This window comes from Veillonella parvula (assembly GCF_024461875.1).
Lineage (GTDB): Bacteria > Bacillota > Negativicutes > Veillonellales > Veillonellaceae > Veillonella > Veillonella parvula_I.
Map to the genome: position 1 here is coordinate 57,672 of NZ_JANGAL010000005.1, position 54,033 is coordinate 111,704.

Below are 54,033 nucleotides of genomic sequence, written 5' to 3' on the forward strand. Positions count from 1 at the left end.
ACTGTTACTATACTATTAGCATTCAAAAATAGTCTGAAAATAGTAAAATTATCTTCTTGAACTCGTCCCTTTGGAAAACGAACTGGCTCCACTCCATTGAATAAATCCAATTTAAAAATTTTATTCCATACTACATTTAAATCAAATGGTTCCGTTTTTAGTAAATAATACCGCAACATATCCATACCCGTAAAAGTTCGTTTATCATCTTGAACAGACATAGTATGTATACTGATATCATCATCACCTCTATAGATATAATAATTACAAGATACTATATCAGCATTGTTACTACTTGCTACAGTAATCAGTCTTTCACACATTATATTCACAATAAAGTCATCACTATCAATGAATAAAATATAGTCCCCTGTGACATGCTCTAAACCATAGTTACGAGCATCGGAAAGCCCTCCATTCTCTTTGTGAAAGACCTTAATTCGTTTATCCTTCGCCGCATAAGAATCCGCAATAGCACCGCTGCAATCCGTTGCACCATCATCAACTAGAATAATTTCTAAATTCTGATAGGTTTGATTTAGTATTGATTGAATGCATCTATCCAAATATTGTTCAACATTATAAATGGGAACAATAATAGAAAGTAAAGGTTGCATAATTTAATCCTTTCGATCTATCTTATACGCAATAATATTATGTCCACAGCGTTGGTTTTCAGGAGGCATCTTCATATAATCATCATACATATTGTCTAGATATTCTCTCCAACAAGACATAACAGAGAATAATTGGTCTTCGAACTCAATAGTAGTCATTTTCTCAAAATCTTGTTTAGGTAATCGCTCCTTTACACCTTCACCCCAAGCAATTACACCAACATGCTCTGATGTAGTGTAATCATAGGATTTAGCTAACTGATCCATGATGTCGATACAACGTTGTTTACCAAACAAACGACATAATGGCACAACAACTAATTTTCCTAAAGCATGGATGAAAGATTGACCCTTAAATAACTTAGCACTAGCTAATGTAAGTATTCTTTGATAAAAAATCGATTTATCATAAATCTCTTTCATGATGGACATATCTTCACTAAATCCATCAACAGGAAAAATATCTATCCACAAATACTTACTACGCAATGTATTAGAATATGTGTTTTCACAAGGAATGTTTTTATTAATTATAGCTGCATAGGTTGCATCCAAGCTATAATTAATAGGATTGGCGATTAACTCTAATCCATCATGATCATAATGCTCTTTTAACGTTAATAACCGTTCATAATCAGGTCTAGGCATGCAAACATCAATATCATCATCCCAAGGTATAAATCCTTTATGTCGAGCTGCACCTATTAATGTGCCATAACACAGACTATATTTTAAATTATATTTTTTACAAAATTGGTCAAAATCTTTGAGCAGATTCAACTCTTCTAATTGGACTTCACGTAAAGATAATTGTTGCATACTCATCCAACCCTATACTAAATAACAGTAACATCTGTATTAGATACAAATTTATCGAGAACACGCACCTCTTCAATCATATCTTGATGGCTCATTAAGAAACTTTCAGAATTCTTTCTAATACATGTTAAGAATTCAACAATCTCGTAGCGTAAACCTTCCCCTTCAAATTTATAGAAGTATTTTCGATTCAAGTTCACATCTTCAAAACGCAATTCAAAAAATTCTGTTTTCCACCAAGGCGCTGGTACGTAAATATACCCTTTTGAACCAGATATAACTAAATCACCTTCTGCTTTGGCATTAATAGCTACTGTAGCAGAAGCCATAGCATCATCATAGACAAAATTAATCTTTGATAAAATATCGACATCATCGACTTTATGGCTTATAAAATCAACATGATTATAATCAAAACCCAATAATTTAAAGATAGCTAATAAAGGATATGCAGCGAGAGATAAAATACTGCCCCCTGCTATCCTAACTTGATTCTCTAAATCATCGCCTAATACCTGTGTAAAATTGGCTTCCACATTAAATATCTTACCGATTTGCCCACTACGTGCCATGGCTATTAATTTACTAAAAGCAGGACTATACGCTGTCTTCAGTCCTTCCATTAATACTAAGTTGGAAGTTTTCGCCAAGTTCATTAAACGTAATGTTTCATCAAGGTCACTGCTAAATGGGAATTCTGTTAATACATGTTTTTTGGCTTGTAGTGCTTTTTCGATATAAGTTACACGTTTAGATAATGGCATATTAATGTATACCGCATCTACCTCATCTAGCAATATTTTAGATGAACTAAATTGCTCTAAATCATTAAACTGATGTGATTTATAGATAGTATCAACCGCATCTGTTTCTGTGTAACCACCTATAATATCAATACCACTTACAAATTTAGCTTCATCTAAAAATCTATCTAAAATAACTTCATTACCGATAATACCCAATCTAACATTCTTGGAATTTCTGATTTGAGTACTAGAAATGCCTTGTGTTCTTGGTAAGTAAACTACCTTACAATACTCATTTAAATAATCAAAATATCCTTCCCAATCAGATCCCACAGTAAATATATCTATATTAAATCGTTTGATATCATCTATTTTTTGTCCAAAATATTCTTCTACTACGATTTCATCTGCAAAACCTGTAGCGCGCACATTATCAATACGCGTCATCAAAGAATCACGAACATTAAATTTGCCTCTAGATTTATCAAAATAGTCAGACGTAACCCCAACAATAAGGTAATCACCTAATGCTTTTGCATTTTTTAATAAATTATAATGTCCCTCATGAAACAAATCATATGTTCCATATGTTATCACTTTTACCATATTATTTACCTGTAATCTCTTTAATGACTAATTTCATTGTTTCTACAAGCATTATATTATCCTCAATAGTCGTATCACCAATATGAGCAACGCGTAGGACATAGTCTTCATTAACCCCACCTGTAGGATTTACAAAAATATCATATTTGTCCTTCAAGATTGTAAATACATCTTTAGCAATTGGTTGTTCAAAACGGATAGGAGTAACCGCATTACTAATAGTGAAAGTAGGAAGAGATACTGGTAATTCTTTAATTCTATTTCTAAAATCCTTCGCCACACTATCAATACGAGCTAAATAGTTTTCAAAACCTTCCTCTTCAATAAGATGTAATGCCTTATTCATTTCTAAACATACCCCAACAGCAGGTGTGAATGGTGTTTGACCTCTTGTAAAATTCTTTACATATTGGTTGAAATCAAAGTAAAGATTCTTAATATGATTATTTTTTACACGTTCTTCATATAATCTGTCACTAATTACAATAGGAGATATACCTGGTGCAATACAAAGTCCTTTTTGAGAACTTAAAATAGTAACATCAATATTATTACCAGCCATATCATAATGATCAATTAAGAATGAACTAATTGCATCAATCACCAAGTACGCTTGCTTCTTTTTAGCAAAGCTACTTAATAAATTAATATCATATAACTGTGCTGTAGAAGTTTCATCAATATTAGCAATAACAAAAGTAAAGTCTTGTTCTTCTACTGCAGTAAAGTGTTTAGCAGTCAACTCCTCACCATCGTCTAGTTTAATCACAATATGAGGGATCTCATGGAGTTCACATAAATCAACAAAACGTTGACCAAAAGTACCACCATTAATAACTAGTACATGGTCAGTTTCATTCATACAATTCATAATAGTAGCTTCTAATGCGCCTGTACCAGAGGCTGTTAGATAGATGGATTTATAGCTTTCTGGTGCATTCATAAACTTTTTGAGCAGTCTATCTGAATCTAACATAACTTCAGAAAATTCCGTTGTTCTAAAATAAGGAACTTGTTGATGTCTTACATCAAGAATTTCCTGTCTCATTTGAGTTGGTCCTACTGTAAATAGTTTCATAATATAATCCCCTCTTATTGTTTCCAATACACTCTGTAGTTATGATGCGGTACCTGTCGATCTTTAGGTGGTGCTTCCATATAATTATTGTACAAATGACTTAAATAGAAATCGCTATCTGTAAGTCCCCAAAACTCAGTATCCTCAAAAGGATATAAGCTTCTATTATCAAACAAGGTCTTTTCATATACCTCTCGTTTATTACCACTTGCACAATCAACGAGAACACTTATGTATTTCGCATTGGAAAATGGATACTGTTGTGCATCTTGGTTAATCTTTTTAATTAAACTTGTAGTTGGCAAAAAATGCATTAAGCCGATAGCACCAAATTTTAAAAATGTCCGAACATAACCTTTTAACTTAGCAAAGCTACCTTTAGAGTCTACATAGCGATTACTGAATGTAAACTTCATAGAAGACCCATGGAATAACAAGTTTAAAAGTTGTTGGTGTCTAAAAAGTTTTTGTTGAGCCTGTGTATCATCCGGTAACCCATCAATAGGAAAGATATCTATAAATACACCAGCTTTATCAAAATTACGCCACAATGTATTATCAACCATAACTGTTTCTTGATCGAATACCTTTGCCATTGTATAGGTATAACTATCATCAGTTTCAATAGAATATACTTGATATCTTGGATTATGGTCATTATATGACTTAATAAAGCGATTATAATCATCGCGTGGCATCATGATATCAATATCATCATCCCATGGAATAAAGCCTCTATGTCTAACGGCTCCCAACATCGTTCCATACGCTAATACATATCGAATATCATGTGTATCACAAAAATGTGCCACATCTTTTAAAATATCTAAAGCGACACCCTTAATCTCCGAAAACCCAATTTCTCGCATCAAAAAAATTCCTCCATAATACAAATAAGTCTATTATTTAAAGAATTTTCTTTTTAAGAATAATCCACCTTTTTTCAACCAGTTTTGTGGCTCCATAAATGATACGTTTTGTTCTTTATAGTTGATGTTATTCGCTTCGAGCCATACATCGAGCAAAATTTCACTTACAAAACCATAAATACGTGCTTCGTACCTATCGTAATTAGAAATATCAACACGATTTTCAATTTCTTCTAAAATGGAGAACATCCACTCGCAGTATTGATCAAATAAGTCACGACGCATAACAAACATGTTAAACATATGCGCCCAAGTACGGTTACAAACCTTTGTAAATGCAGCACTATATTCTGGATATTTCTCAGCGATAATTTGCTCTGCCACATCAAGGCCTTCTGAATGATGAGCATGATTATAATGAGAGCGATTGGATTCGATATAATATTTACGCTTATCCGCTACTACTACAGGATATTCGGAAAGTAATTGTTCCCATTCTGCTCCCGTTAAAATTTGATTCTTTTTGTCCTCCACAGAGCGTACCTCTTTACGTGTAAAGTAACGTCTGTAATGAACGAGACCAATATAATCCGCTTCAAGATTTTTCCACGCCCAATAGAGACCCGTCAATTCACAGTAATTAGCATTCTTTAAAGATATATTGTCTCCTGTATGATCCCCTGTATAACCAATATCAGCCTTACCTTCTCGTCCTACATGAATCGGCATATAAACAGAATCTTCAGGCATCCAATATTGTTTATGTGTTGCTACTAAAATCTTAATATTCACTAGTACTCTCCTACATGAGTTGTATATTATTAACACTCTTCTAGTACAATATGATAAATTATCTATGCTAACTCTTTTTCTACCAAAGTTAAAGCACTAGCAATGACCTTATCCATATCGTAATATTTATATTCCCCTAAACGACCACCAAATATTACATTAGAAATCGTTTCAGCCTTTTTAACATATTTAGCATAAAGATCCAAATTCTTTACGTCATTTACCGGATAATATGCTTCTTCACCGATTTCCCAGTCCTTTGGATATTCTTTTGTTACATATGTAACAGGCTGTGTACCAAATTCAAAATGCTTATGTTCAATGATACGAGTATACGGAATTTCACCTTCCGTATAGTTCACCACCGCAACGCCTTGATGGTTTTCCTCTTCGAGACGTTCAGTTTCAAAGTGAAGGCCGCGATATTCTAATACCCCTTCAGAATAACCAAAGTATTCATCTATAGGGCCTGTGTAGATAATCTTATATGCCAAAGTTTCGTATTCGTTCCGATGTTTGAGGAAGTCTACACCTAAATGGACTTCAATGCCTTCTAACATGCGTTCAATCATCTTAGTATAACCGCCAATAGGAATCCCTTGGAAACGGTCATTAAAATAATTGTTATCGTATGTGTAACGTACTGGCAAGCGTTTAATGATAAAAGCTGGTAGCTCTGTACATTTACGCCCCCATTGTTTTTCTGTATATCCCTTGATGAGCTTTTCGTAAATATCAGTACCTACGAGGCTGATGGCTTGCTCCTCCAAGTTCTTAGGCTCTCCTGCAATCACGGCACGTTGCTTGGTAATGATATCTTGTGCCTCTTTTGGAGTTCTAATATTCCACATTTTAGAGAATGTATTCATATTGAAAGGCAAATTGTACATCTCACCTTTATAATTTACCACAGGACTATTCACATAGTGATTAAACTCAGCAAATTGATTGACATAATCCCACACATGTTTCAACGATGTATGGAAAATATGAGCGCCATAGACGTGAATATTGATATCATCTTTGCTTTCACAATACATATTACCTGCTATGTGATTGCGACGGTCGACGACGAGTACAGATTTACCACGCTTGTGCGCTTCATGGGCAAATACAGCACCAAATGGGCCCGCCCCAACTACTAAATAGTCAAATTTTTTATTCATATATATATATCCTTATTTTTTCATTCCAAGACATAGTAATCGTGAATAATGGTTTTTTCTTAAGATATAACCTATCAAAATAGATAAAGTTGTAGATGCTAAGAAGCAAACAATAAAGGCTTCATAATACAATCCTAGCTTAGACCAAAGTACAATTCTAAATGGAATTTTAACAATATCACTAAAGATATATATATCCATTGAAACGGTACCTAAAAAGACTAAAAGAGTTTTATATAGACCAACTTTAGATTGAATTTGATTAGCAATATAATGTGTAATATTAATCCCCGAAACCGCTGTTATAAGAGTAACTATTTTAAAAGCATTAATATCATGAAGTAATGCATAATTACCTACAATAAAAATCATCATAGATATAAGTGCTATTACTGTAGATTTTATATGATCCAATAGCATATATTTCTTTATATATAAGCCTAGGATATAGAAAAACTGATAATACAATATCTTTGATATCATAGATACAGAAAAGATATTTAATACATCAGAAAAGATTCCAACTATAAAAGATATTAATAATAAACCAAAATTTACACGCTTAACAAAGAAGGCAATGAGGATTGAAATAAAGAACAGACAATATAAAAACCAAAGTTCTCCATCCGGATTAATACCAATAAATATTTTCCATATATCCTGCGCATTTATTTGTTGATTTGCAAATTTTGATAAAGCTAATTTGAAAGGAAAATATAGTATTCCAATTGTAAAATATGGAACCATCAAACGTATGCTTTTATCTTTTATAAAATTCTGAAAACCTTCTTTCAAAGGTATATGCATAAAATAACCAGCCACAAAGAAAAAAACTGGCATATGGAAACTGTAAATTATCGTTCGCATCAAATATAAAGGATAACTAGCAATTCCACTAGCACTTGCTTGATCCGGTACAGAATGGCCCAAAACAACAAGTAAAATTGCAATTCCCTTCATAATATCAAAACTAGTATCCCTCATAATAACGGTTAATAGGCCCCTTTCGATTTAGCAACAGCCAATACAGTTTTCAATAGATATACAATATCAATCCATACAGACCAGTTATGCACATACCAAGAATCCATTAACACCCGTTCTTCATAGGTGGTATCACTGCGACCACTTACCTGCCAAACACCAGTAATTCCTGGTGGTACAAGGTAAAAGTCATTTATATAATCGCCATATTTTACAATTTCATCTCGAACAATAGGTCTTGGCCCTACGAGGCTCATGTCTCCAATGAGAACATTCCATAACTGTGGCAATTCATCAAGACTTGTTTTCCGAAGGAATTTTCCGATTCTTGTAACGCGAGGATCATCCTTTAATTTAAAATCTCGTTCCCATTCTTCACGAGCAGCTGGGTTATCTTTTAGATATTGCTCCAAAGCCTCTTGTGCATTGGGCACCATGGATCGGAATTTATAACAAGAAAATGATTTCCCTCCTTGACCAACGCGTTTATGACCAAATACGATAGGCCCTGGAGAATCCAAGTAAATCAATATAGCAATGATAGCGAGAATTGGTAAGATCAAAATACCGCCACATACAGTAGCTACTATATCAAAAATACGTTTGAAAATACGGTTAGACTTGCGTGCTAGGTTATTTTGTACACGCAATATGACGGCTTGTTCTTCCATCATGCCACGAGCACTGATATTACTAGTAGGTAAACCAAATAATTCAGGTACAAATGCTACTCGTTTTACCAATAATTGTAATTGATTAATCAAGGATACTAATCTTTTAGACTCAAGTCCGGGAGCGCAAATAAGTACAGTTTGAACTCCTGTATCTTTAATAACGCTTTCTACATCTTTAAAGGCGCCAAGGCATGGGTATTCTTTAGCGATGGATGATGATTTAGGATTATCATCTACATAACCAATAATCTTATAGGTAGTAATCGGCATGCGATCTAAAGACCTCTTTACAAGTTCTGCAGTCTTCCCCGCTCCAACAAGAAGAATCGGAATTGTTAAATATCCTGTTTTTGAAAGTATTTTTCCTACAATAAAACGCTCGCTAAAGATAAATACGAGCATACATATATAAGCAAAGGCAACAAATAAACGAGACACATCATTAATGACATGTCCTGTGTACATGAGGACAATAGATACAACAACACCGATCGTAATGCTACGGAATAAATTTTTCATCGTATCCCAATAAGGTGTTACCACAGAATAGGCATTATTAAGCAACAATATAGTTAAAAATACGATAGGTACAACACCATATACGTAAATTTCTTCTACCTTAAAATTTGAACTTACCGGTAAAATTGATAAGTTTAAACGCAAATAATAGGCTGCTAATGTTCCCAAAACAATAGCTATATAATCTGCTATAAGCACTATGAGCTTACTAATAAATAACTTTTTATTATTGTTATTACAGATGGAACTATTCATACTAATACCCCAAATTATAAGAAAAGGTTGTTTTCTCAATCTCAAAATATTAAGAAAACAACCTCTCTATCATACGAATACAATGTACCAATATTTACATATATTGTATCATATTTAAATATGTAAAACTATAAAAAAACATAGATTTCACCTATCTTTTATGTAGTTATTTATTCTTTAAGTCTATTTGAATCCTACTTAATTGTCTATTAAATGATAGTTAAATGCTTTCCAATACAGCTATACGATTCTCAATTATCCCGCAATTGAAGCATTATCCCCATAACAATCCAAAACATTCGAATACCAGATGAGTTACCCCAAGTATAATCAACAGATCCAAATAAAAATAAATAACTAATAAAACCAACAATAATTGATAAATCATAAGGATTTGCAGACATAATATAATTTTTTACTGATTTATAGATTGTAAAAATTGAGAATCCTAAGAAACCAATAAGTCCTAATATGCCAGATTCAGAAGCTATTTGTAACATATTATTATGAGAATGTCCTAAATTTTGCATTTCCTGCTTTAATTGATATTGTTCTGCATACTTTTTTCCCCATAAGCCAGGACCAACACCTATAATGGGATGATCCAAAATCATTTGCTTATCGGCTTTCCATACATAGATACGGCCTAAATTTGAACCATCACTAGTTATATTAAAAGTACTTTCTAAACGCTCCATATAAGATTGATTACTAGTAAATGCATATCCTATGCCTACAACAGTCACAAATAATACTAATATATAGCGAATATTAACAAAGCAATAGCGCAATGTAATCAGTACGCCGTTAATTCCATTAAATAACCAGGAACCTCGGCTTTGGTTTCCCCACATTCCCAATAACATACCAAACAAAGAAAATACAGCTGATATTCTTACATACGAAGGAAATCTTTTATCATAGGCAACAATTAAAGCTAATGGAAAAGCTAATGTTAACAACATAGCTAGTCCCATCATAGAGCCATGAATAACGCCACCTGCGCGACCTCCTGGACCTACATTATATCCTAGTAAATATTGTACAAAGGCAGATAAAGCATCAATGCCCATATATACAAAAAATACTGATAATATGGTGTATAATTTGCGAGAACTTTTAATACATAACAGGATTGGTACGATGATTAATACCTTCCAAACCCAAATATTAAAGAAATATTTGGTCGTCACTAGTATATCATCGCTTATAAATGCTGATGGCAATACACACAGCAACATCACTAAATAAGCCCATCCATATTGGCGTATCGATTGTGGTACAGAGATTTCATGTCGTCTATACCAACAAGTTATTAAGGTCATCAAAATAATGAGACCATACATCAAATTCCCAAAAGCCATAGATGACCGTGTCATACATATCATAATCGAAATGAGTATCGTTAGTACCATTTCCGCATTGTTAAGTATCCAAGATTTCATACTAACTCCCTTATCCCTTATTCATATTATTTAATAATCAAGCATTGTTACTGTTTACATATACTTATTTTATTAAATGTTTCATATGGTCTTGAATTTCTTGCTCATATTGATCGAGTAAATCATAGCGTTTACGATATTGACTACGTTTTTGTGACTTAATTTCCTCGATTGGTTTTCGGTATTCCTCCAATGGAATTTTGAAAAACCGTTCATCGCTGCATACTACACCACCAGATTCCTCCCATAATGAATCTAGCTCTGCAACTTTAGCACGATGACCGCGAACTAAGTGTGTATTAGCATAGAAACCTTCATCAGATACAGCATAGATAGATTCTACCTTACAAATGACTGCTATATGACGCAAGAGGAACATAATAAAGTTTTTTGGTCGATAACCAAACATTTTCTTAGTAACTGTTTTAGCATTATCAAGACCATCTTTATAACCTTGAACAGTGCCTATCCACATGGCAGGCTCCCCATTAAAGCCTTTCCCAAAACGGAAGTTAGCATGATATACACCTTGTTTGCCCAATGTTAGTAACAATGTCAAAAAACCTTCTTTTCGTTGCCCAGGTCCATAATATAAACGGGCCACCATATCAAGCTCTTCCGATTCCCATATGATAAAACCACGCTTCATACGACTTACGTCATCATAAATATTATCTGGATCTACAGAGTACATTTCACGAATTGCTTCATCTGTAAATACAGCTTTCAAATAATCAAAATGATTAATAATAGCCTCTAATCGTTCCTGTGGTGTCGAATTTTTAAACAAAAAATATCTTGTCATTAACTCATATAAACCAACTTGACGGTCTAATAGTACTGAATCAGGTGTGTAGCTTGCAAAATAATTCTCTAAGTCCTCTATTTCTCGTTTATTGCGGATAGAGCGCATTGTATGAAGGAAAGTACGTCGTGTCTCCCTCCAACTACGTTTGCCATATATTTTTCGGCCTTTCCTCCATTGATTTTGTATATACTGTAACACCTTATCACCTCAAATTACAAACTATCTTATCTATGGAATCCACCATCTTGTCGATGGTAAAAGTAGACTTCACACGTGTATATCCATGTTCAATTATAGATTTTCGAACTCCATCATTCTCCATTAAGCCTTGAATAGCCTCTATAATAGATTCACTATTAACCGTATCTATGAGAATACCAGATTTTCCATTCTCAATAATCTCTGCTTGCGCCCCTGATGTACTTGTTATAACGGGCACCTTGCAATACATAGCTTCACATAATACGAGACCAAAAGCTTCCTGCACCTTAGAGGGTGCTACTAAACAATGAATAGATCGATACCATCGATTCATATCCTTTTGAAAGCCCATGTACTGCACATATTCTTCCATCTGATGCTGCTTGATATACTGATTCATTTGTTCGATATCAGCAGACTTACCGTCTCCACATATAACTAAACGAACCTCATCAATTTTATTATGAATCACTCTAACCGCATCTAAAAGATCAAAGATTCCTTTATTTTCAATGATTCGACCTGCATAACCAACGATAAATGGCTTATTTGGAATATTATCATCAGAAACATCAGAAAAACGACGTGTATTAACGCCATTGTAAACAAGATGGTATTTATCAATTATGTTTGGAATGACTTGTGCATCGTAAACCTTTTTAGACACACATATAAAAGCATCTACCTGTGATTGAATCCACTGATGGTACATATCTGTTTTAGCTTTTATTACATTATGCTTATAAAAAATGAGTTTAGCACCCGTTAAACGCTTTAAAGCCAAGCATAATAAAATATATTTTCCTGAGTGACATTGAATAACTGTGATTCCCTTCTCTTTTATATGTTTTACAATAGATAAAAGAGAAGTAAATCCTTTATAGGAATAAAGATTAGCTGTTAAAACCTCTGCTACTTGCTCAAATCTTTCTTGCAATTCATGATTTGAAACATCAATCAAAACAAAAGAAGGTATCTGCCGTCTATGTAGTTCATCGCACATATCATATACGTATTGCTCTCCGCCGCCCCAAACTTTGGCGCCTACTACGTTCAGTATCGACATAGATACCCTCCTTCAAATATATACTGTAGTTAACTATATATAGTTAATCATATATGAAATTATTTTTCATCTATTTTTTAGAAAACAATATCTTTTCATGATTAATGAACCACATAGTCAATAATGTCCAATCACGAGCATCATTCCCATGATTATTAATAGGACGAATTGGCTCAACCGGTTTATAGGATGGTATATTGCTTTCACCATAATCCATACGAACATCGCCCATCATATGAGGCGTAATCCATTGATACGGTGTAACTAATGTATCTGGCTGTTCATCAAACAAGGACGGTACGATGGAGTAATATTCAAAACCCTTTGGTGCAATAGCTTCAATAATGGTAGGCATGAGACTCATATGCGTGCCAATTGGCGCTGTAATCGTGTCTTTAGTGAAAGCAGGATGTTGCAACAATCCTACGGTACAGAATGTGTCGCGCAAGGTATAGTCTCGTTGAATTAAGGATGTATTATTCAAAAAGCCAAATAGATTAGAGTGGTCACCAGTGACAACGAATAAACTATCTGGAAAGGCCTTTTTCATAGCATTAATAAAGTTAAAAATAGCCTTATCACTATAGCGATAAGTAGCCAATTCCTTATTGCGTTTCTTATTGGATTTTAAATCATCTCCAAGGTTTGGCATGACCTGTTTAGGATCATAATCTAATAAGGAATCCTCCATTTTATAAGGACCATGATTGGATGTAGTATAAATAAAATGGAATGTAGGATGTTCTAAGGATTTGATTTCCTCTTCGATATGTTCTAAAAATACATGGTCATAAACGCCTACCCAAGTCTTAGGTGCATCGGGGCCGCAAAAAACAGAAGCGCTTTCCACTTGATCAAAGCCTTGCGCCTTACCAAAGTGATTAAAGTTGCCGTACGATGCATTGCCACCATACCAGTAAATCGTATCATAGCCTAAATTCTTCATTTGAGATGCCAAAGAAGTCGGCAATGGTTCATGCCAGAAGGCTTCCCGTTCATTGATTTCCATACCCGCATCATAAACACCGGATAACAGACTCACAATGGATGGGCGAGACACATTACCAGCAGGCAAGAAATTAGGTACTTGCGCCGTATGAGGATTATCTTTAAAATCCCATAAGCCAGGGCATATATTGAGATCCTTGTAAGGTTCATCAAGAGACCACTGAGGGATACTTTCACCAACAATAAAGAAAATATGCTGTGGTTTATCAATACGAGGACCTGATGCAACGCGCTTGAATGCATGAAGTGGTGTATTCAAATCCTGCCAAGAATCTTTATATTCCTTAGGAACAATACGGTGAATCGCGTCATCAATGTCCTCAGCAGATGCCGTATATTCATCACGAAGTGGATGTTTTAGCACTGTTTCTATGGCACATAGATCTGGCACCGTTGCACGAGCAAAGAATATATCCTCTTTTATCACTGTAGGAATCGTATCCCACTCAGGTTTATCATCATGAGATAATGTTCCACCATAGCGGAACCAATAAAATCCCAAAACAGAGATAGCCACAAGCCCTATATTCCAAACTATAGTAGGCCAAGTTCCTTCAATAGTTGGATATGGTATAGATGGCAATGATAAAAAGAAATTTCCTATGTACCAGGATATAAATGTAATAGGAATTAATCCTAAGATGACAAGCATTCCTCGATCTTGATTAAAGAATACATCAATTAAATTATGTTTTTCTGCATGATTTCCATAATGAACCATATAGTTGTACGTATCATGGAAATGCTTGTAGAAAATCATTTTTCCTGCAAAGGCTGCATATAATACGCAGGAATAAATGGTTAATCCTACCAATCGTACAGCATCTTCTATTTGATGATACCTATCAAATAATAATGCAGGGAGCGTCACCAATACTAAGGGTAGTAAGAATACATAAGCATCAAAATCCATGCCCCACCAGAAGCCGTAACGCAATGAACCCAATACAGATTTCCAGCGTCCCTTCCATGTGGGGTAAGGATTATACACAATCATGAATATGATTCGAAAGATGGTACTCAATATAGGGGCCCAAAGCATTAGTTTTATATTTTGTTGTAGGGATAGAAAAAATTGTTCACTCATTTATGCTTCCATATCTACATCAAGAACAATACTTCCCCATAGCAATTTACTATACTAAATCACTTATTATAATTGCCCATTAGATTTATTTAAATAATATAATTTCACATATTTCGTCATGGTGTACATCATATGGTAAATAGATAATAGAAAGCCTATTTTTCCATCTAATATGCCACCTTGCAAAATATATATCTTAAAAAATGCCCATGTTGGACGCAATAAAATATCCCCTAAAAAACTACAAGACTTCCCTTGTGCCTTGTATTTGTTAGCTGCTGCTGTCGTATACTTATTAAACTTCTCAAAGAATTGATGCCAGTTATCATACGTATAGTGATATAATTTTCCCTCTAATGTAGCTTGTGGATAGGGACTGATAAAAACTTCATGAACAGCACCTTCTACAGTTGCTCCCTCTCGAGGCATCAATCGTAACACCTTATCAGGTCTTACCACACCATGAGTTGCCTGATTATGATGGAATAGATTATATCTATGTAACCAATAAGCCTTCGGTTCACCTTGGATAGCTCGTTGAATAGACTTTGCTAACTCTTGTGATACGCGCTCATCAGAGTCGACAAATAGAATCCATTCACTCTGGGCTTGTGAAATACCAAAGCGTCGTTGTTGTGACCAATCTCCATTTAAAGGATGCGGTATAACCTTTGCACCCAGTTCAGTAGCAAGTGATACGGTTTGATCTGTACTACCATCATCGATAACTAAAATTTCATCAGCAAATTGAATACTCTTAATACAATCTACAATATGTTGTTCTTCATTGCGGGCTAAGATAATAGCCGTAATTGTTGACATAAGTTGCCTCAATATTCATATAATTTCAATCCGGATATAAAATTAATTACTTATCCAATTATAAAGATTTCTTGATTCGTTCTAATCCAAACATCATATGACCATACAGTTTTGAGATAAATGGAGCATGGAGTGCACCGTATAATAACACTTGATATTTGGAACCAATGGAAGGCATATCAGAAGACCGTTCCTCTTGTTTTAAATACTCTAGCATATGCTCTATCTGTTTTTCTTGTAATTCTGGTTTTGCTAAGTTAAAACCAATTCCCCCAACAGCACTGCGAATAGCTCTATGACGACAGTATCGCACAAAGTCTGTCATACCTAGTTCCTCAGCTAATGGTTGACGATATAAATATGAACAAAATAACCCATATTTGCTCTTTGCACTCCAATTACTTGTAATCGAATTTTCATTATCACAATTATAAAAGTAAAGGGATTTTTGTAAATAATATACAGATGAAAGATTTTTAAAGACCAACGGCATAATCATAAGGTCCTCAAAATCTGTATTTTCTTTTAATCGAATTTCTTTCCACGCATTTGCTTTAAAAAATTTATTACATAAATAATTTGGAATTTTATCCTCAATCAATGCTGTGTATGCACTTTTAATATCTATGAAATAACGTTCATCCATATGTCGTGGACTTATCTTGCCATTTTCTACAACAGCGATATCAAAAACAACTACATCTACTTGTTTCTCATTAATTGTTGATAAGCAATCTTCTATCATAGTCGGTGCTACGTAATCATCACCATCTACAAAGGCAATGTATTCCCCTTTTACGATAGCAAGTCCATCATTTCGCGTCTTACTAACACCCATATTACGCTCATGATGAATAACAGTAATTCTATCATCTTTTGCTGCATAGTCATCACAAATTTGTCCACTATTATCTGGTGAACTATCTTCAATCAATATGATTTGTAAATTACTATATGTTTGATTTTGTAAACTTTCGATACACTTACCAATATATTCTTCTGCTTTGTACACAGGAATAACTATAGATACTAAAGGTCTATATTGATTTTCCATAATTAACTCCCTCTTATTTATAAGCTTTTTCCGCTTTATATCCCTTTTTATATTTTGATTTTACTTGTAAATAATCTAATTTATCTTGTAATTGATTACACTTCAAAGCAAACCAATCTTTAAAGGTACCTTTACGAATAGTGCCTTCACAAAATACAGAACCATCAATAGACTCTAGCCGCAATTGTAATGGCTTAGTTGTTAACTCCCGTTCAATCAAAATCTGTAATACAGATTCATCGATATATTTATCATTGATAAGCCATCTATATGTATTTTTTTGTTCTGATTCTCTATATGTAAGCATATCTTTTCTAATGCCTTCAATATAAGACGTAATCATAGGGATTTTTTCACCTGGATACACCACCCAATTATACATAAAATGATTATCTGCTAATATATGACAATAATCATACTTATCATTAATAGCACTATACAATTCTATTTCAGATAACCCCAAACATTGTTTATCAATATATATATCAATCCACTCTAAGAATAATGGTTTATCAAAAATATAAGATATACCCTGCCCTATATGAATAATTTCATCTAGTTGCACATGTTTACCAGCACTAGTTTCAATACGAATAGAGCATAATTCATGAGACTTATGTACACTACCAAATAACTGAATTACCTGTATCTGAGTAATTTTTGTAAAAGAAATATGAACCTTACGTTCTGTATCATCTACTGATGGCATCCACATATAGTTATTTGCATCATATACATTAGATTTGACATCTACAGTGTTAAAACGTAAAAAGTCATTGAGATAGTTAGCATTCCCAGATGAAACTGTTATATCTGCATGTAAAGCTATATTATCGGTTCTTCTTTTCCAAAATACTTGATCGCCATTAATAAGTCGAGAACCACGTTTATACCCTTGTTGACTCACATGAGACGCCATAGCCTTAAAAATAGGATTTTGTATTAATTTCTTTTCTCGACATGCTTGAGGAACCGAAATTCTTAGACGATGTATCCAAGATAAAGTTGGATTCCCTGTACTAAATTCATCAGTTGGTAATGCTTTTTTATTTATTACAGTAGATAATAGGTGATTATTATAGTAATCATCTATCGTTTCATAGCCTGTAGCATAAGCAAAGCCTTTTAAAAGTTGAGGTCTAAACTCAGTATATTTTATAATCCATTCCATTGCACTTTCAACTGTAAATGTACATAATCTATGGTCTACATGAGTATCATAATCCGTTGCTATAATTGTATCTGGTTTAAAATGTAAAATTGCATCAATCACAGATTCTACAATACCATTCCAAGAATATGGTTTGGGCTTAGACATTACTAAACTAGCAAAATCAGCTCCATATGTTTGATTATGATTAGCATGACTCGTAATAATTGCCGATTTATTATAAATGATTTCATGACCAATAAAATCGCCAAATCCTAAGAAAATAATATTCTCTTGAGGTAATCCAATTTCTTTAGCCATTTGATATGTCTCATTACATCGCACATCAAAAGTATATTCATAATCACCATTTGTAAGAAAAACTACATATACCTCTAGCCCTTCTTGTATCGCCCCATATATAGTGGCACCAGCCATATTAATCTCATCATCTTCGTGAGGAACAATAAACATAACTGAATGACCATGAAAGAATTTTTCATAAGAAAAACTAGATGTATTCATAAATAGAAAAACTCCCAATTACTAATTCTATATATTATTTACAATTACTGTATAACATCCCCATGTTTAATACGCCATGCCGCTAGTTCTCGCATGTTTTTAATCATATCCCCATAGGATTGAGGCATGCTCGCACTTTGTTCTAGGACTTTTCCGTTTTTATCTAGGTATAATCTATGGTTAAAGACAAATTCCTCTTGTGTAAACAAACTAGGCACCATGGCTTCATAGGTTTGACCTGGACGGCCTACCAATTCCGCCAAGGTTGGAATGATTTGAATACTCATGCCGAACGCATTAGGAGCAAGCCAATCTTTATGAATACCTCGACCATAGAAGATAATCGGAATCGTAGATGCCACATTAGGCCCTACTTCACGAGCAAAGTTAAAGCGTTCACTATGATCACCAGTGATGACGAAGAGCGCAGACGGATCTGCTTTTTCTTCATTAGCAATAAAGTTCCCCATCACGTGGTCTGCGTACCAAATATGACCCATTTCATTCAATTGCTTTTCATCATCGGAAATAGAATCAGGTACATGACCTTTCACCTTGCTCGCATCAAAGCCTTCCTTGGCCACATTGATGCTATACGGCGGATGATTAGAGGTTGTCATAATCACATTGAGGATTTTTTCCCCTCTATGCTGATCCATGTAGGCAGAAATAGCTTTAAACAAGTCTTTATCGCCTACGCCCCAAGCATTGCCGTCTTCGCTTGGCATTTCAGAGGCATCGTGGAATTCATCGAAACCTTGAGATAAAACAAAGTTTTTAACATTTTGCCATGTGCTAAAGCCACCATACCAGAATACAGTCTTGTAGCCTAGCTTTTTCATAACAGAACCAATGCCTAAACCATAGGGCTCTTTGAAACTTTCACCTTCATAGTTAGGATATAGCCCTGTATCGGGCATCCCTGTCAACAAACCATTGATGGCTGGCATCGTGCCCGTGCCTTGCGCAAGGGCTAGCTGCGTGCTCATCGCTTGAGGGCTAGCAGCATATTTACGACCTTGCTCAACGAGGTACGCCCCAGGCTCGTTATATTCAGCGAGGAACGGCCACAAGCCATAGGATTCTCCAAGAACGAGGTTTATAGACTGCGGTTGATCCGCTAATCGTTGTGTCGTAATGGTTCTCGTGAAAGAACCGTCAAAATTTGTACCGTTAAACTTACCACCAACGGCAGTGATTTTTTCATTTAACTCTTGAGGCGTTAAGTTAATAACCTCAAGCTCAGCCGTCCGTTTTACAATGCTTTTAACACGATAAAGAGCCTGTACGTCGTCTAGAATATTTTCGTTCAACAAATTGGAACTAAGTCGGGCCGCACTTTCCCAGTTGATGGAATTTGTATAGCTGAAAGCGCCGCCGAATCTAAAGAATAGGCCGAGTACACCGATAGCGACAGTTAATCCAATGCCCGTCATCCATTGCGTTTTCTTCGATTTAGGATACCAAGTAGTACAAAGTCGTTGATGATCTGCAGAATCACTATTTCTTAGAGTATCTGCATCATCACCATTCCTTAGGTCAACAGCGTAGTCACTATATTTCTTCGTGTTCCACGCTAAAAAACGAACTAGGAACCAACAAAGAGCTGCACTCAATACAACAGCTCCAACGATGTACATCAATGCATTATATTCATTGATGGCTGTATTGATAATGGCACCGATATCATCGTTTTTACCATTGATGAGCATCGCATTATAGGAAGAATTGAAGATTTTATAGAATGGAATACGTCCCAGGAATAAGAAAGTTAACAACACCGTTGCAATAGAGTAGACAACCTGTTTGATCCGTAAGGACGGCCATTTAGGTACAAAGGTATGCACCAAAGTGCCCCCTAAAAAGCCCAATAAACACAAAGAACCGACGGTCTTGAGACTCAATCTAAAGCCTAGCCATAAGGACGTGAGGATATTCTCCATCGTCACAGAAGCTAGTTGTGATTGAAATACTGCAAGAAACACGATTCTAAATGCAGTCAACAAAGCAGAGAAAAAGATAAATACCTTAATCTCTGTTCGTATGCCTTCAAATAATCGCTGCCATCGGTTCATCATTAACCCCTAACTGTTGAATCTTATAACCAAATTGTTAATTCACTAATCCAACTATATTGTTACAAATATAACAAAACTACATAACTATCAATTATTTCGGATATTTCTTACATTTAGGACCTTTACATCGTTTGCATTTACCGCATCCACGGTCGATAGTCTCAGCACCTGCTGATTTCTTCGCACTAGCACTCTCCTTGGCCATCTTTTCAGAGGCCTTACTATTCCATACGGAAACTATCGATTTTGCTTTTTTGCGGATTCATCCTTTTTGGATTTTTTATCCTTTTTCTTGTCTTTCTTCTTATCTTTTTTCTTGAAAGTATCAGCCAAGAAGACTGTTTTTAACTTATCATTTAAGACTTTAAGCTTCTTTTCAGCTTTGTCTTTCTTTTTCTTTAACTTTTCTTCGTCTTTAGAGCGTTTTTCTTCCTTAGACTTCTTGTGTTTTTTCTCTTTTTTATCTTCTTTAGACTTTTTATCTTTCTTAGATTTTTTCTCGCCTTTGGACTTTTTGTCTTCTTTGGATTTCTTATCCTCTTTAGATGTTTTATCTTCCTTGGATTTTTTATCTTCCTTAGATTTCTTATCTTCAGAACCGTTGATACGCGCCCATTCATCATCAACGCGTTTCAATTTCTTTTTAAGAAGCTTCTCCATCTTCTTATTTGTTTTATCGGACTCTAAACCGGCTTTACCAAATAATAAAGCATTCACCGCCGTGTATGGATCGATAGACGACATATCCTCATCATCCACGTTAGCTGCCTCTGATTTCTTATCTTTTGAAAGTTCATCAAGACCATCTACATCTAACGCTTCATCCTCATCTAAATGATGAATTGCTAAGCTTTCAACGCCTTCTAATGGTTTTACATCAAGGTGCTCAATCGCAGTATCTTCAAAATCCGCCATTTCCTTACCAGAGCTTTCACCAAAACCAGTAAAGAGACCGCCTATAGATTTTAATTCATTCAATTTAATATGATTCATGCCCACCGTAGAATCATGATGCACAGGAACATCAGATAATTGTACCTGTTCCATAGCATATGCATCATCATTATAACTAGCGCCCTTGCCAAGTTCAGATGTATTAGAAATGACGATATCTTCCTTATCGTCGCCTAACACATCACCAAATAGATCTTCTTCTAAAGATTCGTAAGAATGCAATAAGGCCATACGTTTTTGAACATCTTCAATTTGATTCCACAAATCAACGAGAGAAGATGTATAGTACACCCGTTCTTTTACCTCTAAATACGCTTGGTAAACGATAGATAATTCGGTCTCATTAAGGCCTTCCTCTGCACCAATTTCTTCAATCATTTGTTGAATCTGTTGATCTCGGTCATATCGTTTAATTAACGCTTTACGAATGCGTTCAATCAACATTGTATCGATGAGTTCCATATGCACCTCCTATATTCAATACACTCAGTCCTACCCGCTACATTAGCGTATACGAATCAATGTATAGAATCATAAAAATAAATTGATTTTATAATCTCTAATATATTATTATAGCAGAATTTATCTGCTTTTTCCTTAATAATATGTGTAAAAGTTCCTTAAAAATAGAATAAAACCTCAATTTAAATACGTTCCTAATAGTATGCATTTCATACTACTAAAACACTATTCAAACCGAGGTTATTTAATCAAATTTATATACATCATATTCATATATAAACTTACTATATTAAAATCTTATATTTATTTGTTACATCAATCTAATATGTATTGCATCCATCGGATTTTTAACTATTACATCAAAATATATCTAATTGTTACATAAATGTCTTTAAAGGTCTTAAATTATTTTATTATAAAAGTCTTAAATTACTGCACTAAAACAAGTTAACTGAATAGACGAGAATTCGTTCCTTTGTATCGCTTCCTTCAAAGAGGTCACTACAATCAATAGGTTCCTCTTGTTCCAAGCGCACATGGTTATTTAAAAAGTTCTCCACCTCTTCATTAACATAGTAGAAAAATAACTTAATCTCCCGAGGATTATGATATAGCGAATCAAAAATATTTCTTAATACCCGCTTAATCGTATGGAGTGCAAAGGGATTAAAGAAAAAGCATCGATCAGCCTGATCTGGCAATTCATACAGCGCTGCATCACCTAGTACAAAGCTTACACGATTACGAGTTGCCGGGCTTTCACCATTAATTAAAGCCTTTTCATAGAGCCGTTCATCGTATTCGATGCCTATAGAATGGCAGCCCGTTTGGTAAGCCATGAAAATACTCACTCGGCCCTTGCCACTACCATAATCGATGAGCGTATTTTTCTTGCGAATATGACCACTATTTGCTAAACGCTCCAACACGCAATAATCCGTCGGCTCGTACGGATGATGCTCCGTATCGGAACGACTATCATCGCGACCAGAGGTTTTAATTTGTAATACACTTTCCCACTCTTGCTCTGTTGCCATCTATATAATCCTATTATGAAGCCTAAATTATATGACCTAATACTGATATTAATCTTAATTTCTATACATACTATACCCTTATTAGGGTACTATTTACTAGTCCAGTAACACCTATAGTATATAACAAAAGCATCCACATCGGGTGCTTTTGTTATATGAAACACTTATTAATGTCGATATGGTATACTAGGAGTAATATTTCTATTATTCTCATGTGCAGAATTATATGTCATTAAAAAGGAGTATCTACTTACATGGACAGTGATCTGACCTTAGATTTTATCATTATCATCGTATTAATCATTGCAAATGGTTTATTCTCCATGACGGAGTTAGCCATTGTAAATGCGAAAAAACGTAAACTTGAAGAGTTAGCAGAATCAGGCAATGAACGCGCGAAAACAGCCTTTGAATTATCAGAGAACCCAAATGAAATGTTCTCTACCATTCAAATCGGCATCACCCTCGTAGGTATTTTAACTGGTTTGTATTCTGGTGCCACCTTCTCTAGTCCATTAGAAGAAATTTTAGTATCAAATATTCCAAGCATCGAACCATACGCAGCCTCTGTGAGCTCCTTCATTATCGTTGCTATCATTACCTATTTATCCCTCGTTATCGGCGAACTTGTGCCTAAACGCTTGGCCTTAAATAGCCCTGAAAGCATTGCCGTTGTAGTAGCAAAACCAATTTACTGGCTATCTGTGGCGTTGAAACCAATCGTTAGCTTCCTCGGCGTTTCCACAGAATTCCTCTTAAAAATGCTAGGCGTTACTGTAAAAGAAGAAGCACCTGTTACAGAATCTGAAATTAATAAAATGCTTACCGAAGGCGTTGCTATGGGTGCTTACGAAGAGGAAGAACCTATCCTCGTAGAAAATATCTTCCATCTTGCAGATATGAACGCAGGTGATATAATGACTCCTCGTACACAGCTCAAATGGATTGATCTTAACGGCACGGAAGACGAAATCATGGAGGTCCTCAAGAATGCCAACCATTACCGCATTCCTGTAGGTACCGATTCCTTAGATGAATTAAAAGGTCTCGTTACCGTATCCGATGTATTAGTTCAAATTATGCAACGTCCTAGTGAAAGTTCCATTCACGATATCATCAAAGCTTGTTTGAAAGAACCGGTTCTCGTTCCTGAATCCATTTCACTCATGAAATTATTGAACGTTCTACGTACAGAAGGCGTTCACGAAGCAATTATCCTCGACGAATATGGTGGTTTTACTGGCCTTGTCACCTTGCATGACATCATGGAAGAAATCGTAGGCCTTATGCCTTCTGGTGAGGAAGAAATCAAGGAAGAAGAAAACAAGATCATCGAACGCGATGGTGCATGGCTCGTAGATGGCCTTCTTAACGTAGATGAATTTAAAGAATTCTTCCACATCGATCAAGAATTGCCAGGCGAAGAAGACGACTTGTACAAAACTATGGGCGGTCTTTTAAACGTCCTCTTCGGTCGTATTCCAAAGGAACTCGACAAGGCAAAATGGAACGGCTATACCTTTGAAGTCATCGATATGGATCATACTCGTATCGATAAAATCCTTGTAACCTATGAAGAACCTATTGTAGAACAAGAAGAAGAAAAATAAAGTTCAAAAATAAATAGACAAAATCTAAAGAAGTGAGTTCTCTTACTATGAACTGTACCCCAAAAATTGGACATATTTTTGGGTACAGCTCAATCAATAGAGGACTCACTTTTTTTGCTACATTTTTGTATTCATAAAATAAGTAATACATATACTGGCAAAATATAGATTACTTTTAAAAATTATCGTTAAAATATATCATCAATTATATAAATTAATTATATAATTCTTTTATTTTCTGCATAAAGGCTAGAACTTTCAATATAAATATAGTATTATTAAATTGTATAAAATATATAATTAGTTTTTTCTATAAAATATATAATTAGAAATTAGAGTTTTCTAATATACATATAGAGTCCTATGATTACTACCTATTTGTAGTTCTGTGTCATAGGGCTTATATGCGGTAGTCAAAGGAGAGATTCTATGAATCAACGAATCATAGCAACCATAGGCGCCCTATTAATAGGGACCGCCATCATAAGTGGTTGTGGATCAGAAAAGCCCCCTGAAGATACAAGTCTCAAGGTGCGCACCATCACTATAGGTGAAGAGTCTGGAACTACTGATGCTGGCTATGCAGGCACCATTCATAATAAAACAGAAACAAATTTAGCCTTTCAAATTGGAGGGCGTATCATCAATAAATTTGTAAATGTTGGTGATGTAGTGCAAGCAGGCCAAGTCATTGCTCAAATCAATGGTTCAGATACATCAGCTCAGTTGCAAAATGCTGAAGGTGCTGTAAAAGCTGCTCAATCGGCCTACAAATTGGCAGAAACCAATGCTAAACGATACCGCGAACTCTATGCACAACAAGCGATTAGTAAATTGCAATTAGACCAGGCTGAAAACCAATTGAATGCCACATCTGCTCAATTACAACAAGCACAGGCAAGCCTTAATTTGAGCAGCAATCAAAATAGCTATACTAATTTGACGGCCCCTGATACAGGTATTATTACAGCTTTCAATATTGAAGCAGGACAAGTCGTAGCAGCCGGTCAAAGCGTTGGTACCTTAGCGGCCGGTCACGACCCAGAAGCAATTATTGCCCTTCCTGAACAAGAATTGAGTAAAATTCATGTAGGGAGCCCTGCTACTATTACCTTCTGGGCTCTACCTAATGTAACCGTGCAAGGTGTAGTACGTGAAATTTCACCAGTTCCTGACCCTGTAGCCAGAACGTATACCGTAAAAATTACCTTACAAAATGCGCCTAAAGAGGTACAACTAGGCATGACAGTCAATGCTAATCTATCTACCACAGATAGTACCAATATTTCTATTCCGTTAACGGCTCTTGTAAAAGACTCTAACGGCAATAATGCGGTCTATATCATCCGCGATAAGAAGGCTCATCTTGTGCCTATCAAGACTGGTGAGTTCGGTAAGAACTCCGTCATCGTCACATCTGGTTTAGCTAAAGGTGACATTGTCATCACCGCAGGTACCCAACAATTACAAGAAGGGACGGCGGTTAGTCAATGAAACAATTTAACTTAGCCGAATGGGCTCTTAAACACAAGTCCATTATCTACTACTTCATGGCTGTGCTCCTCACCTTCGGTATCTTCTCATTCACCCATATGGGACGCATGGAAGATCCTGATTTTACGATGCGCACCATGGTGGTCGGTGTTGCTTGGCCGGGGGCTTCTCCACAAGAAATGTCGGATCAGGTAACGGACAAACTCGAAGAAAAACTACGCGACCTTCCTGGTGTAGATTATACAAAATCTTTCACAGATGGCAGCAAATCCGTTATTTATATCAATTTAAGAGAGGATTTGCCATCCGATAAAATTCGTCCCGCTTGGGAAGAAGCGCGGAATATGATCAACGACGAATGGAAATCATTGCCTGCAGGCGTTCAAGGACCGACCATTAACGACAGGTTCGACGATGTATATGGCATTATCTATGCCATCAGTGGTGATGAGTATTCGTACGAAGAAAAACGACAACAAGCAGAAGACTTAAAACGTCAGCTTTTATCTGTTCCTAATGTTAAGAAAATCAGCCTCATTGGGGTGCAACAACAAACCCTCAATGTAACCATAAACAAGGATAAACTCGCATCCTATAAAGTCAGTACACAACAGCTGTTAACAGCGCTTAAACAGCAAAGTATGATGGTTCCAGCTGGTGTGATTACAACGGATACAAACAATGTATATCTCCGCGTCAATGGCCTATTCGATAGTCCTCAAGCGGTGCGAGATATGCCGATCCGCATCAATAATCAAACCTTGCGCCTCGGTGACATGGCTGATGTAACCATGACCTACCAAGACCCTAGCGATCCACAGTTCTATTACAAAGGTAAGCCAGCCATTGGCATCGCTATCTCCATGGATGCAGGGGGCAATAATATCGAATTCGGCGAAGCTATCGATAAAAAGCTAGCAGAATTGAAGAAAACCATCCCTGCAGGACTTGAACTCGATCAAGTATCTAACCAGCCACATATTGTTAAGGAATCTATTGGGGACTTCTCTCAATCCTTATTTGAAGCCATCGCCATCGTATTGCTCGTAAGCTTTGCATCCCTTGGCTTGCGAACCGGTGTTGTAGTAGCCCTCACTATTCCAGTCGTTGTGTCTACCACATTCATTTTGATGTATGAAAGTGGCATTTATCTGCACAAGGTTAGTCTAGGTGCATTAATACTGGCTCTAGGCCTCCTCGTAGACGATGCCATCATCGTTGTAGAAATGATGAGCGTTAAGCTCGAAGAAGGTTGGGGACACTTTAGATCTGCAACCTTTGCTTATCAATCTACAGCATTCCCTATGCTATCGGGTACGCTCATTACCTGCGCTGGCTTCTTACCATTAGCATTAGCACAAGGCATGGTTGCAGAGTTTACAAAATCTCTATCCATCGTTGTATTTATGGCGCTCATCCTATCTTGGTTCGCCTCTGTTCTCGTCAGCCCTGTTCTAGGTTATAAAATCATCGAAAATAAGGCTCCAAAACCTGAATCAGAATGGACCAAACGAAACCGTATCATGCACAAGCTCAGTGTTACATTCTATGATAAGTTTGAAAAACTGTTACATTGGGCCTTAGGCCATCATAAGGTCGTATTACTCATCACCTTAGGTGCCTTTGTGTTATCCCTACTTTCACTACCATTGATTAAACAGGAATTTTTCCCATCATCAACGCGTAATGAAATCATCGTATCTATGCAATTCCCTCAAAGTTCATCCATCGAGTACACCGCAAATCAAGCGAAGATCATCGACAAACATTTACAAGGTAACGAACATATTTCAACCTTTACATCTTACATCGGACAAGGTTCTCCACGTTTCGTCCTCACCTTGGAACCGGAATTGCAACGGAACAATTTCTTGCAGTACGTTATCGTTACTAAATCCTTAGAGGATCGCGATAAATTATATGCAGAATTGACGCCATACTTAAATGAAGAATTCCCTTCAGCCCTTGTAAATACTCAATTTGTACAAATTGGCCCACCATCTAAATATCCAGTGATGCTCCGCGTATCTGGACCTGATCAAAAGGTGGTAAAAGAAATTGCCAACAAGGTAAAAGACAAGATGCAAGGCGATAAGGATTTGCATAACATAGCCTTTGACTGGCCAGATACTGAACCAGTAGCCAATGTTCATATCGATCCTAACAAAGCTCGCTTACTCGATATCGATAGCTATGCCGTATCCTTGCACTTGCAAAGTCTATTGTCTGGTACTAAATCTGGTGAATACTACGAGGGAAACCAAACCATTCCTGTTACCTTCCGTTTAGGTGACAACGAGCAACATAACTTAAGTGCTCTTTCATCCTTGCCAATTCAAACAGGAAATGGCTCCTATGTACCACTTAGCCAAATTGCAACCATTACCATGACACAAGAGGATGGTATTATCTGGCATCGCAATATGATGCCAACCATTAGTGTGCATGCCAATGTAAAAGCAGGTGTATTGGGTAATGCGAAAACGAAAGAGGTTTACAAATCCTTACAAGACATTCGCGATTCCTTGCCTATAGGCTATTCTATTGACCTAGACGGCGCCGCTGAAAAGAGCGAAACAGCCGTTCAAAAGCTATTAACACCAATGCCGATTATGCTCTTTGTAATCATGACAATCCTCATGTTCCAATTAAAGCGTATCGCCCTCATGATAATGGCTCTACTCACTGCTCCATTGGGGCTAATCGGTGTTGTATTAGCACTCAATATTACGAGAACGCCATTAGGCTTTATGGCTATTCTAGGGATTATCGCCCTCTCGGGTATGATCATCCGTAACTCCATTATCTTATTAGACCAAATCGAAATCCACAAGGCAGAAGGCCAAGAACCTCGTGAAGCGATTATCAACTCCGCTACACTTCGTTTCCGTCCTATCATGCTCACCGCTATCGCAGCGATTTTAGGCATGATTCCTCTCATGGGATCTGTATTCTGGAGCCCATTGGCCATCGCCTTCAGCGGCGGCTTACTAGTGGCAACGGTTCTAACACTCATCGTATTACCAGTCATGTATGCAAGCTGGTATAAGGTAAAATAACTAATATTTAGCTAATAAAATATATAATATTAATCTAATAGAATGTCTAATATTTTTCTAACGAAATATCTAATATTTACGTAACATCATAAAATCTAGCATTAGCTAGTAACTTCATTTCCTTAGTAAAAATCCCCTAATCGTTGTGAAAGTTTACACTTAAACATCGATTAGGGGACTTATATTATTTATTATTAAACTACAACGGCTGTACCATTGCATGTAATCATAAGCATGCCATTTTGTGCACCTACTGTGCTGTATTGGAAGGATACGCCAATAATAGCATTAGCACCCAATTTAGAAGCTCGTTGAGACATTTCGTCGAGAGCTGCTTTGCGCGCATTCATCAAAGAATCTTCATAGCTGCCACTACGACCACCAACGATATCGCGAATGCCAGACATGAAATCTTTCACAAAGTTACGGCCTTCTACGACTTCACCAAATACAATACCTTTGTACTCTTGTACAGGTTTGTTTTCAATATGCATAGTTGTAGTAATAATCATAATTGTATCCTTTCTAATTGACTACAATATATTTTGATTTATTATAACAAGACTTTTAGAGAAAAACAAATATAAATATAGCTTTCACATAAAACAATTACATATTGTATCTCCAAAAATTACATACTATATATCAAAAATTTACATATTATACATCAAAAAAAGACCTGTTCACTACTTTCATAATGAACAGGTCTAATTTTATGTTATCTATCGAAGTCACGATCAAGGTTAACTTCTTTCAACGGCACAACTTTAGTTTTGTTGATGTATTTGTAACCAAGGTACACTGCGAAGAAGATTGGTAAGCCAATGTAGGCAACGGATACGCCGTACCAGTCGATGGTATCACCTGTGAAAGCGGAGTAGTTTTGACCACAGATGATAATGACGCAAAGAATGAACGCCAAGATTGGGCCAACTGGGAATAACCACGCTTTGTATGGCAATTCACTAAGATCTCTGCCTTGTGCAATAAAAGCACGACGGAAACGATAGTGAGATACTGCGATACCAACCCATGCGATGAAACCGCATAAACCAGAAATATTAACAATCCATGTATAAGCTGTACCTTCACCGATAAAGCTTGTAAGGAATGCAAATAAACCGATTGCTGTCGTTAAGATTAACGCAGGTACTGGAACACCACGTTTATTTAACTTAGCAAAAATTTGAGGTGCTTGACCTTCCTTAGCGAGTGCGTACAGCATACGCGTAGAAGAGTACAGACCAGAGTTACCAGCACTCAATACAGCCGTTAAGATGATAGCATTGATAAAGCTAGCAGCAAAGGCAAAACCAAAGCGGTCAAATACGAGTGTAAATGGAGAAATAGATACGTTCTCTACACTAGAGTTCAACAGATTTGGATCTGTGTACGGAATCAAGAAACCGATAACCGTGAAAGCACCGATATAGAATAATAGAATACGCCAGAAGATTGTATTAATCGCTTTTGGCACATTCTTTTCAGGGTCTTCCGCTTCACCAGCGGCTACACCGATTAGCTCAGTCCCTTGGAAGGAAAAACCTGCTACCATAAAGATAGCCAGAATAGATTCCCAGCCACCTACAAATGGAGCTTCTCCTACGGTCCAGTTCGCAAATCCTGGAGATGTGCCACCGATACCAAAGATAAGCATGAAGCCACAGAATAAGAATACGAATACGGTAATTACCTTGATGCTAGAGAACACATATTCACTTTCACCAAAGGAACGAGTAGATAAATAGTTCAAGCCGAATAAAATGAACAAGAACAGAGCAGACCATACGATGGCAGGTACATCAGGGAACCAATATTTCATGATGAGCGCCCCTGCTAATACTTCAGCAGCCAAGGTAATAGCCCAGTTAAACCAGTAATTCCAACCTAAGGCAAAACCAAAGGCAGGGTCTACATAGCGTTTTGCATAAGTCCCGAAGGAACCTGGAATTGGCAAGTACGTAGCCATTTCCCCAAGAGATGTCATGAGGAAATAAACCATGATACCGATGAGGCCATAAGCTACAAGAGCACCACCAGGGCCTGCTGTACTTACAACTTCACCACCGGCAACGAATAAACCTGTACCGATAGCACCACCTAAAGCAATCATATTCATATGACGCGCTTTTAAGGACCGTTTTAGGTGTTGATCTTTGTTAGACGTAAACTCTACGTTACTATTATGATTTTCAGACATGGGTCACCTCTTACAAATCTAGATTACGCACGTATTTTGCGTTATCTTCAATAAATTTACGACGAGGCTCTACCTTATCACCCATGAGGACCGTAAAGATTTTGTCGGCTTCGATAGAATCTTCTAAGCTAACTTGTAGAATCGTACGATTTTCAGGGTTCATCGTAGTTTCCCATAATTGTTCAGGATTCATTTCACCTAAACCTTTGTAACGTTGGATTGTAGTACCATCGCGGCCTACTTCATCAAGTTTAGCAGTCAACTCTGCATCAGAGTATACATACCAATGAGATTTACCCTTCTTGATTTGATACAAAGGTGGTTGAGCAATATAGATATGACCTTCCTCTACCAATGGTTTCATATAGCGGTAGAAGAATGTTAACAACAATGTACGGATGTGAGCGCCGTCAACGTCCGCATCTGTCATGATGATAATCTTGTTATAACGGGATTTTGTAATATCGAATTCATCGCCAATACCTGTACCAAAAGCGGTAATCATGGAGCGAATTTCGTTATTAGCCAAAATCTTATCGAGGCGTGCTTTTTCTACGTTAAGGATTTTACCACGCAATGGTAAAATCGCTTGGTAACGACGATCGCGACCTTGTTTTGCAGAACCGCCTGCAGAATCACCTTCGACTAAATAAATTTCAGTCATAGATGTATCTTTTTCGGAGCAGTCCGCCAATTTACCAGGAAGGCTAGATACCTCCAACGCATTTTTACGGCGTGTTAAGTCGCGGGCTTTACGAGCGGCCTCACGAGCACGGCTTGCCATCGTTGCTTTTTCGATGATTTTCTTCGCATCTTGAGGATGTTCTTCAAAGAATGTTTTAAGACCTTCTGTAACGATAACATCTGTAATACCTTTAACTTCGCTATTGCCAAGTTTAGTTTTTGTTTGACCCTCAAATTGAGGTTCCAACACTTTTACAGATACGACAGCTGTCAAACCTTCACGCACGTCTTCACCTGAAAGATTAGACTCATTTTCCTTGATCAAACCAGATTTACGGCCATAATCATTGAGGGTACGAGTCAAAGCAGCACGGAAACCAGATAGATGTGTACCACCGTCAATAGTATTGATATTATTTACAAAGGACAACAAGTTTTCGCTATAGCTATCGTTATATTGCAATGCCACATCTACCACAACGTCATCTTTTGTATTTTCAATGTTGATAACAGTTGGATTAATTGCTTCTTTATTTTCGTTCAAGAAGGTAATGAAAGAAATCAAACCACCTTCATAGTGGAAACTTTCAACACGAGGTTCCTCTAGGCGCAAATCGCTCAATGTAATACGAAGGCCTTTGTTAAGAAATGCCAATTCTTGTAAACGCATTTTCAATGTATCAAAGCTGAATACGGTAGTTTCAAAGATTTCTGCATCTGGCTTGAAAATAACTGTAGTACCAGTTCCTGAAGCCTTGCCGATTTCGTGCAACTCGGAAGTTTTATGACCACGAGCAAAGGAAATCTCTTGAACAATGCCATTTTGAGATACTTGAACCTTAGTCCATTCACTCAACGCATTAACTACGGAAATACCTACGCCATGAAGACCACCAGATACCTTGTAACCGCCACCGCCGAATTTACCACCTGCATGCAATTTCGTTAATACTAACTCTACCGCAGACATACCAGATTCATGCATCCCTGTTGGAATACCACGACCATCATCGACAACAGTAACACTGTTATCTGGATTGATGGATACTTCGATATGTGTAGCGTAACCAGCAAGCGCTTCGTCTACAGAGTTATCTACAACTTCGTATACGAGGTGATGCAAACCACGAGCAGACGTACTACCAATATACATCCCTGGGCGTTTACGCACTGCGTCTAGACCCTCAAGAACCTGAATATTCTGAGCGCTATAATTTTGTTCAGGCATGAAACAAACTCCTCCTAACAATCTATCATACTGTACTTGATTGAAATAAAGTGACAAAACATGTACAGGATTAAACTTTATCTCTTTATTATACTATAAAACTCATCAATCCGTCTCATTAAAGTCTTAATACTGATACCAGATCCATACACACAAGCATCAGTGACCACGTATGTCTTAATTTGCTCCTCTGGCACCATGGCGATATATTCTAGCGTTTCATAGTGATGAATAGGACTTTTATGGGACTTTCCGCCCTTGGCATGCACCATCGTAATGATGGATTCTATAGGCACGGAAATGGTATCTCCAATATGAACGTACATAAGAATGCCCCCTCTACTTTTCTAATGTCCCATTAAGAGCATCAATTTTGCGCTGTTCTTCTTCAGCGAGGAACTTTGATCGATATTTATTACACAAATTGATGACGTGCTGATCTGTCAACTCATCAGGCTTTTTGTGGGTGATGAGCATGGCCACCATAAACATATGACGGCGATTGATAGATCCTTTATAAATCTTATCTAGGTAAAAGTATATGGATTCTCGCATCGCTTCTGCAAAGTTTGGAAAACTACACTGTATAAATTGCTGGCAGTCGCTATATTTAAAGTACGGATATTTTCGAATAACAGCTTTAATCTCCTTAATATGTTTTCGATGCAATTCATATTCACAGGTTGGACAGATTTCCTTTTTAGATTTCATATGCATGCCACATCGCTTACAACGATGGTATCCATGCTGCTCTAAATAGATTTCTCTCTTACGAGCCGTAATCTGTACTTTCCGGAAAGCAGCTTTTAATGCTTCGTTATCCGTTTGTTTCAACGATGTATCAATGGCATCTACGTCTTCTTTTGAAAGCACGATATCTGCAAAGTTAATACGTTTTGTAATAATTTGTTCATCAGGAATCGTGAGAGACGTGTTATTTTCTACTTTCACATAGCTCTGACGTTTCATGATGAAGCGAATATCGGTGATTACATCTTGACGGTAATACTTATTGATAGCCTCGATAATACGTCGTTTTTGCATCTGTAATTCCTGCATCCACATGGAATTATCTGTACTAATAACCATATTTGGAGGCTTGATGGACACAATTTTTGTATGATCCGCGATAACATCACCTACTACATCACGCCACTTATGAACAAGGGTATTTAATTTATATTGTTCCAGTAAATTCAGTTCTGCTAAGGCCTTTGGTAAACAAAGATCAAGGCTGTCCATACTGAACCTGTCCCCCTTCACAAGAAATAAATTGAACGGATTTCAAATCTTTAAAATCGTGAATATCTGTAGTGGTAATAAATGTTTGAATTCGTTTATGAATAAACTGCAATAAATTCGTTCGTCTCGACTCATCAAGTTCGCTCAATACATCATCCAAGAGAAGAACTGGATATTCTCCTACCTCTGACTTGATAAATTCAAGCTCACTCAACTTTAAGGACAATACAGCGGTTCGTTGCTGACCTTGGGATCCAAATTTCTTTAAATCCATAGCATCGGAAAAAAATTGTAAATCATCGCGATGAGGGCCAACGCTAGTACTCAATCGATGACGATCCTGCGGCAACGCTGCTTTAATGCGTTCGTAAAAGCCTTCCTTTGTATATTCCAATGCACCATTGTCCATATACGGCTGTTCATAACCAATGGTTAAATTCTCAAGGCCACCTGTCAATTTACGATTCATCAAATCAATGAGCAAATTAATTTTTTTTAAGCTTTCTAATCGTTTCTTTACGATAAAGCTCGCCATATCTGCTAGCTGCAAATCCCATTCTTCAAGAGGAATATTATTCTTTCCTCTATATTCTTTTAGAACTGCATTTCGTTGCTGTAACAGCCGATTATACTGCATCAATTGATGATAGTAAATAGCGCTGGTCTGAGATATTTCCATATCGAGAAAACGCCTACGTCCAGACGGAGTTCCCTTGATAAGCTGTAAGTCTTCAGGACAGAAGATAACTGTATTTAATGTACCAATCAGTTCTTTTTGAGATATTTTTGTGTCGTTTAATCGAATATCCTTAGGACCTTGACGGAATAATTTAATATTTACCTTTTGAGGCGTATCCTTTTTCTCGAACTTTACCACAATGCCAGCTTCCTCAGCATTGAACATAAGCATATCCGATGTATCGTTAGTGCGATGGCTTTTACCAATCGTACCAACATAAATCGATTCGAGGATATTCGTCTTACCAGCCCCATTAGTGCCATGTAGAACGATAATCTCAGGATTAAACTGTATCTGTACATCCTTATAATTTCGAAACTGGAATAATTGCAGTGAGTCAATTCTCACCGATTATGCCTCCTCTTGTGTAATCACGAGGTCTACATCAAGACCTTCACAAGAAATCACATCACCAACGCGGCATTTCTTGCGCTTTTCCGTTACAACCTGACCATTCAAGGTAAGGATGCCTTCATCGATGAAAGATTTTATTTGACCACCTGTTTCAATGATACCTTCTAACTTCAACAACTGATCAATTTGAATGTACTCCGTATGAATGGGTACCTGCTGTTGCTCTTTCATAACGTTCTCCTAAAGTAGACAATTAACATAAGCATATATATCATACTGAGTCCAGGTCGCTCGCTGGGCATTTTTCTTCGAAAAATTGCACGCTCCGACCAAAGTGATGTGTGTCTCCCATCGTCGCTACCGCTCCTCTGTTAGCTCACACCCTACTTTAAGCATTTGTGCGAACTGGTGTTACTACGTATGTATAGTTTGGATTATTGTCTTGGCGAATGACAACAGGACCATTTTGTTTTAAGAACAAGTGGATATTGTCACCTGTGCTGTGACGCAAAATGTCAGAGATGTAGCGACCGTTGAAGGAGATTGTGAAAGGTGTACCTTTAAATTCAACAGCTACGTCTTCTTTTGCCATACCGATTTCAGTATTTTGAGTAGACAATGTGACATTACTTTCAGACCAATCATAACGAATTACATTATAGCTGATATCTTTAGCCAACAAAGATACGCGATCAACAGCACCAGCAAATTCACGGCGATCGATTACAGCGCTAGAATCGAATTGAGAAGGAATTACCTTTTCATATTCAGGATATGTGCCTTCGATTAAGCGAGAAATAATATAAATAGATTCAAAATTAAATACGATTTGTGTACGATTCCAAATGATATTGATCATAGCTGGATTATCTGTTGGTAATAAACGAGATACTTCAGCCAACGTTTTTGTAGGGATGATAGCGCGCATTGGAGTCGTTGCTGGTTCATCGATGGTAATTTTTTTAACAGCCATACGGTGTGTATCGGTAGCAACCATAGTCACTTCATTTTCATTGATTTCAAGAAGAGCACCGGTAAATACAGGACGATCTTCATCAGTAGCAGCTGCATAATTTGTTAAATCGATGAGTTCTTTCATAGCAAAGCTATCGATGTTTACATGATCTTGGTCGTGAATTTGTTCCACCAAGGAGAAATCATCTGGGTGTAATGTAACAAGATTAAATTCGGAAGATCCAGATGTGATGGTTAAAGAATTTCCGTCTTCTGGTTTGTAAAGTTCAATAGTATCGCCAGGTAATTTGCGAATTAATTCTTGGAAATATCGGGAACCTACCACTAAAGTACCAGGTTCTTTAATGTCTCCATCGATGGTTAAGCGAATGCCGAGTTCAAAGTCATTACCTTGCAATTCTACTTGACCATTTTTTGTAGTCATGTAAATAGCGCCTGGTAAGTTGGAACTTGTTTTATTTTGAGATACCTTTTGCAATACGTTAATTGCTTTTTGGAGATTTGCTTTTGGGAATGTAATATGCATATGTTACTCCTTTATGATTTTTATATATTGTAAAAGCACTAATAATTACTTGCTTTGTTTGTAATATTCAATGTTTACTATCGTAGATGCTCTATAGATATTCTACTGTAGATCTATTTCTACTGGTTTTTTGATTGTTTGTTAGTTTTAGTAGTAGTAATAGTAGGGGCCTGTTTATATGTGTAAAAGTGATTTGGCGCTACTAACTGTGTGAATTATGAGTTGTGTATAACTATGTTGATAGTTTGTACCTACTTATCCACATATTAACATCAAAGTATGAGTTTTAGGATATCCACAAAGTTATTCACCGTATATCCACAGAGTTATCCACAGGTTGTTAATTTCTGTTTAATTTCTGCAACCATTCGTTTAGTTTCTTCGTTTTTTTCAATTTCCTTCGTTATTTTATCGTACGCATGGAGAATTGTCGTATGATCACGAGAAAAAGCTGCTGCGATTTGAGGATAGCTTTCATTGATCATATCGCGGCATAGATACATGGCGATTTGCCGTGGAAATGCGAATTGGGCTTTTCGTTTCTTGCCGAGTAGGTCTTGCTTTTTAATATTGAAATAAGAACTTACAAAATTCTGGATGTTTTCAATATTAACCATATTCACCTCTTCGGTATGAATGAGGCCCGCCAAGGCGTGTTTTGTGTATTCTAGGTCGATAGATTCGAGACGTTGATCGATGGATGCTGTACCGATGAGCTTGGTAAAAGCACCTTGCAATACGCGGACGTTTTCGCTAAATTGCAATGCTACGTAGTTAATTGAATCATTATCGATGCGAATAATGCGATTCTTTTTATATTCTCGTTCGAGCAGTGACCTGAAGATGGCAATGCGCGTTTCTAAATCTGGATTTTCCATTGTGGCAATGTAGCCAGCTTGGAAACGAGAGCGAAGACGATCTTCGAATTGCTCCATATCGTTTGGCATCGTATCAGAGGTAAGTACGATTTGCTTGTTGTTATTTAATAATTCATTAAACGTATTAAACAGTTCAGTTTTCGTACTTTCACGGCTTTCAAGGAACTGAATATCGTCAATCATGAGCACATCGATATTGCGGAATGTGTTGCGGAACAATTTACCTTGGTTGCGCTGTAATGTTTCAACGAAAATATTCATAAAGTTTTCGCTCGTAATAGACATGACCTTCATATTTGGATGATTTTCCTTGATAGCATTACCGATGGCGTGCATCAAGTGTGTTTTGCCGAGGCCCGATGGACCATATATAAAGAGCGGATTATAGTCTCCACCTGGAAATTCAGCTACATTTTGAGCGGCTCCAAATGGTATTCGGTTCGCATTGCCCGTTACATAATTATCAAAACGGTATGCCGGATTGAGATTAGATAGTGATAAATCCACAGGTACATTGTCAGACTGTAATGTTGGCGTTGTTTCTGATGGTTTCTTTGGTGTCGCTACCATTGGTTCGTCTGGAATCTCCACAGGCGCTGGCGTGCGGTCGATATAGACAGGATCTTGATAGACTGGTGTGTAAAACTCCTCTTGATGAGCCTTTTCCTCTACTATAGGTGGTAAAGGCATCGGCGGTGCTACAACAGGCGTATCGATGAGATTTTCATCAACAAAGGTAGTATCTACACTTTCTTGATTGAAATCGAATAACACCATATCTCGATGGGAACCGATAACCGTAGTAATCGCATCCTGCAAAGCCTTGCTAATTTGCGGCTGCTGGTCGATTAAGTTTTTTACAAATGTTTGCATGACCCCAATATGGATTGAATGACTTTCGAGAGACATGGGAATCAACGATGACGTGACGCGCAAATACAATGCGTCAGGTAAATGCTGCATATTCTTTTTCGCCTCTTGCAATATATGCTCCCATATATTATTTAAATCAAATGATTGCATGACGTGCCTCTTGTGAATAACTATTGCGATAAATGTGTATAACTTTAGGAATAATGTGCATAACCATTGTAAAAGCTGTGGAAAAAACTATTATTCCTGTGAATAACTTGTGTATAACCTGTGAATAAGTAAAAATAAAAGTCTATTTTATATAGATAATTACTGACTTTTCAGTTTTTATAAATTAAAAGAGAAAAAATGTGGATAACTTCGAAAGTTATCCATCAAAAACCTATAAAAATATATAATTTTTCCTAATTTCAAGTATGATTGTACCAAAAAATAAGTAATTTGTCATTCAATCTGTGGATAACTTTTATAAACTGTTTATAATGTATATTTTAATTTTCTCTTGGTATATCTATTACTTTTGGGATAGGAAGTGAAACTACTTTTATCGCTCCATCCTGACGCAAGTCGCTCAAAAAGTAGTTTCACTTCCCCTCCTCCAATAAGATAATTTTTATGATTATTATACACATAGATGGAAAAGTAATTGATGAACATAACAACATCAACCTTCAGATAATCAAAAATAAATGATAGATAAAAATGACAAACTAGTGATTTTTCTAAAAGGGAGTCTTAGGAGCAGGAATAGATGTGGATTTTTGACCGACTTACGATGAGTATGGAGGGAGAAAACCACATCTATTCCTCCCCTCTCTTCAACTGGAGATCAAAACATAAATTTGCCAAAGTATAAAAAGATTTGAATTGTGAGTTCTTGTATGTTGATAAATTGATGTTACGTTTACATCGTGTAGTGGTGTTGAAGGTGACATTAGGGTTGCCTTAGGGAGGGAATATAGGGTCCTTTTGAGCGACTTTACGATGAGTATGGAGCGATGAAGGAGCCCTATATTCCTCCCCCTGGAAACGTAACATCAATTACAGGATAAAATGTGTAGTAGAATTATTTTCAGAAATACAAGAACTCACAGCAGAACCCCTTTATTATATTGACAAATTTACGTTTTACCTCTATAATTACCCTGTTATGGTATAAGTAAAACAATACAAAATGACGAGGAGGTGTTTTACTAATGAAACGTACTTACCAACCAAATACTCTTTGGAGAAAACGTACCCATGGTTTCCGTGAACGCATGAAAACTATTGGCGGCCGTCTCGTTTTGAAAAGAAGACGTGCAAAAGGCAGAAAACGCTTATCTGCATAATATAATAGCTGTTAGGCAGGAGAAAAAACTTGGCGCTGCTGCCAAGTTTTTCTATTCTTAGGACTTAAGGACAATGCATATGGATTATTGCCTTGATAAAGCAAGACGACTGACGCACAATAATGAATATCGCCTTGTGTATAAGCACGGTAAATACGAAGTAGGCCGCATGTGTGTACTGTATCGTATGCCCGTGGCAAAGCAACCTACTCGCATTGGTTTTGTAACAGGTAAAAAGGTTGGTTGTGCAGTGGAGCGCAACCGAGCTAGACGCCTGATGAAAGAGGTATATCGCCTCAATCAGCACGCCATTCGCGAAGGGTATCATATCGTAATTGTTGGACGTGGCCCTCTGAAAAACGCTACCTACGAAAAAGCGGAAAAGGAGATTTTGTATCTCTTGCGGAAAAGCAAATTATTGATACAAAATGATAAATAGGACCACAAGTTAGAGGCTTTGGTCCTTTTTGTGTATATGGAGGTTTCCATGAAACGCTGTATAACCATGCTTTTACGACTTTTAATTAGGTTTTATCAGCTCGCCATATCTCCCTTAAAACCTGGATGTTGCCGTTATTATCCGACATGTTCCACATATACTCTGCAGGCCATCGAAAAATATGGTCCTTTGAAAGGTAGCTGGATGGGTTTAAAACGCATTCTTCGCTGCCATCCTTTCCATAAGGGTGGCTACGATCCAGTGCCATAATCTATTTTAGATTAGGCTAGTTTTGTGGTCTGTGAAAGCAACTTTTACAATAACCATCTAGCACAATTTTGGAAATACCTGAGCATCTGTATGGATGAAATTTAGACCATACCATAACGATATATAGATGCGCAAAGGACGGTTTCGGACTGTAAGAAAAAGGAGAAACAATGGAATTTTTAAGTAGTATATTCCACCCTATCGTTGAATTGATGAGCACATTGGTAACCTATGCGTTCCAATTGACTCAAATGGTAGGCTATCCGAGCTACGGTGTGGCTATTATCCTTTTAACAATCGTTATTAAAGCGATTTTGGCACCACTTACTGTTAAGCAAATTAAATCCATGAAAGCAATGCAAGAGTTGCAGCCTCGCATGAAAGAATTGCAAGATAAATACAAAAATGATCCTGCAAAACTGCAAGCTGAAATGGGTGCATTGTACAAAGAAATGGGCGTTAACCCTTTGGCTGGCTGTTTGCCTCTATTGGTGCAAATGCCATTCTTGATCGCTATCTTCTATGCTTTACAAAGCTATCCATACGATCAAAATTATGTACAGTTCTTATGGCTTCCTAGCCTTGGCGAACCAGATCCAATGTACATCTTGCCAGTTTTGAGTGCATTATCCACATGGGTTATGTCTCGTCAAACTAGTAGCGGTGCAACTGGTGCTGCTGCACAACAACAAAAGATTATGACAATCTTTATGCCTCTATTCATTGGTTACATTTCTCTTAACTTCCCTTCTGGCTTAGTTATTTACTGGATCGTATCCAATGTGTTCCAATTTGTACAACAACATTTCATTTACAAAGGCTTAGAAGCTAAATAATAGGAGGCACTATGGAATTTATCGATGTATCTGCTAAAACCATTGAAGATGCCATTGCTAAAGGTGTAGCTCAATTAGCCGCTGAAGGCCAAGAATTGGTAGAAACTAAAGTCTTAGAACAACCTTCTAGTGGATTTTTAGGCATTGGTCGTAAACCAGCAGTTGTTCGCTTATTCTTCACCGCTTTAGCTCAATCTGCTACTGCAAAAGAAGTAGCTAACGCAGAAGAACAATCTGTAGCTATTGCTTCCGAACCAGTGGCAACAAGCGAAACAGAAGTACAAGATACAGCAGTTGAAACTTCTGAAGGTACTGTAGAAGAAAAACCTTCTAAAAAGGAACTTTCAAAAGAAGATCAACAAGAAATTGCTGAAAAGGGTAAACAATTCCTTGATGATATGTTTACACAAATGGGCCTTACTGTCGTTATCGAGAAGATGATGACGAAAGATAAGATTACATTCCAAGTACACGGCGAAGATTTAGGTATTTTGATCGGCAAACATGGTCAAACATTGGATGCTATTCAATATTTAACAAATCTCGTGGCTCACAAGGATGTATCTGGCCATTGCCATATCGTGGTAGATGTGGAAAATTATCGTTCTCGTCGAGAAGAAACATTGGTAAATCTCGCGAAACGTTTGGCTTCTAAGGTGAAACGCAACCGTCAAAAGGTTTCCTTAGAACCGATGAATGCTTTTGAACGTAAAATCATTCATACCGCCCTTCAAGGGGATAAAAACGTTATTACCAACAGTGAAGGGGACGAACCATTCCGTCACGTTGTGATTTCGTACAAAAAATAAAATATAGTGGTACAGCTTTCAAGTAACTGAGATTATCGGTTGCTTGAGGGCTGTTCCCTTTATTCTTTAGGTTATGGTGAAAGCTAACCTAAGTTAATCTTCGCGCGGGTAAGATTGGTTTAGTTTAACTTTCACAGGCGAAGAACATATAAAAGATAATAATCGAAATACGGAGATATGTATGTATATAGATGATACAATAGCGGCCATTGCGACACCGCCCGGCATCGGTGGGGTTGGTATTATTCGGGTCAGTGGCAAGGATAGTTTTCCTATTGTAAATAGCCTGTTCAAGAGCACTGGCACCGTTCCTTTGATGGACCGCCAAAATAGAACGATACAATATGGGACCATTGTGGACCCTGCAACTAACAAGACCATCGACGAGGTTCTTGTGTTATTGATGAAAGGTCCTCATTCCTACACGGCAGAGGATGTAGTGGAAATTCAGTGTCACGGCGGCATTGTGCCAGTTCGACAAATTCTGAAATTGCTCGTCAATCATGATGTGCGCATGGCTGAGGCCGGCGAATTTACGAAGCGCGCCTTTATGAACGGACGTATCGACCTCACCCAAGCGGAGGCGATCATTGATATTATTGAAGCAAAAACAGAGGACTCCCTCTCCCTCGCTGTGGCTCAGCTAGACGGGACTGTTTCATCCTTTGTGAAAGATGTGCGAGAACAGCTCATCGCTATGATTGCTCATTTAGAGGTAACCATTGACTATCCTGAGGAGGATATAGAAGACGTAACGAGCCAAGAGGTTCGCGATCAGTTGCAGCCTATTTTGAAAGCTATGAATGAATTGTTGTCTACAGCAAACACAGGCCGGCTAATTCGTGACGGTATTACAACGGTTATCGTAGGCCGTCCAAATGCAGGTAAATCGAGCCTCATGAACGCTCTTTTGCGCGAAAACCGCGCTATCGTAACGGATATTCCGGGTACAACACGAGACAGCATTGAAGAATATATGACCGTAGAAGGCATTTCTCTACGCCTCATCGATACAGCAGGTATTCGGGACACACAAGATACGGTTGAAGCCCTTGGTGTGGAGCGTGCTCGCGATTATATCAATAAAGCAGACATCGTGCTCTGCGTTATTGACGGATCTACTCCGTTAAACCCTGAAGAAATCGAAATTTTGACCTCTGTGAGCGGTTTAAATACCATCGTACTCCTCAATAAGTCCGATGTGGCTCAAGTCGTTACAGACGAAAATATTAAAGAATATGGAACCTTTACGGCTATTGAACGCATTAGTGCTAAAGAAGGCGAAGGCTCTGCAGTTCTCTCTAAATGGGTACAAGAACTCGTCTATGGTGGTCGTGTAAAACAAGACAATAGCGCCATGATCAGTAATGTGCGCCACATCAGCCTCATGGAACAAGCGAAGGCACAAGTCGAACAAGCCCTCTCCTCTATCGACATGGGCATGCCAGTAGACTTTATAGCCACCGACCTGCGTAGCGCTTGGGAACTACTAGGCGACATCACGGGCGATACCATCCGAGAAAGCATGATAGATGAATTGTTTAGTCGTTTTTGCCTTGGTAAGTGATTTAAACTTTTACAATAAGATAAGTAACAAATATAAGGAATTTAATTGATATGTACACAGTAGATAATTATGATGTCATCGTCATCGGTGGTGGTCATGCTGGTTGTGAGGCGGCCCTCGCCGCTGCCCGCATGGGTCATCGCACGTTGATGGCGACCATCAGTTTAGATAATATTGCGCTTATGCCGTGCAACCCTGCCGTGGGTGGCCCTGGTAAAAGCCATCTTGTTTACGAAGTTGACGCATTAGGCGGTCAAATGGGTATCAATGCGGATGCTACAGCTATCCAAATGCGTATGCTCAATATGGGCAAAGGACCTGCCGTTCATTCTTTGCGCTGCCAATCTGACAAGATTAAATACCAACATTTGATGAAACGAACATTGGAGAATACAGATAATCTCAATGTTAAGCAAATCATGGTGACAGAACTTAAGGTTGAGGATGACAAGGTAACAGGTATCGTTACAGAGCTTGGTGAATTCTATGGCGCTAAGGCTATTATTCTTTGTACAGGTACCTATTTGAAAGGTAAAATCCTCATCGGTGATATCGATTATGTGGGCGGTCCAAATGGTCAACGCGTAGCAGAACATTTCTCTCAATCCTTACTCGATAATGGTATTGAATTGATGCGCTTTAAAACGGGTACACCAGCACGTGTAGATAAACGTACTTTAAACCTCGAAAATATGGTAGTTCAAGAAGGCGATGCACATCATCACGCATTTTCCTTCATGGATGAATGGATTAATCGTAATGAAGATGTATGTTGGTTGACCTATACTAATAAAGAAACGCACGAAATCATTCATAGCAATATTCACCGGGCTCCTATGTATAGTGGCAAAATCGAAGGCGTAGGCCCTCGTTACTGTCCTTCCATCGAAGATAAAGTAGTGCGCTTTGCCGATAAAGAACGCCATCAATTATTCGTAGAACCAGAAGGCACGGGTACAAATGAAATGTATGTACAAGGTATGAGTACGTCTCTTCCAATGGATGTACAATATGCTTTCTTGCGTACCATCCCAGGTCTTGAGAATGTTGAAATTATGCGTCCTGCCTATGCTATCGAATACGATTGCTTGAATCCAATGCAATTGACACCAGCACTTCAAGTGAAACATATTGAAGGTCTCTACTCTGCAGGTCAAGCCAACGGTACATCTGGCTATGAAGAAGCGGCTGCTCAAGGCCTTATGGCTGGTATCAACGCAGCATTGTGGATTCAAGGAAAGGAACCGTTCATCCTTGCTCGCTCCGAAGCGTACATCGGTGTTCTTATCGATGATCTTGTAACAAAAGGTACAAATGAACCGTACCGCATGATGACAAGCCGCAGTGAATACCGTCTATTGCTTCGTCAAGATAATGCAGACCTGCGTCTTACAGAAAAAGGCCGTGAAATCGGTCTTGTAAAAGACGATCGTTGGGCCAAATTTACAGCCAAGAAAGCTGCTATCGAAGAAGCAATGGACATGTTACGAAATACACCTGTCAATCCATCCAAGGAAACACAAGCTTTGCTTGAAAGTCTAGGTACAGCACCTATTAAAACAGGTATTCATGCTTATGATTTAGTAAAACGTAATGAACTCTCTTACGCCATCGTAGCCGATGCATTTGGTTTGAAACGCTATACACCTGATGTAGAGGAAGCTGTCGACATTTCTATTACTTACGAAGGGTACATTAAGAAGCAAATGGAGCAAGTCGATAAGGTTCGTAAACTAGAAGAAAAAATTCTTCCAAAAGAATGGGAATATACACAAATCAAGGGCATTTCCCTTGAAGCTCAACAAAAGCTCAACAAAATTCGTCCTCACTCCATCGGCCAAGCAAGCCGTATCTCTGGCGTATCACCTGCGGACGTATCTGTTCTGTTGATCCAACTCGAACAATACAACAGAAGTAAATAAAAATAGCATGTAATAACATGCATTTTATATGAACTTTTTAGAAGATATTTCTTACAGATTTTAAAAGATATTTCCTACAGATCTTATTGTCCTATACATATTAGACAATTCATTAGGAGTACTTATGAAAGAAAAATACGATGTGCCTATAGCACCTCAGTCTGAATTTGTTTCGTACATGATGGAGCAAATGAGTCATTTTGGCTTGCCTTGTACGGAAGAGCAAGCAAAAGACTTTTACATGTATTATGCGCATATGATTGAAACAAATAAATATCTCAATTTAACGGGTATTACGGATATGAAAGAGGTCGTGGTTAAGCACATGATTGACTCCCTCTCCTGTTATGATTCTGAAATTATCAAATCTGGCATGACGATTATCGATGTTGGTACCGGTGCAGGTTTCCCTGGTATTCCATTGGCTATCTATGACCGTAGCCTCAAGGTTACCCTGTTTGATTCTTTGAAAAAGCGGCTTACCTTTTTGGAATCGGTTATAGATGAACTAAAACTGACGAACTGTACTACCTTACACGGACGTGCGGAGGATTTGAGTCATCAAGATTACCGTGAAAGCTTTGATATTGCTACGAGCCGTGCCGTGGCACGCTTGCCGATTCTTTTAGAATGGACTGTGCCATACGTAAAAGAAGGTGGATACATAGTTGCTTTAAAAGGAGCTATCTACGAAGAAGAAGTGAAAGAATCTAATAAAGCCCTTAGCACACTAAAAGCTACTATCGAAGAAGTAAGGACCGTTACTTTGCCAACCTTAGAGGATAAACGAGCAATCGTGTATATAAAGAAAATTGGAAAAACACCAAAACAATATCCACGAAAACCAAAAGAAATCAAAGACAAACCGTTAGTATAGCAGTTAATGATTTAGGCGTAGAAACTAATATAAATAAACTCTATGCTATATTGCTACATAAAGAAAAAGAGGATGCAAATCTTAGATCTGCATCCTCTTTTTTTTCTTAGTAACGAATTAGTTCGCATTCCCTCCCCTACCCTATATCTATTAAATGATATCGTTTACAACAAAATTATATATTTTGTTCACTATATGAGGCGGAGATAAAGATACATATAACACCTTTCCCTAAGAACGACTTAGTTCACTATGGAGGTCGTGGGAAAGGTGTTATATGTTAATCTTAGAATGACTTTATACGTGGTCAATAATATATAATGTTGTATCGATATCATTTAAAGGCATAATATGTACGCCTGCTGCCATTTTCTTGATTTGTTCAAGTGTTTCGATTGCAATTTCTGTACCCGCCTCTTTACCACCTTTTTCCATGCGGTCCAAGATTTCTTGAGTAAGATTGATTCCAGGCACTTTTTCATGGAGGTATGTAGCCATTTTAAAGCTTTTAAGTGGAATCAAACCAAGCATGATAGGTACATCGAATTCAGACATCTTGTCAATGTAGCGTTTTGCCTGTTCTAAATCGTAAATTGGTTGTGTTTGTACAAAGTGAGCGCCATTTTGAATTTTAGCAGCTAATTTTTGGCGTTCAATCTCTAAATCTGGAGCACCAGGATTACCAGTTGCACCGATGTAGAAGTTCGTAGGTGCGTCTAGGTCATTACCTGCAAGGTCTTTGCCTGCATTTAATGTCTTAGCGATGTTGAGTAGTCCCATACAGTCGACTTCAAATACGGATTGTGCAAATGGATGGTCCCCATTATCTGGTTTATCACCAGTGAGTGTTAAAATATTATGCACGCCCAAAGCTGCTGCACCGAGTAATTCAGATTGCAATCCGATAATATTACGGTCGCGGCATGTAAGGTGGAAAATAGTTTCAATTTCTTTGTTATGTTGTAATAAATAAGAAAGAGAAATTGGGCTCATGCGCATTTTGGACATAGGGCTATCAGCGATGTTGATAGCATCCACCTTCCCTTTCAAACGGGCTGCTTGTTCGAAGGTCTTTTCTGCAGAACTGCTTTTAGGAGGATCCAATTCAACAGTAATGGTGAACTGCCCTTGTTGATGTTTTTCTCGTAATGTCATCATGTACCTCGTTACTATACATTATTTTTCTAGTGTTTCAAAGAAATCGTTAGCATGGTTAACAGCAGCGATGCCGTCCTTAGCGTAGATATCCGCGCCTGCTTGGTCTGCGTAGTCTTGAGATACTACGGCGCCACCAACCATGACCTTAGTTTTAAGGCCTGCTGCACGGATAGCAGCGATAGTATTGTCGATTTGTGGCATGGTTGTCGTCATCAAGGAACAGATGCCAACGAGGGCAGCTTTGTTATCTTTAATAGCTTGTACGATAACTTCTGGGTCAACGTCCTTACCCAGGTCGACGATTTTGTAACCATTGTTTTCGAGCAATGCTGCTACGATATTTTTACCTAAATCGTGAATGTCGCCTTTAACTGTAGCCACGACAACGGTGCCTTTATCTAAGCTTTCACTAGCAGGAATAATTTCTTTAATGGTGTTGAAAGCAGCCTGCATTGTTTCAGCAGCAAGCATTACTTGTGGTAAGAATAATTTACCAGAACCAAACTTATCCCCCACTACGTTCATCGCTTCAGATAAGCCTTTTTTCGTAAGATCTAATGGATCGATACCATCTGCTAAGGCTTTTTTTACAAGATCAATGATAGCTTCTTTTTCGCCTTGTTCTACACATGCGCGAATATTGGCTAAAGGATCATTACTATCGAAGGACTTTTTATCTGGCCCTTTAGGAGCAGAGTTACCAGGAGCGGTAGTTTCGTCTTCATAGCCGTATTCTTTAATAAATTCAGCAGAACCTGGGTCCCAGCCTAGTAAGGTAGTACTAGATACAAATGCTTTTTTGGCTGGATAATTGAGTGGATTCATAATCGGTGTTGTTAAGCCACATGCAAGGGCCATAGTTAAGAATTGGCCGTTCAAATATGGACGTTGAGGCATGCCGAAGGAGATATTGGACAAGCCCATTACTGTTGGGAAGCCAAATTTTTCTTTATATAATTGTAGCGTACGCAATGTTTGGCGTGCACTATCTTCCCCGCTGGCAAGTGTTAATACTAATGGATCGAGTAATAAGTCATGTGGTTGAAGACCATAACCATAAGCGCGATTTATGATGCTTTCAGCTAAAGCAACGCGGTCCTCTGCTTTTTCAGGTAAGTCACCACTACAGATTGGCAAGCAAAGCAATGCTGCACCATACCGTTTAGCCAATGGCATTACGTGAGTAATAGACTCCTCCTCCCCATTTACAGAGTTGATGAGGGCACGACCTGGATAGTTTTTAAGAGCTACTTCCATAGCTGCTGGGTCTAATGTATCAATGGATAAAGGTGTTTCTACGAGCATCGATAATTCGAAAATAGCGCGTTCCATTAAAGGAGTTTGATCCATGCCAGCTACGCCCATGTTTACATCGAGGATATCTGCGCCTGCTTCTACTTGATCTAATGCATCCCGTTTAACACGGATGAAAGAACCATCGCGTAATTCTTGAGCAAGTACTTTACGGCCCGTTGGGTTAATACGTTCACCAATGATAAGTGGTTTTGTATGATGGCCCAACTCTAAAAGTTTAGTACGACTTGTAATAATTGTTTTAGGTGTAATGTGGGTACGTTCTTTTGGCGTATGAGCTTTCACAGCATCGGAAATAGATTGAATATGGGCTGGTGTTGTACCACAGCAGCCACCAATATAACTAGCACCTGCATCAACGATATCAAGCATTAATGGGCCCATTTCTTCTGCTGTAAGTGGAAATACAGTTTGCTTGTTGATTAATTGTGGCATACCGGCATTTGGTTGGCAGCTTATAGGTAAATTTGTAACGCTTGCAATCTCCTCGATAAGAGGTGTAATTTGTTCAGGTCCAAGAGAACAGTTGATACCGATGATATCTGCACCTATAGCTTCTACGATGGTAGTTGCTACTGCTGGCGGTGTACCAGTAATAGTACGACCGTCTTCACTGAAAGAAAATTGACAGATGATTTGAATATCTTCTTTTGTTTTTCCCGCAGCTTCACGAGCATCTAAAGAGGCTAATAAAGCGGCACGCATTTCCTGTACGTCAATAATAGTTTCAATGATGATGAAATCAACACCACCTTCGATTAAAGCCTCGGCTTGCTCGCGGTATGTGTCGTAAATATCATCAAAACTCATATTGCCTAATGGTTGTAAGAAACGACCTGTAGGACCCATAGAGCCCGCTACACGAGCAGATGGTTTAACTTCTGCAATCGCTTCTTTGGCTACTTTTACAGCAGCAATATTTATTTCTCTTACACGATCTTGTAAGTCATAATCTTCTAGTTTAAGCCCACAAGCGCCGAACGTATTTGTTGTGATTACATCACTGCCATGTTGTAAGTATTGAGCATGAATATCCTTTACTACTTCTGGTCTTTCAATATTAAATAGCTCTGGACAATAGCCTTCTTCTAAGCCTGCCGCTTGAAGCATTGTGCCCATAGCACCGTCAAATATATACATAAACATCTTCCTTTAACATCCTAAATTACAATGTTTCACGTGAAACACTATTGTATTGGTTGCCCCTTCATGGCAATACCAGAAATGTCGGCAGTAGTTTTACTACCTTCCTCTTCTCCCCCATCTTGGGTGGTGACTGTTGCCTTCTCTGGTAATTTTCGAGATGCACAATTTTGTTGTGAACAAGATGTACAGCCTCGTTTAGTTTTAATATCTTCGTTTGCTGGCATTAAACCGATGATAGCCGTTACAGACTTACGTGGGAATAATAAATAGTTCTCTGTTACTTGTAAGCCAATCATCTCTGTTTTGATGATTTTAGCTAATTGTGGTTGAATTTCTAGTGGCCAGTTGCCATAACCAGGGCTAAAACGCCAAGTTGGCTTATAGCCTTGTTTTTTAGCAATTGTATTGATTACTTCGTTTACCTGATCAGCTACCTGTTCTACAGCAGTTGTGGCTGCTGCATCAAGTAATAAGCCTACCGTATAGTTACCTTGTTTAAATAACTGCTCACTACGAATTTCTACATCTTCTCCAACTGTTACACCTAATACGTATACTTTAGTAGATTTTTCTAGATGTTTTTCAATGATAGACCCTTCAATTTTAAGCGGTGGATTGCTTAAAATTGTTTTTGTTTCTGCATCGTAATCATATTCTTGATATACACCCCTAGGTGTAGCCAATAATTGGATTTCCTTACATGCTTCGTCAACATAGTTTTGTGGGAAATCCTCAGCATGACGAAGTCCTGCGTATCGTTTTACTTCTGCTTTGTCGATGGCAGGAAGCATTCCGTTATAGATGGGCATAGAAACGCCTCCTCTTCAAAATAAAAAGCTCTGCGTGTCCGTAGAGCGTGTGCTTACTGTTATTAATTGTATAATAAATCTTATAAAGTGATTTTTCTAGACTCTTAAGATTATCAATCTAATTACTATCTAACTAATAGTATATAGATATGAATAATACCTGTCAAAGTATATAGGGCCTGTATTCTCATATAATTTAGTAGTATATAGGTATAGTTTAAAGTTATATCAAAATGGTTTTTTGAGCGTAAAAGTTATTGATGATGAAGACTTTATGTGTTTAATGTTAACCTTAATGTTTCACGTGAAACAATTTGTTAAACATAATCTAATAGTTTGTTATGAATATATAAGTATATTAATATTAGTTCATTACATTTCGTATATTATTGTTATATATAATGTTACCGATCAAAAGTTGATTACTTTATACTTTTCGCTGATGGTGTTGTTCTATAAATAAAAAAATGATATAAAATAATTTTGTATATATTTGTCTATTGGTATAGATTTATATTAAAGCAATAATTTTTTACTGTAAAATTTTTTATTAATTTTATAGCTTAATTTTTGCGTTAGATTTTAATCTTTAAATGTTTCACGTGAAACATTTAATTGTAAAATTTATAGAACATTTGATGTAATTTTTTTTATTTTGTGTTGTACTTATATAGTAAAGGAATAAATTGCTATATTTCACGTGAAACAATAAAATAAATGTTATAACCATATTAATGAAGTTATTTATCTATAAATTTATGGGCATAGTATAAATGTAAGCAGGAAAAAATGTAGTAGATAAGTAAAATAATGTAGTAGATAGATAAATTAATGAGAATTTGATTTATAAATACCGTAATTAGCATTGTTTTATGTTATAATGGAAAAGAAATATTTTGAACGAAGATGTGAGGTGAATTAAGTGGGCAAAGTTATAGCTATTACTAATCAAAAAGGCGGTGTTGGTAAAACTACAACATCAGTAAATTTGAGTGCTTGTTTAGCTGATGCAGGTAAGAAAGTGTTACTGGTTGATTTGGATCCACAAGGTAATGCTAGTTCTGGGTTAGGTATTGAAAAGGATGATTTAGAGCTCTGTGTGCATGATGTTCTAATTGATGGAGAACCAATTGCTGATATTGTACAACCTACAATGCTTGAAAATCTATTTGTGGCGCCTGCAACAATTCAACTAGCTGGTGCTGAAGTAGAACTAGTTTCCGTTGTTTCACGTGAAACAATGTTGAAAAAAGCATTAGCGCCAGTACGAGATACATATGATTTTATCGTCATTGACTGTCCACCATCTCTCGGGTTATTAACATTAAATGCCTTGACTGCTGCTGATAGTGTATTGATTCCAATTCAAAGTGAATTTTACGCATTGGAAGGGGTTAGTCAATTAGTTAAAACAATAACAATTGTACAACAAACATCAAATAAGGATCTTGAAATTGAAGGCGTACTATTAACTATGTTTGATGGCCGCACAAATTTATCTATTCAAGTAGCCGATGAAGTAAAAAAATTCTTTGGCAATAAAGTATATAAAACAATTATTCCTCGTAATGTACGCTTAAGTGAGGCGCCTAGTTATGGGGAGCCAATCATTGTATATGATCCAAAATCCAAAGGTGCTGATGTATATACGAAATTAGCTAAAGAAGTAATTAAAGCATCTAAAACTAAATAAGCACTAAGAGATGAATAAGTACTAAAGCTCAATAAACACAAAAGCGAAGTAAGTACCTAAAGGTAATAAGTGTCTGGTAATATGTAGGTATCTAATGCTAAGTATATTAGTTTTTTGTGGTTTGCGTGATTTACATATTTTAAATTTGTAAATATTTGTAAGGCCGAGAGAGGTTAGTTGTATGCCAAGAGAAATTAAAAGCAAGAAAAGCAAAGCGTCCGGATTGGGGAAGGGCCTTGAGAATTTGATGAAGGTTGACTCTGTAGAGTCTGTATTGCCTGATAAGGAGATACATGAACTGCCGATTTCTGAGTTAGTTCCAAATGTAGATCAACCACGTAAAAGTTTTGATGAAGATAGTCTAGCTACATTGGCTGAATCAATCAAGAATCTTGGTATTTTCCAACCGATTGTAGTTCGTAAACAAAAGAATAAATATCAAATTGTAGCTGGTGAGCGCCGTTATCGTGCTGCTATGATTGCTGGATTGAAAACAGTACCAGTTATTGTTAAAAAATATAATACCGAAGAAATGACAGAGGTTGCTCTTGTAGAGAACCTACAACGTGAAGGATTAGATCCCATTGAAGAAGCATTGGCTTATCAAGGATTGATGGATACTTATAAGCAAACGCAAGAAATGATTTCTGCTCGTCTTGGCCGTAGCCGTTCATATATTGCTAATATGGTTCGTCTTTTAAAATTATGTGATTCTGTACAAAAGGATCTTATCGAAGGTGATTTAACGGTTGGTCAAGCTCGTCCATTATTAGCGTTAAGAAGTGCAGCTCAACAAATAGAAGCAGCTGAACGTATTAAAGAGGGTGAGCTAAGTGCTAGACAAGCAGAGGCCCTTGTTAAGTCTATGCAAAATAAATCGTCTAAAGCAAAGACTGGTAAACCTCAAAATACGGCAGAGGTTCGTGCCCTAATGGACCGTTTAAAACTAAGCTTAGGGTCCCCTGTGAATATTAAATTCCGTGCAGGCAAAAAAGTACAAGGAAAAATTGAAATTGCTTTCTCCTCTGAAGCTGAATTAGAAAGACTTATTGCATATATGGATGGGCAAGATCAAACAGAAGATGCGGAAACAATAGAGTTTAGAGTATAATTGGCTAGCAAAAGCAAAAGCAAAAGCAAAAGCAAAAGCAAAAGCAAAAGCAAAAGCAAAAGCAAAA

Annotated in this window: 44 protein-coding genes (1 of these 44 cut by a window edge); 13 read left to right on the forward strand and 31 right to left on the reverse strand. The window is 37.3% G+C overall.

All coding sequences use genetic code 11. The features are described 5' to 3' along the window. The 19 genes from NE668_RS08130 to NE668_RS08220 all read right to left on the reverse strand — a co-directional run. Window positions 1-617 carry the 5' portion of a glycosyltransferase family 2 protein gene (locus NE668_RS08130; protein ID WP_227037171.1) on the reverse strand. Its footprint begins 337 nt before the window's first position, so only the first 617 of its 954 coding nucleotides appear in the window; the start codon lies at window positions 615-617; the stop codon falls past the left edge of the window. 3 nt (window positions 618-620) lie between these two features. After that, a complete protein-coding gene (locus NE668_RS08135; RefSeq protein ID WP_227037172.1) occupies window positions 621-1,436 on the reverse strand; it encodes a LicD family protein in 816 nt (271 codons plus the stop codon). Window positions 1,437-1,453: 17 nt separating this feature from the next. Next, a complete protein-coding gene (locus NE668_RS08140; RefSeq protein WP_058948367.1) occupies window positions 1,454-2,788 on the reverse strand; it encodes an adenylyltransferase/cytidyltransferase family protein in 1,335 nt (444 codons plus the stop codon). Window position 2,789: 1 nt separating this feature from the next. Beyond that, window positions 2,790-3,866 (reverse strand): pyridoxal-phosphate-dependent aminotransferase family protein, encoded by a 1,077-nt coding sequence (locus tag NE668_RS08145; RefSeq protein WP_227037173.1) that lies wholly within the window; start codon window positions 3,864-3,866, stop codon window positions 2,790-2,792. Window positions 3,867-3,880: 14 nt separating this feature from the next. After that, window positions 3,881-4,735 (reverse strand): LicD family protein, encoded by an 855-nt coding sequence (locus tag NE668_RS08150; RefSeq protein WP_227037436.1) that lies wholly within the window; start codon window positions 4,733-4,735, stop codon window positions 3,881-3,883. A 33-nt stretch (window positions 4,736-4,768) separates the two neighbouring features. Next, window positions 4,769-5,527, reverse strand: a complete 759-nt coding sequence (locus NE668_RS08155; protein WP_227037174.1) for a DUF4422 domain-containing protein — start codon at window positions 5,525-5,527, stop codon at window positions 4,769-4,771. Window positions 5,528-5,589: 62 nt separating this feature from the next. Then, window positions 5,590-6,693 (reverse strand): UDP-galactopyranose mutase, encoded by a 1,104-nt coding sequence (gene glf, locus NE668_RS08160; protein WP_227037175.1) that lies wholly within the window; start codon window positions 6,691-6,693, stop codon window positions 5,590-5,592. A 12-nt stretch (window positions 6,694-6,705) separates the two neighbouring features. Continuing rightward, window positions 6,706-7,653 (reverse strand): acyltransferase family protein, encoded by a 948-nt coding sequence (locus NE668_RS08165; protein ID WP_256196556.1) that lies wholly within the window; start codon window positions 7,651-7,653, stop codon window positions 6,706-6,708. A gap of 32 nt (window positions 7,654-7,685) precedes the next feature. After that, entirely contained in the window at window positions 7,686-9,125 is a 1,440-nt protein-coding gene (gene wbaP / locus NE668_RS08170; RefSeq protein WP_227037177.1) for an undecaprenyl-phosphate galactose phosphotransferase WbaP, read from the reverse strand. Between the two features lie 251 nt (window positions 9,126-9,376). Further along, the gene (locus tag NE668_RS08175) at window positions 9,377-10,570 is read right to left on the reverse strand and encodes an O-antigen ligase family protein (RefSeq protein ID WP_058948361.1); all 1,194 of its coding nucleotides are present in this window, start codon (window positions 10,568-10,570) and stop codon (window positions 9,377-9,379) included. A gap of 64 nt (window positions 10,571-10,634) precedes the next feature. Continuing rightward, entirely contained in the window at window positions 10,635-11,576 is a 942-nt protein-coding gene (locus tag NE668_RS08180; protein ID WP_058948360.1) for a VirK/YbjX family protein, read from the reverse strand. Window positions 11,577-11,580: 4 nt separating this feature from the next. Continuing rightward, on the reverse strand, window positions 11,581-12,645 hold the full coding sequence (locus NE668_RS08185) for a glycosyltransferase family 4 protein (protein WP_004692926.1): 1,065 nt from the start codon (window positions 12,643-12,645) through the stop codon (window positions 11,581-11,583). A 70-nt stretch (window positions 12,646-12,715) separates the two neighbouring features. Further along, entirely contained in the window at window positions 12,716-14,740 is a 2,025-nt protein-coding gene (locus NE668_RS08190; RefSeq protein WP_058948358.1) for an LTA synthase family protein, read from the reverse strand. 66 nt (window positions 14,741-14,806) lie between these two features. Then, window positions 14,807-15,562, reverse strand: coding sequence for a glycosyltransferase family 2 protein (locus tag NE668_RS08195; RefSeq protein WP_058948357.1), 756 nt, complete (start codon window positions 15,560-15,562; stop codon window positions 14,807-14,809). Between the two features lie 58 nt (window positions 15,563-15,620). Beyond that, complete coding sequence (locus NE668_RS08200; RefSeq protein ID WP_058948356.1) at window positions 15,621-16,616, reverse strand: glycosyltransferase family 2 protein; 996 nt, start codon at window positions 16,614-16,616, stop codon at window positions 15,621-15,623. A gap of 13 nt (window positions 16,617-16,629) precedes the next feature. Then, entirely contained in the window at window positions 16,630-18,291 is a 1,662-nt protein-coding gene (locus tag NE668_RS08205) for a PIG-L family deacetylase (protein WP_227037178.1), read from the reverse strand. A 44-nt stretch (window positions 18,292-18,335) separates the two neighbouring features. Continuing rightward, window positions 18,336-20,369 carry an LTA synthase family protein gene (locus NE668_RS08210; RefSeq protein WP_227037179.1) on the reverse strand — a complete coding sequence of 678 codons (2,034 nt, stop codon included), beginning with the start codon at window positions 20,367-20,369 and terminating at the stop codon, window positions 18,336-18,338. Between the two features lie 237 nt (window positions 20,370-20,606). Beyond that, window positions 20,607-21,785, reverse strand: coding sequence for a transcriptional regulator (locus NE668_RS08215; RefSeq protein ID WP_227037180.1), 1,179 nt, complete (start codon window positions 21,783-21,785; stop codon window positions 20,607-20,609). Between the two features lie 437 nt (window positions 21,786-22,222). Beyond that, on the reverse strand, window positions 22,223-22,822 hold the full coding sequence (locus tag NE668_RS08220) for a class I SAM-dependent methyltransferase (RefSeq protein ID WP_227037181.1): 600 nt from the start codon (window positions 22,820-22,822) through the stop codon (window positions 22,223-22,225). 254 nt (window positions 22,823-23,076) lie between these two features. Here NE668_RS08220 and NE668_RS08225 point away from each other — a divergent pair, with 254 nt between their 5' ends. The 3 genes from NE668_RS08225 to NE668_RS08235 all read left to right on the forward strand — a co-directional run bounded on the left by NE668_RS08225 (window position 23,077) and on the right by NE668_RS08235 (window position 28,985). Further along, the gene (locus NE668_RS08225) at window positions 23,077-24,432 is read left to right on the forward strand and encodes a hemolysin family protein (protein WP_004692934.1); all 1,356 of its coding nucleotides are present in this window, start codon (window positions 23,077-23,079) and stop codon (window positions 24,430-24,432) included. 429 nt (window positions 24,433-24,861) lie between these two features. After that, entirely contained in the window at window positions 24,862-25,926 is a 1,065-nt protein-coding gene (locus NE668_RS08230; RefSeq protein ID WP_227037182.1) for an efflux RND transporter periplasmic adaptor subunit, read from the forward strand. Further along, on the forward strand, window positions 25,923-28,985 hold the full coding sequence (locus tag NE668_RS08235; protein ID WP_227037183.1) for an efflux RND transporter permease subunit: 3,063 nt from the start codon (window positions 25,923-25,925) through the stop codon (window positions 28,983-28,985). The genes NE668_RS08230 and NE668_RS08235 overlap by 4 nt, the downstream gene beginning before the upstream one ends. Before the next feature lie 194 nt (window positions 28,986-29,179). Here the strand turns inward: NE668_RS08235 and NE668_RS08240 are convergent, their stop codons facing one another. The 9 genes from NE668_RS08240 to dnaA all read right to left on the reverse strand — a co-directional run bounded on the left by NE668_RS08240 (window position 29,180) and on the right by dnaA (window position 38,834). Next, window positions 29,180-29,497: a YbjQ family protein gene (locus tag NE668_RS08240; protein ID WP_004692937.1), complete on the reverse strand. Its 318-nt coding sequence runs from the start codon at window positions 29,495-29,497 to the stop codon at window positions 29,180-29,182. Between the two features lie 206 nt (window positions 29,498-29,703). Then, window positions 29,704-31,185: an amino acid permease gene (locus NE668_RS08245; protein WP_008601859.1), complete on the reverse strand. Its 1,482-nt coding sequence runs from the start codon at window positions 31,183-31,185 to the stop codon at window positions 29,704-29,706. Window positions 31,186-31,195: 10 nt separating this feature from the next. Further along, window positions 31,196-33,097: a DNA topoisomerase (ATP-hydrolyzing) subunit B gene (gene gyrB, locus NE668_RS08250; protein WP_227037184.1), complete on the reverse strand. Its 1,902-nt coding sequence runs from the start codon at window positions 33,095-33,097 to the stop codon at window positions 31,196-31,198. Between the two features lie 77 nt (window positions 33,098-33,174). Then, window positions 33,175-33,423, reverse strand: coding sequence for a hypothetical protein (locus NE668_RS08255; protein ID WP_058948347.1), 249 nt, complete (start codon window positions 33,421-33,423; stop codon window positions 33,175-33,177). Between the two features lie 13 nt (window positions 33,424-33,436). Further along, entirely contained in the window at window positions 33,437-34,339 is a 903-nt protein-coding gene (locus NE668_RS08260; protein WP_155085727.1) for a DciA family protein, read from the reverse strand. Next, window positions 34,326-35,426 (reverse strand): DNA replication/repair protein RecF, encoded by a 1,101-nt coding sequence (gene recF, locus NE668_RS08265; protein ID WP_227037185.1) that lies wholly within the window; start codon window positions 35,424-35,426, stop codon window positions 34,326-34,328. The genes NE668_RS08260 and recF overlap by 14 nt, the downstream gene beginning before the upstream one ends. 3 nt (window positions 35,427-35,429) lie before the next feature. Beyond that, window positions 35,430-35,663, reverse strand: coding sequence for an RNA-binding S4 domain-containing protein (locus NE668_RS08270; RefSeq protein ID WP_004692943.1), 234 nt, complete (start codon window positions 35,661-35,663; stop codon window positions 35,430-35,432). 157 nt (window positions 35,664-35,820) lie between these two features. Continuing rightward, window positions 35,821-36,933, reverse strand: a complete 1,113-nt coding sequence (gene dnaN / locus NE668_RS08275) for a DNA polymerase III subunit beta (RefSeq protein ID WP_024061177.1) — start codon at window positions 36,931-36,933, stop codon at window positions 35,821-35,823. A gap of 326 nt (window positions 36,934-37,259) precedes the next feature. Then, window positions 37,260-38,834 (reverse strand): chromosomal replication initiator protein DnaA, encoded by a 1,575-nt coding sequence (dnaA, locus tag NE668_RS08280; RefSeq protein WP_227037186.1) that lies wholly within the window; start codon window positions 38,832-38,834, stop codon window positions 37,260-37,262. Between the two features lie 1,046 nt (window positions 38,835-39,880). Between dnaA and rpmH the strand changes: the two genes are divergently transcribed. The 8 genes from rpmH to rsmG all read left to right on the forward strand — a co-directional run bounded on the left by rpmH (window position 39,881) and on the right by rsmG (window position 46,735). Next, the gene (rpmH, locus tag NE668_RS08285) at window positions 39,881-40,015 is read left to right on the forward strand and encodes a 50S ribosomal protein L34 (RefSeq protein WP_004692946.1); all 135 of its coding nucleotides are present in this window, start codon (window positions 39,881-39,883) and stop codon (window positions 40,013-40,015) included. Window positions 40,016-40,094: 79 nt separating this feature from the next. Beyond that, window positions 40,095-40,454 carry a ribonuclease P protein component gene (gene rnpA, locus NE668_RS08290; RefSeq protein WP_004692947.1) on the forward strand — a complete coding sequence of 120 codons (360 nt, stop codon included), beginning with the start codon at window positions 40,095-40,097 and terminating at the stop codon, window positions 40,452-40,454. A 48-nt stretch (window positions 40,455-40,502) separates the two neighbouring features. Further along, window positions 40,503-40,724, forward strand: a complete 222-nt coding sequence (yidD, locus tag NE668_RS08295) for a membrane protein insertion efficiency factor YidD (protein WP_012865047.1) — start codon at window positions 40,503-40,505, stop codon at window positions 40,722-40,724. 170 nt (window positions 40,725-40,894) lie between these two features. Continuing rightward, a complete protein-coding gene (locus NE668_RS08300) occupies window positions 40,895-41,560 on the forward strand; it encodes a YidC/Oxa1 family membrane protein insertase (protein ID WP_227037187.1) in 666 nt (221 codons plus the stop codon). An 11-nt stretch (window positions 41,561-41,571) separates the two neighbouring features. Then, window positions 41,572-42,369, forward strand: a complete 798-nt coding sequence (gene jag / locus NE668_RS08305) for an RNA-binding cell elongation regulator Jag/EloR (protein ID WP_227037188.1) — start codon at window positions 41,572-41,574, stop codon at window positions 42,367-42,369. A gap of 181 nt (window positions 42,370-42,550) precedes the next feature. Continuing rightward, entirely contained in the window at window positions 42,551-43,936 is a 1,386-nt protein-coding gene (mnmE, locus tag NE668_RS08310) for a tRNA uridine-5-carboxymethylaminomethyl(34) synthesis GTPase MnmE (protein WP_227037189.1), read from the forward strand. 50 nt (window positions 43,937-43,986) lie between these two features. Then, complete coding sequence (gene mnmG / locus NE668_RS08315; protein WP_227037190.1) at window positions 43,987-45,858, forward strand: tRNA uridine-5-carboxymethylaminomethyl(34) synthesis enzyme MnmG; 1,872 nt, start codon at window positions 43,987-43,989, stop codon at window positions 45,856-45,858. 124 nt (window positions 45,859-45,982) lie between these two features. Then, window positions 45,983-46,735 carry a 16S rRNA (guanine(527)-N(7))-methyltransferase RsmG gene (gene rsmG / locus NE668_RS08320; RefSeq protein WP_021148800.1) on the forward strand — a complete coding sequence of 251 codons (753 nt, stop codon included), beginning with the start codon at window positions 45,983-45,985 and terminating at the stop codon, window positions 46,733-46,735. A gap of 297 nt (window positions 46,736-47,032) precedes the next feature. Here the strand turns inward: rsmG and NE668_RS08325 are convergent, their stop codons facing one another. From NE668_RS08325 to NE668_RS08335, 3 genes are read right to left on the reverse strand one after another with little or no spacing between them, the layout of a single operon-like run. Further along, the gene (locus NE668_RS08325) at window positions 47,033-47,890 is read right to left on the reverse strand and encodes a methylenetetrahydrofolate reductase (RefSeq protein WP_004698072.1); all 858 of its coding nucleotides are present in this window, start codon (window positions 47,888-47,890) and stop codon (window positions 47,033-47,035) included. A 21-nt stretch (window positions 47,891-47,911) separates the two neighbouring features. Next, complete coding sequence (locus NE668_RS08330) at window positions 47,912-50,347, reverse strand: homocysteine S-methyltransferase family protein (protein WP_042986573.1); 2,436 nt, start codon at window positions 50,345-50,347, stop codon at window positions 47,912-47,914. 47 nt (window positions 50,348-50,394) lie between these two features. After that, window positions 50,395-51,162, reverse strand: coding sequence for a methionine synthase (locus NE668_RS08335; RefSeq protein ID WP_227037191.1), 768 nt, complete (start codon window positions 51,160-51,162; stop codon window positions 50,395-50,397). Window positions 51,163-52,084: 922 nt separating this feature from the next. On the opposite strand from NE668_RS08335, the gene NE668_RS08340 reads away from it, so the two are divergent. Together NE668_RS08340 and NE668_RS08345 are read left to right on the forward strand one after the other, a co-directional pair. Beyond that, the gene (locus NE668_RS08340) at window positions 52,085-52,855 is read left to right on the forward strand and encodes a ParA family protein (RefSeq protein ID WP_227037192.1); all 771 of its coding nucleotides are present in this window, start codon (window positions 52,085-52,087) and stop codon (window positions 52,853-52,855) included. 181 nt (window positions 52,856-53,036) lie between these two features. Beyond that, a complete protein-coding gene (locus NE668_RS08345; protein WP_227037193.1) occupies window positions 53,037-53,966 on the forward strand; it encodes a ParB/RepB/Spo0J family partition protein in 930 nt (309 codons plus the stop codon). The last annotated feature ends 67 nt before the right edge of the window (window positions 53,967-54,033 follow it).

Coding starts and splice junctions, on each gene's coding strand:
- NE668_RS08330 (WP_042986573.1), bottom strand. CDS start 50,347: ATGTATATATTTGACGGTGCTATGGGCACAATGCTTCAAGCGGCAGGC.
- rsmG (WP_021148800.1), top strand. CDS start 45,983: ATGAAAGAAAAATACGATGTGCCTATAGCACCTCAGTCTGAATTTGTT.
- rpmH (WP_004692946.1), top strand. CDS start 39,881: ATGAAACGTACTTACCAACCAAATACTCTTTGGAGAAAACGTACCCAT.
- NE668_RS08300 (WP_227037187.1), top strand. CDS start 40,895: ATGGAATTTTTAAGTAGTATATTCCACCCTATCGTTGAATTGATGAGC.
- NE668_RS08210 (WP_227037179.1), bottom strand. CDS start 20,369: ATGATGAACCGATGGCAGCGATTATTTGAAGGCATACGAACAGAGATT.
- NE668_RS08165 (WP_256196556.1), bottom strand. CDS start 7,653: ATGAAGGGAATTGCAATTTTACTTGTTGTTTTGGGCCATTCTGTACCG.
- NE668_RS08235 (WP_227037183.1), top strand. CDS start 25,923: ATGAAACAATTTAACTTAGCCGAATGGGCTCTTAAACACAAGTCCATT.
- NE668_RS08220 (WP_227037181.1), bottom strand. CDS start 22,822: ATGGCAACAGAGCAAGAGTGGGAAAGTGTATTACAAATTAAAACCTCT.
- yidD (WP_012865047.1), top strand. CDS start 40,503: ATGAAACGCTGTATAACCATGCTTTTACGACTTTTAATTAGGTTTTAT.
- NE668_RS08325 (WP_004698072.1), bottom strand. CDS start 47,890: ATGACATTACGAGAAAAACATCAACAAGGGCAGTTCACCATTACTGTT.
- NE668_RS08140 (WP_058948367.1), bottom strand. CDS start 2,788: ATGGTAAAAGTGATAACATATGGAACATATGATTTGTTTCATGAGGGA.
- NE668_RS08270 (WP_004692943.1), bottom strand. CDS start 35,663: ATGAAAGAGCAACAGCAGGTACCCATTCATACGGAGTACATTCAAATT.
- jag (WP_227037188.1), top strand. CDS start 41,572: ATGGAATTTATCGATGTATCTGCTAAAACCATTGAAGATGCCATTGCT.
- gyrB (WP_227037184.1), bottom strand. CDS start 33,097: ATGCCTGAACAAAATTATAGCGCTCAGAATATTCAGGTTCTTGAGGGT.
- NE668_RS08240 (WP_004692937.1), bottom strand. CDS start 29,497: ATGATTATTACTACAACTATGCATATTGAAAACAAACCTGTACAAGAG.
- NE668_RS08205 (WP_227037178.1), bottom strand. CDS start 18,291: ATGAATACATCTAGTTTTTCTTATGAAAAATTCTTTCATGGTCATTCA.
- dnaN (WP_024061177.1), bottom strand. CDS start 36,933: ATGCATATTACATTCCCAAAAGCAAATCTCCAAAAAGCAATTAACGTA.
- NE668_RS08245 (WP_008601859.1), bottom strand. CDS start 31,185: ATGTCTGAAAATCATAATAGTAACGTAGAGTTTACGTCTAACAAAGAT.
- wbaP (WP_227037177.1), bottom strand. CDS start 9,125: ATGAATAGTTCCATCTGTAATAACAATAATAAAAAGTTATTTATTAGT.
- NE668_RS08185 (WP_004692926.1), bottom strand. CDS start 12,645: ATGTCGATACTGAACGTAGTAGGCGCCAAAGTTTGGGGCGGCGGAGAG.
- NE668_RS08225 (WP_004692934.1), top strand. CDS start 23,077: ATGGACAGTGATCTGACCTTAGATTTTATCATTATCATCGTATTAATC.
- NE668_RS08150 (WP_227037436.1), bottom strand. CDS start 4,735: ATGCGAGAAATTGGGTTTTCGGAGATTAAGGGTGTCGCTTTAGATATT.
- rnpA (WP_004692947.1), top strand. CDS start 40,095: ATGGATTATTGCCTTGATAAAGCAAGACGACTGACGCACAATAATGAA.
- NE668_RS08230 (WP_227037182.1), top strand. CDS start 24,862: ATGAATCAACGAATCATAGCAACCATAGGCGCCCTATTAATAGGGACC.
- NE668_RS08255 (WP_058948347.1), bottom strand. CDS start 33,423: ATGTACGTTCATATTGGAGATACCATTTCCGTGCCTATAGAATCCATC.
- NE668_RS08345 (WP_227037193.1), top strand. CDS start 53,037: ATGCCAAGAGAAATTAAAAGCAAGAAAAGCAAAGCGTCCGGATTGGGG.
- mnmE (WP_227037189.1), top strand. CDS start 42,551: ATGTATATAGATGATACAATAGCGGCCATTGCGACACCGCCCGGCATC.
- NE668_RS08190 (WP_058948358.1), bottom strand. CDS start 14,740: ATGAGTGAACAATTTTTTCTATCCCTACAACAAAATATAAAACTAATG.
- NE668_RS08135 (WP_227037172.1), bottom strand. CDS start 1,436: ATGCAACAATTATCTTTACGTGAAGTCCAATTAGAAGAGTTGAATCTG.
- NE668_RS08195 (WP_058948357.1), bottom strand. CDS start 15,562: ATGTCAACAATTACGGCTATTATCTTAGCCCGCAATGAAGAACAACAT.
- NE668_RS08335 (WP_227037191.1), bottom strand. CDS start 51,162: ATGCCCATCTATAACGGAATGCTTCCTGCCATCGACAAAGCAGAAGTA.
- glf (WP_227037175.1), bottom strand. CDS start 6,693: ATGAATAAAAAATTTGACTATTTAGTAGTTGGGGCGGGCCCATTTGGT.
- NE668_RS08260 (WP_155085727.1), bottom strand. CDS start 34,339: ATGGACAGCCTTGATCTTTGTTTACCAAAGGCCTTAGCAGAACTGAAT.
- mnmG (WP_227037190.1), top strand. CDS start 43,987: ATGTACACAGTAGATAATTATGATGTCATCGTCATCGGTGGTGGTCAT.
- NE668_RS08175 (WP_058948361.1), bottom strand. CDS start 10,570: ATGAAATCTTGGATACTTAACAATGCGGAAATGGTACTAACGATACTC.
- NE668_RS08215 (WP_227037180.1), bottom strand. CDS start 21,785: ATGGAACTCATCGATACAATGTTGATTGAACGCATTCGTAAAGCGTTA.
- dnaA (WP_227037186.1), bottom strand. CDS start 38,834: ATGCAATCATTTGATTTAAATAATATATGGGAGCATATATTGCAAGAG.
- NE668_RS08145 (WP_227037173.1), bottom strand. CDS start 3,866: ATGAAACTATTTACAGTAGGACCAACTCAAATGAGACAGGAAATTCTT.
- NE668_RS08200 (WP_058948356.1), bottom strand. CDS start 16,616: ATGGAAAATCAATATAGACCTTTAGTATCTATAGTTATTCCTGTGTAC.